Source organism: Caballeronia choica (genome assembly GCF_001544535.1).
GTDB classification, from domain to species: Bacteria; Pseudomonadota; Gammaproteobacteria; order Burkholderiales; family Burkholderiaceae; genus Caballeronia; species Caballeronia choica.
In genome coordinates, this window is record NZ_FCON02000067.1 from 1 (window position 1) to 40,920 (window position 40,920).

The 40,920-nt window shown below is 64.0% G+C and carries 41 protein-coding genes; 24 read left to right on the forward strand and 17 right to left on the reverse strand.

Translation table 11 applies throughout. The features are described 5' to 3' along the window. The 3 genes from AWB68_RS25275 to tnpB form a co-directional block, all read left to right on the forward strand. The coding region (locus AWB68_RS25275) for a transposase domain-containing protein (RefSeq protein WP_374729606.1) at positions 1-294 on the forward strand (294 nt) is incomplete at its 5' end. Positions 295-360: 66 nt separating this feature from the next. Further along, entirely contained in the window at positions 361-618 is a 258-nt protein-coding gene (locus tag AWB68_RS25280; protein WP_087647077.1) for a transposase, read from the forward strand. Between the two features lie 108 nt (positions 619-726). Continuing rightward, positions 727-963, forward strand: coding sequence for an IS66 family insertion sequence element accessory protein TnpB (tnpB, locus tag AWB68_RS51515; protein WP_374729607.1), 237 nt, complete (start codon positions 727-729; stop codon positions 961-963). 139 nt (positions 964-1,102) lie between these two features. Here the strand turns inward: tnpB and hslU are convergent, their stop codons facing one another. The 9 genes from hslU to AWB68_RS25330 form a co-directional block, all read right to left on the reverse strand. Continuing rightward, positions 1,103-2,449, reverse strand: coding sequence for an ATP-dependent protease ATPase subunit HslU (gene hslU / locus AWB68_RS25290; protein WP_087647079.1), 1,347 nt, complete (start codon positions 2,447-2,449; stop codon positions 1,103-1,105). Between the two features lie 30 nt (positions 2,450-2,479). Beyond that, positions 2,480-3,016, reverse strand: coding sequence for an ATP-dependent protease subunit HslV (gene hslV, locus AWB68_RS25295; protein ID WP_087647080.1), 537 nt, complete (start codon positions 3,014-3,016; stop codon positions 2,480-2,482). A gap of 325 nt (positions 3,017-3,341) precedes the next feature. After that, positions 3,342-3,761: an RNA polymerase-binding protein DksA gene (gene dksA / locus AWB68_RS25300; protein WP_087647081.1), complete on the reverse strand. Its 420-nt coding sequence runs from the start codon at positions 3,759-3,761 to the stop codon at positions 3,342-3,344. A 642-nt stretch (positions 3,762-4,403) separates the two neighbouring features. Next, positions 4,404-5,483, reverse strand: a complete 1,080-nt coding sequence (locus AWB68_RS25305; protein WP_087647082.1) for a CobW family GTP-binding protein — start codon at positions 5,481-5,483, stop codon at positions 4,404-4,406. A 143-nt stretch (positions 5,484-5,626) separates the two neighbouring features. Continuing rightward, positions 5,627-6,829 (reverse strand): class I SAM-dependent rRNA methyltransferase, encoded by a 1,203-nt coding sequence (locus tag AWB68_RS25310; protein WP_087647083.1) that lies wholly within the window; start codon positions 6,827-6,829, stop codon positions 5,627-5,629. A 43-nt stretch (positions 6,830-6,872) separates the two neighbouring features. After that, positions 6,873-7,796 (reverse strand): tyrosine recombinase XerC, encoded by a 924-nt coding sequence (gene xerC / locus AWB68_RS25315; protein ID WP_087647084.1) that lies wholly within the window; start codon positions 7,794-7,796, stop codon positions 6,873-6,875. Between the two features lie 4 nt (positions 7,797-7,800). Continuing rightward, positions 7,801-8,520, reverse strand: coding sequence for a DUF484 family protein (locus AWB68_RS25320; RefSeq protein WP_087647085.1), 720 nt, complete (start codon positions 8,518-8,520; stop codon positions 7,801-7,803). Between the two features lie 48 nt (positions 8,521-8,568). Beyond that, entirely contained in the window at positions 8,569-9,441 is an 873-nt protein-coding gene (dapF, locus tag AWB68_RS25325) for a diaminopimelate epimerase (protein WP_087647086.1), read from the reverse strand. 78 nt (positions 9,442-9,519) lie between these two features. Continuing rightward, the gene (locus AWB68_RS25330; RefSeq protein WP_087647087.1) at positions 9,520-10,404 is read right to left on the reverse strand and encodes a lipid A biosynthesis lauroyl acyltransferase; all 885 of its coding nucleotides are present in this window, start codon (positions 10,402-10,404) and stop codon (positions 9,520-9,522) included. A 264-nt stretch (positions 10,405-10,668) separates the two neighbouring features. Between AWB68_RS25330 and metK the strand changes: the two genes are divergently transcribed. Together metK and AWB68_RS25340 are read left to right on the forward strand one after the other, a co-directional pair. Continuing rightward, positions 10,669-11,856, forward strand: a complete 1,188-nt coding sequence (metK, locus tag AWB68_RS25335; protein ID WP_087647088.1) for a methionine adenosyltransferase — start codon at positions 10,669-10,671, stop codon at positions 11,854-11,856. A gap of 134 nt (positions 11,857-11,990) precedes the next feature. Then, positions 11,991-13,100 (forward strand): alkene reductase, encoded by a 1,110-nt coding sequence (locus AWB68_RS25340; protein WP_087647089.1) that lies wholly within the window; start codon positions 11,991-11,993, stop codon positions 13,098-13,100. Between the two features lie 127 nt (positions 13,101-13,227). Here the strand turns inward: AWB68_RS25340 and AWB68_RS25345 are convergent, their stop codons facing one another. Continuing rightward, positions 13,228-13,578 (reverse strand): hypothetical protein, encoded by a 351-nt coding sequence (locus AWB68_RS25345; RefSeq protein WP_200828790.1) that lies wholly within the window; start codon positions 13,576-13,578, stop codon positions 13,228-13,230. A gap of 345 nt (positions 13,579-13,923) precedes the next feature. Between AWB68_RS25345 and AWB68_RS25350 the strand changes: the two genes are divergently transcribed. Continuing rightward, positions 13,924-14,700 carry a phytanoyl-CoA dioxygenase family protein gene (locus AWB68_RS25350; protein ID WP_087647090.1) on the forward strand — a complete coding sequence of 259 codons (777 nt, stop codon included), beginning with the start codon at positions 13,924-13,926 and terminating at the stop codon, positions 14,698-14,700. Here AWB68_RS25350 and AWB68_RS25355 read toward each other — a convergent pair. Together AWB68_RS25355 and AWB68_RS25360 are read right to left on the reverse strand one after the other, a co-directional pair. After that, positions 14,697-14,900, reverse strand: coding sequence for a DUF3185 family protein (locus tag AWB68_RS25355; RefSeq protein ID WP_087647091.1), 204 nt, complete (start codon positions 14,898-14,900; stop codon positions 14,697-14,699). The genes AWB68_RS25350 and AWB68_RS25355 overlap by 4 nt on opposite strands. A gap of 37 nt (positions 14,901-14,937) precedes the next feature. Then, positions 14,938-15,765 (reverse strand): mechanosensitive ion channel family protein, encoded by an 828-nt coding sequence (locus AWB68_RS25360; RefSeq protein WP_087647092.1) that lies wholly within the window; start codon positions 15,763-15,765, stop codon positions 14,938-14,940. A 231-nt stretch (positions 15,766-15,996) separates the two neighbouring features. Here AWB68_RS25360 and mgrA point away from each other — a divergent pair, with 231 nt between their 5' ends. The 13 genes from mgrA to AWB68_RS25425 all read left to right on the forward strand — a co-directional run bounded on the left by mgrA (position 15,997) and on the right by AWB68_RS25425 (position 30,940). Beyond that, positions 15,997-17,040: an L-glyceraldehyde 3-phosphate reductase gene (gene mgrA / locus AWB68_RS25365; protein ID WP_087647093.1), complete on the forward strand. Its 1,044-nt coding sequence runs from the start codon at positions 15,997-15,999 to the stop codon at positions 17,038-17,040. A gap of 442 nt (positions 17,041-17,482) precedes the next feature. Next, positions 17,483-18,253: a ferredoxin--NADP reductase gene (locus AWB68_RS25370; RefSeq protein ID WP_087647094.1), complete on the forward strand. Its 771-nt coding sequence runs from the start codon at positions 17,483-17,485 to the stop codon at positions 18,251-18,253. Between the two features lie 385 nt (positions 18,254-18,638). Further along, complete coding sequence (locus tag AWB68_RS25375) at positions 18,639-19,520, forward strand: sensor histidine kinase (RefSeq protein WP_087647095.1); 882 nt, start codon at positions 18,639-18,641, stop codon at positions 19,518-19,520. Between the two features lie 10 nt (positions 19,521-19,530). Beyond that, entirely contained in the window at positions 19,531-20,187 is a 657-nt protein-coding gene (gene rqpR / locus AWB68_RS25380; protein ID WP_087647096.1) for a response regulator transcription factor RqpR, read from the forward strand. Between the two features lie 232 nt (positions 20,188-20,419). Further along, entirely contained in the window at positions 20,420-21,820 is a 1,401-nt protein-coding gene (bcaP, locus tag AWB68_RS25385) for a branched-chain amino acid transporter BcaP (protein ID WP_087647097.1), read from the forward strand. Between the two features lie 302 nt (positions 21,821-22,122). Continuing rightward, on the forward strand, positions 22,123-22,599 hold the full coding sequence (locus AWB68_RS25390) for a (2Fe-2S)-binding protein (protein WP_087647098.1): 477 nt from the start codon (positions 22,123-22,125) through the stop codon (positions 22,597-22,599). A gap of 67 nt (positions 22,600-22,666) precedes the next feature. After that, positions 22,667-25,063, forward strand: a complete 2,397-nt coding sequence (locus AWB68_RS25395) for a xanthine dehydrogenase family protein molybdopterin-binding subunit (protein ID WP_087647099.1) — start codon at positions 22,667-22,669, stop codon at positions 25,061-25,063. A 10-nt stretch (positions 25,064-25,073) separates the two neighbouring features. After that, positions 25,074-25,883 carry an FAD binding domain-containing protein gene (locus tag AWB68_RS25400; protein WP_087647100.1) on the forward strand — a complete coding sequence of 270 codons (810 nt, stop codon included), beginning with the start codon at positions 25,074-25,076 and terminating at the stop codon, positions 25,881-25,883. Positions 25,884-25,941: 58 nt separating this feature from the next. Then, positions 25,942-26,829: an AAA family ATPase gene (locus tag AWB68_RS25405; protein WP_087647101.1), complete on the forward strand. Its 888-nt coding sequence runs from the start codon at positions 25,942-25,944 to the stop codon at positions 26,827-26,829. A gap of 12 nt (positions 26,830-26,841) precedes the next feature. Beyond that, on the forward strand, positions 26,842-28,041 hold the full coding sequence (locus AWB68_RS25410) for a vWA domain-containing protein (RefSeq protein WP_087647102.1): 1,200 nt from the start codon (positions 26,842-26,844) through the stop codon (positions 28,039-28,041). Beyond that, on the forward strand, positions 28,032-28,592 hold the full coding sequence (locus AWB68_RS25415; RefSeq protein WP_087647103.1) for an SRPBCC family protein: 561 nt from the start codon (positions 28,032-28,034) through the stop codon (positions 28,590-28,592). The genes AWB68_RS25410 and AWB68_RS25415 overlap by 10 nt, the downstream gene beginning before the upstream one ends. Next, entirely contained in the window at positions 28,565-29,587 is a 1,023-nt protein-coding gene (locus tag AWB68_RS25420; protein ID WP_087647104.1) for an XdhC family protein, read from the forward strand. The genes AWB68_RS25415 and AWB68_RS25420 overlap by 28 nt, the downstream gene beginning before the upstream one ends. Positions 29,588-29,725: 138 nt before the next feature. After that, positions 29,726-30,940: a PepSY-associated TM helix domain-containing protein gene (locus AWB68_RS25425; protein WP_200828791.1), complete on the forward strand. Its 1,215-nt coding sequence runs from the start codon at positions 29,726-29,728 to the stop codon at positions 30,938-30,940. 80 nt (positions 30,941-31,020) lie between these two features. Here the strand turns inward: AWB68_RS25425 and AWB68_RS25430 are convergent, their stop codons facing one another. From AWB68_RS25430 to AWB68_RS25440, 3 genes are all read right to left on the reverse strand, one after another. Then, complete coding sequence (locus AWB68_RS25430; RefSeq protein ID WP_087647105.1) at positions 31,021-31,755, reverse strand: PepSY-associated TM helix domain-containing protein; 735 nt, start codon at positions 31,753-31,755, stop codon at positions 31,021-31,023. A 142-nt stretch (positions 31,756-31,897) separates the two neighbouring features. Next, positions 31,898-32,941, reverse strand: a complete 1,044-nt coding sequence (locus AWB68_RS25435) for an SrkA family protein kinase (RefSeq protein ID WP_087647106.1) — start codon at positions 32,939-32,941, stop codon at positions 31,898-31,900. A 78-nt stretch (positions 32,942-33,019) separates the two neighbouring features. Further along, positions 33,020-33,232, reverse strand: a complete 213-nt coding sequence (locus tag AWB68_RS25440; RefSeq protein ID WP_087647107.1) for a hypothetical protein — start codon at positions 33,230-33,232, stop codon at positions 33,020-33,022. A 359-nt stretch (positions 33,233-33,591) separates the two neighbouring features. Between AWB68_RS25440 and AWB68_RS25445 the strand changes: the two genes are divergently transcribed. From AWB68_RS25445 to AWB68_RS25460, 4 genes are all read left to right on the forward strand, one after another. Next, complete coding sequence (locus AWB68_RS25445) at positions 33,592-34,863, forward strand: MFS transporter (protein ID WP_087647108.1); 1,272 nt, start codon at positions 33,592-33,594, stop codon at positions 34,861-34,863. A gap of 235 nt (positions 34,864-35,098) precedes the next feature. Next, complete coding sequence (locus tag AWB68_RS25450; protein WP_087647109.1) at positions 35,099-35,284, forward strand: hypothetical protein; 186 nt, start codon at positions 35,099-35,101, stop codon at positions 35,282-35,284. Between the two features lie 433 nt (positions 35,285-35,717). Next, complete coding sequence (locus AWB68_RS25455) at positions 35,718-36,512, forward strand: DUF1295 domain-containing protein (RefSeq protein ID WP_087647110.1); 795 nt, start codon at positions 35,718-35,720, stop codon at positions 36,510-36,512. Between the two features lie 115 nt (positions 36,513-36,627). After that, positions 36,628-37,758 (forward strand): SAM-dependent methyltransferase, encoded by a 1,131-nt coding sequence (locus tag AWB68_RS25460; protein ID WP_087647111.1) that lies wholly within the window; start codon positions 36,628-36,630, stop codon positions 37,756-37,758. Here AWB68_RS25460 and AWB68_RS25465 read toward each other — a convergent pair. Continuing rightward, on the reverse strand, positions 37,730-38,437 hold the full coding sequence (locus AWB68_RS25465) for a dienelactone hydrolase family protein (RefSeq protein ID WP_087647112.1): 708 nt from the start codon (positions 38,435-38,437) through the stop codon (positions 37,730-37,732). The two genes, AWB68_RS25460 and AWB68_RS25465, sit on opposite strands and share 29 nt — an antisense overlap. Positions 38,438-39,022: 585 nt before the next feature. Here AWB68_RS25465 and AWB68_RS25470 point away from each other — a divergent pair. Continuing rightward, positions 39,023-40,168 carry a branched-chain amino acid ABC transporter substrate-binding protein gene (locus AWB68_RS25470; RefSeq protein ID WP_087647113.1) on the forward strand — a complete coding sequence of 382 codons (1,146 nt, stop codon included), beginning with the start codon at positions 39,023-39,025 and terminating at the stop codon, positions 40,166-40,168. 94 nt (positions 40,169-40,262) lie between these two features. On the opposite strand, the gene AWB68_RS25475 is transcribed toward AWB68_RS25470, so the two are convergent. Beyond that, positions 40,263-40,920: MFS transporter (locus tag AWB68_RS25475; RefSeq protein ID WP_143281972.1), on the reverse strand; the 658-nt coding region annotated here is incomplete at its 5' end.

Sequence of the window (40,920 nt, forward strand, 5' to 3'; positions counted from 1 at the left end):
GGCGACCATATAGCGCATGCCAACGATAATGGACTTCAACTTCTTGCCCGATATGGGCAGAATGAATGCGAACTCGCTCTCGGCCGAAAAAACTTCCTGCACTTCGGCTCTGATAGCGGAGGCGAACGCGGCGCCGCAATCTACACGCTGGTCGGCACCACCAAACTGAACGGTCTTGATCCCGAGGCCTACCTGCGCCACGTCATCGCTCGCATCGCCGAGCATCCCGTCAATCGCGTCGACGAACTTCTGCCATGGGTCGTTGCCGATCAGCTTCACTTCGACGTCGCCTGAACCCAACACGCTGTCAAGAACGGCCGTGGTCGGACGCTTACGGTGACTACGAGAGACATCAAAGTGATGCCCATCATTTCCGATCTGATGGGCACCACTTTGTCACAGTCTGAAGAGAAGAAGCCGGGTACCCGAACGGGCCGCCCGAATTACGCCCGGGAACTTCGTGAGCGACTGGCGGCAGCGGCTTGCGAGCCGGGCGTATCGGTCGCGAAGCTGGCGCGGGAGAACGGCATCAACGCGAACATGCTGTTTACCTGGCGGCGGCAATATGGGTCGAGCAGCAAGCTCAGTCTGCCGGGCTCATTCCGGTCATACTGGTAAGCGACACGCCGACGGAGGTCGTTGGATCATCGCCGGTTAAGCTTCAAAGCGCAGGACACGAAGCCTGGCTCACCTGGCGGCACGATCGAGATCCGGATCGGTCGAGCGGTGGTAAACGAGAATCCGCTGAGTGGCAACGTCTACATCTTCCGGGGCGGTCGCGGCGAGCTGGTGAAGATTCTTTGGGCAACGGAGGACGGAATCTGGCTTCTCGCGAAGCGGCTTGAACGAGGCCGTTTTATCTGGCCCCAAGCCGATAGTGGCGAGCTCCATCGCGTAGTTCGTCGGTCCTTCCGGTTCGGCGATCTCGAATTCCGTGCATCCAAAGTAGTCCCCACCACTTGAAGTGACGGGCATCAGTTTGGACACCGCTGGGAGCACTGTCCATGCGGCCTTCAAATGACGCTTGCGCTTATTCGTTAGGCAGACACGACTCTCCCAGGCACTGAACCGAAACTCAAGGTGAGTTGCCGAGTCGCTCACCTTACAGCACGTAGCGCGACAGGTCTTCGTCGTCGGCGACGTCGTTCAATGCGCGATCGACGTAGGCCGAATCGATTCTCACGGGCTGGCCGGCATGATTGCCAGCCGCGAACGACACCTCTTCCAGCAGCTTCTCGATCACCGTGTAAAGACGCCGCGCGCCGATATTCTCGGTCTTCTCGTTCACCGAGAACGCGATTTCCGCGAGACGCCGAATGCCGTCGTCGGCGAAATCGAGTTGCACGTCTTCCGTGGCGAGCAGCGCCTTGTATTGCTTCACGAGGCTGGCATCGGTCGTGTTCAGGATCGATTCGAAGTCTTCCACCGACAGCGAATCCAGTTCGACGCGAATCGGAAAGCGGCCCTGCAATTCCGGAATCAGGTCGCTCGGCTTGGCGAGGTGGAACGCGCCGCTCGCGATGAACAGGATGTGATCGGTCTTGATCATCCCGTATTTGGTGTTGATCGTGGTTCCTTCCACGAGCGGCAGCAGATCGCGCTGCACGCCCGCGCGCGACACTTCCGGCCCGCCCGCTTCACTGCGCGAGGCGATCTTGTCGATTTCGTCGAGGAATACGATGCCGTTCTGCTCGACGTTCTGCACGGCCTTCGTCTTCACCTCTTCGTCGTTCAGCAGCTTGCCGGCTTCCTCGTCGGTCAGGAGCTTCAGTGCTTCCTTCACCTTCACCTTGCGGCGCGTCTTCTTGCCGCCGCCGATATTGGCGAACATCGAACGGATCTGCTCGGTCATGTCTTCCATGCCCGGCGGCCCCATGATGTCCATGCCGACTTGCGGCATCTCGACATCGAGTTCGACTTCCTTGTCATCGAGCACGCCTTCGCGCAGGCGCTTGCGGAAAGTCTGGCGCGTGGCGTTGTTGCTGTCGTCGGTGGCTTCGGCGGCCGTCGACGCACCGAACCCGACCGGGCGCGCCGTCGGCAGCAGGATGTCGAGGATGCGGTCTTCCGCGCGATCTTCCGCCTTCGTGCGGACCTTCTTCATTTCCGACTCGCGCGTCTGCTTGACCGAGATTTCGATCAGGTCGCGCACGATGCTGTCCACGTCGCGGCCGACGTAGCCGACTTCGGTGAACTTGGTCGCTTCGATCTTGATGAACGGCGCGTCGGCGAGCTTGGCGAGACGCCGCGCGATTTCAGTCTTGCCGACGCCGGTCGGCCCGATCATCAGAATGTTTTTCGGGGTGATTTCCTGGCGCAGCGGTTCCGCTACCTGCTGGCGGCGCCAGCGGTTGCGCAGCGCGACGGCAACCGCTTTCTTCGCGCGGCCCTGGCCGATGATGTGCTTGTCGAGTTCCGAGACGATCTCGGCGGGAGTCATGGTGGTCATCGCTTAAGTCCTTTGGCCTGTGGTCGGGTCTTACTCGATCGTCTCGATGACGCGATTGTGGTTCGTGTAAATGCACATGTCGCCAGCGATCGCGAGCGACTTTTCGACGATATCGCGCGGGCCGAGGTCTGTGTTCTCGGCGAGCGCCTGCGCCGCGGCCTGCGCATACGCGCCGCCCGAGCCGATCGCGCAGATGCCGTTTTCCGGGTCGAGCACGTCGCCGTTGCCGGTGATGACGAGCGTGGCTTGCGCGTCGGCGGCGATCAGCATGGCTTCCAGGCGGCGCAGCATGCGGTCGGTGCGCCAGTCCTTCGCCAGTTCGACGGCAGCACGCGTCAGGTTGCCCTGGTGCTTTTCCAGCTTGGCTTCGAAACGGTCGAGGAGGGAGAACGCGTCGGCGGTGCCGCCGGCGAAGCCGACCAGCACCTTGCCGCCGTAGATGCGGCGCACTTTCTTCGCGCCGCCTTTCATGACGATGTTGCCGAGCGTCACCTGACCGTCGCCGCCGAGAGCGACCTTGCCGCCGCGCCGCACGGAGACGATGGTCGTGCCGTGAAATTGTTCCATGTGCGTTCCTTTTGAAAACGTAGGACGCGGGCGGCTTCGAGGCCACCGCGCTGTCGAGAATTCGATGGAGTGCACGGCGCGGGGTTCCACGCATCGTCGCGTTTGAGGCGGACGCGCCGCGCACGGGCCGTTCTTGGGCACGTTGAGGGAATTTTAGGGCGGGCCCGGGATTATCAAGGCGCGTTTTCGGGAAGCGCGAAGAAATTGCAATGACGGCGCCGACGTTGCGCAAAACAAAAAGGCACACGCAACAGCGTGTGCCTTCCGAGGCGGCGGGTTTCCCGCGGCGGGCAAGACCCGCAACGAGTGCTGGCCGAACAGCCGATCAGTCGCCGAACAGCTTCTGGCGCAATTCGCGGCGTTCCTGCGCTTCGAGCGACAGCGTGGCGGTCGGGCGCGCGATCAGGCGCGGAATGCCGATCGGCTCGCCCGTTTCCTCGCACCAGCCGTAATCGCCGGAGTCGATGCGGGCAAGCGACTGCTGCACCTTCTTCAGCAGCTTGCGCTCGCGGTCGCGCGTGCGCAGTTCGAGGGCATGTTCTTCCTCGATCGTCGCGCGGTCCGCCGGATCCGGCACGATCACCGTTTCCCGCAGGTTCTCGGTCGTCTGGCCGGCATTCTTCAGAATGTCGGCCTGCAACTGTTCGAGCCGGCTCTTGAAGAAAGCGAGCTGATCCTCGTTCATGTAATCCTTCTCGCTCATCTTCAGGATTTCGGCTTCGGTCAAGAGTCGTTTCGTCGTCATCTGGCTTGCTTCTTCAATGTGGAGCAATGTCTTTCGCATCGCCCGCACTTCTGCGTTGCCCGCAGGCAGCGTCCGGTGCGAATGCCTTGCACGGATGGCGCGCTGCCGTGACGCGTTTTCTGTTATTGCGCGTCGATGCGGGGCCGAACTCCTCTGGAAACCGATTTGGAGTATCACGTCGACGTCCGAACGTAACTTCGGTGCGTCTTCCGTGACCCTCCGACCGTCGAATGTCTGATCTCGAATTTGCCTTCCCCCAGGCAAAACCGACACGCCGCATTCGTCAGGTCCCTTCAGTCTTCCCCTTCAGTTTTCCTCTCGTCCGAGGAGCAGTTCGACCCGTCAAACGGACCGCCGCCCTTCTTCAGTGGGGCTGTATTGTATCTGAACTGCAATTTCAGACGATAACCGAGGAAAACCCTGTCAATTGCCGCCCGAATCTCAAAAATATAACGCCTGAACGGTGAAAAAGCGAACCACGTTCGTGTGTGGGCCAACAGATTGGCGCCGAAAGGCAGTCAAAAAAACGCCGCGCTCCGTGAGCAGCGGCGTTTTCGTGGGTAACTCGTTCGATCCGGACGTTGCGCCGCCGGAAACGAGCATGCTAAATGCATGCCCGGCCGGCGCGCGGCGGTCTCGGCATTACTTGACGAGACAGGCGTTCAGCCCGTCGGTGATCAGGTCCTGCGGCAGTTCGATACCGATGAAAACCATCTTGCTGTTTTTCTTTTCGATCGGCTGCCATTTGCCGGCGAGGTCGCTGCCCATCATCTGGTGCACGCCCTGGAAAACGACCTTGCGATCGACGCCCTTCATATAGAGCACGCCCTTGTATCGCAGCAGCCGCTCGCCGTAGATCTGCAGGATGCCGCCGAGGAAGTCTTCGAGACGATTCGGGTCGAACGGTTTCTCGCTGCGGTAGACGAACGACTTGATCTTGTCGTCGTGGTGCGCGTGATGGTGATGATGATGCTCGTGATCGTGGCTGTGGTCGTGGCCGCAGGTCGCGTGGTCGTGATCGTCGTCGTGCGCATGGTCGTGGGCGTGCGCATGGTCGTGATCGTGATCGTCCTCGGCCAGGAAATCGGGGTCGATTTCCAGCTTCGCGTTCAGGTTGAAGCCGCGCAGGTCGAAGATTTCCTTGATGTCGGCATCGCCGAAATTCACGACCTTGATCGCCGCCCGCGGGTTCATGTGCACAAGCCGGTGCTTCAGATCGTCGAGCGCGGCGGCATCGACGAGGTCCGACTTCGTGATAAACAGCCGGTCCGCGAAACCCACCTGGCGCTGCACGACTTCGTGCTCGTCGAGCTGATGATTCGCGTGCTTCGCGTCAACCAGCGTGATGATCGCGTCGAGCAGGAATTCGTCGGCGATGGTGTTGTCCATGAAGAACGTCTGCGCAACGGGACCGGGGTTTGCCAGGCCCGTCGTTTCGATCACGACGCGGTCGAAGTCGAGCGTGCCCGCCTTCTTGCGATCGGCGAGGTCTTCCAGCGCGCGGGCCAGGTCGCCGCGAATCGTGCAGCAGATGCAGCCGTTGCTCATCTGGATGATCTGCTCGTTCGTTTCCTGCACGAGGATTTCGTTGTCGATGTTCTCTTCGCCGAATTCGTTCTCGATCACGGCGATCTTCATGCCGTGCTTCTCGTTCAGGATGCGCTTGAGCAGCGTGGTTTTGCCGCTGCCCAGGAAGCCGGTCAGGATGGTAACGGGAATCATGTTGTCGCCTTGCTTTGGAGTCGAAGGGTATGCGCGCCGCTTTCGTCTTGCACCGGAAAGCGGCGAGTCAGCCGATTATTGAAACATATTTGTCAAGCGGACGCTTTTCCGTATCCGCCGCCGATGAGACCAACTATGGCCGCTCAGGCGATTTGCAACAGCAGGCCTTTCAGGTATTCGCCTTCCGGGAACGCGGTCAGGAGCGGATGATCGACGCCTGCGCCGAGCCGCTTTAGGATGCGCGCGTCGACCTTCGCGTCGGCCGCTGCGCCCGCGACGATCTTCTGGAACAGGTCGGCGTCGATCGCGCCGGAACAGGAATAGGTGAACAGCAGGCCGCCCGGGCGCAGCAGCTTGAACCCGGTGAGGTTGATGTCCTTGTAGGCGCGCGCTGCGCGATCCACGTGTTCACGCGACGGCGCGAACTTCGGCGGATCGAGCACGATCAGATCGAAGCGCTCGCCTTCGTCGTAAAGGCGCCGCAGCGTCTTGAACGCGTCGGCGTCGAGCCACTGTGCGCGTTCGGGGTCAAAACCGTTCGCGAGCACGTTCTGCCGCGCGAGCGCGAGCGCTTCGCCCGACGAATCGATCGACACCACGCGCTTCGCTCCGCCCTTCAGCGCGGCCAGCGAAAAGCCGCCGGTATAGCAGAAGCAGTTGAGCACGTCGCGGTCGTGTGCGTGCTCCGCGAGCAGCACGCGGTTGTCGCGCTGGTCGACGTAGAAGCCCGTCTTGTGGCCGTTCATCACGTCGACGTGATAGCGCACGCCGCATTCGTTCGCGATCAGCGTGTCCGGTGGCGGGTCGCCGGCGAGCACGCCCGTGATCTGTTCGAGCGCTTCCTTCTGACGAATCGACACATCCGAGCGCTCGTAGACATTCGGGCAGCCGGTCGCGCCGGTGAGCGCGTTCACGATCGCTTCCTTCCAGGCCTCGACGCCCGTCGCCATGAACTGGCAGACGAGTTGGCCGCGTTTCGTGTCGTCGTCGGCGATGTAGTAATCGACGATCAGGCCCGGCAGGCCATCCGCCTCGCCGAAGATGAGACGCGTCGCACCCGTGTCGCGGATCATCGCCGCGCGGTGCGCGATCGCCCGCTGTACGCGGCGCTTGAAGAACGCGTGATCGATCGGCTCGGCTTCGTCGAAGCTCCAGACGCGCGCCCGGATCTGCGAGTGCGGGCTGAACGACGCACGCGCGAGAAAGCGGCCGTCGTGCGAGCGCACGACGACGGTTGCGCCCGGCGCCGGCTTGCCGTCGACGTGTTCGATCGCGTTCGCGTAGATCCACGGATGGCGGCGCACGAGCGACTTGTCCTTCGCCGGTTTGAGCGTGATGGTGTTCATTGAGGTCGTGGTTGGGGCGCCGTTCGCTGGCGCCCGGGGAAGATCAGTCGCGCTTCTTGGCGCGCGGATGCGCCGAATCGTAGACGCGTGCGAGATGCTGGAAATCGAGCGACGTGTAGACCTGCGTGGCGGTGATGTTCGCGTGGCCGAGCAGCTCCTGTACCGCGCGAAGGTCGCCGCTCGACTGCAGGACGTGCGTGGCGAACGAGTGCCGCAACACGTGCGGATGCACGTTCGACGGAATGCCGGCGAGGAGCGCCATGCGTTTCACGCGCTCGCGCACCACGTTGGGCGACATCCGGTTGCCGCGCACCGACAGGAACAGAGCATGCGGATCGAGCTTCACGAACTGGCCGCGCACGTCGATCCAGGCGCGCAAGGCGTCGATGGCCTTGCGTCCGACCGGCACCGAGCGGCGCCGGCCGCCCTTGCCGAGCACGGTCACTTCGGTGTTCGGCAGATCGAGCCAGCCGATGGAACGGTGGCCTTCCGTGTCGACGTAGTACACGTCGAGATTGACCAGTTCCGCCAGCCGCAAGCCCGACGAATAAAACAGTTCGAGGATCGCGTGATCGCGCAGCGCCTCGGGCGTGCCCGCCTGTGGCGCGTCCATCAGCGCGTTGGCATCGTCGACGGAAAGTGCTTTTGGCAGCGTCTTCGCGCGTTTGGGCGCGCGCACCGTCGCGACCGGATTCGCGGCCATTTCGACGCGCTGCGCCAGCCACCGATAAAACGCGCGCCACGCCGAGAGCCGGTGCGCGATCGATCGCGCGGACAACCCGCCCGAATGCGCGCGCGACACCGCGCCGCGCATGTCGGTCGCGGTGAGCGTCTCCAGCGCGCGGCCGTTCGCCAGCTTCTTCAGTTCGTCGAGTTCGTGTGTGTAGCCGCGCAGCGTGTGTTCCGACAGCCGCCGCTCGTGTTCGAGCATCGACAGATAATCGGCGACCGGATCGGCGGCGTTCATCGCTTCAGTGCGGCAGCAGGCGGCTCAGCGCCGCGCTGGCGAGTGCCGCGATTTGCGTGAGGAAATCGGTTGCCATGCCTTCGTGGAAGCGCCGCGCGTCGGGCGAGCCCATTACGAGCAGGCCGAAGGTCGGAGCTTCGGGACCGGCGAGCGGGTCGCGCAGCGCGAGCAGCGCGATCGACTCGGTGGTGTTCGCGGCATCGACGACGCCATCGGTCGTCGCCGACGCCACCGACACGGAACTCGCCGACGTCAGCCACTGCGCGGCCTCGAAGCCGGTGTTGGTGCCGCAATAGGGTGTCGCGAGGCTGCTGGTGAAGAGGCGCACTTCCTCGCCGACCTGGCGCGCGAATTCCGCCTGCGAATACGGCTCGGCGACATCCCACACGCGCAGCGCGGCTTGTGGCACGTCGAAGATTTCGCACAGGCCCGCGCTGATCGTCTTCGGCAGCGCGTGCGGATCGCGCTCGGCGATCACGCGAATCGTCCAGCGATTGAACTTCGACGCGATGCTGTCGTTTTCGTGGCCGTAGCGCAGCAGTTCGGCGAGACGCCGCTCGAGTTGCTTGTTCTTGTCGCGCAGCATTTCCATCTGGCGTTCCTGCAACGACACCGCCGACTTGCCGTGCGGATTCGAAAGCCGGATGCTGCCGAGCAGTTCCGCGTGTTCGGCGAAAAAATCGGGGTTGGCGAGCAGGTAATCGGCGACTTCGCGTTCGTTCATGGTTTCGGCTGATTGAGGCTAAATGACGTGAGTGGCGCCTGGGTTCGGTCAGTTCGCGTCGGAAAGTTCGATTTCGCCTTCGAAGACGGTTGCGGCGGGGCCGGCCATCAAGAGCGGCGAGGATTCGTCGGCGGCGCCGGCCCAGGTGATCGTCAGCAGGCCGCCGTGCGTCTGCACGCGCACGGGCGAATCCAGCAGGCCGCGCCGGATGCCTGCCGCGACCGCCGCGCACGCGCCCGTGCCGCACGCGAGCGTCTCGCCCGCGCCGCGTTCGTAGACGCGCAGCTTCACCGAGTTCCGATCGACGATCTGCATGAAGCCGGCGTTCACCTTGTTCGGAAAGCGCGCGTGCTGTTCGATCAGCGGCCCCACCGACAAAACCGGATAGGCCTCGACATCATCGACGACCTGCACCGCATGCGGATTGCCCATCGATACCGCCGAAATCCAGTGCTTCTCTCCATCGACGGCGAGCGGCCAGAGCGTATCGGCGCCTTCCGTGCGGCCTTCGAGCCCTTGGGTGTCGAACGGCACACGCGGCGGATCGAACACCGGACTGCTCATGTCCACCACGACGTCGCCGTTTTCCAGCATCGTCAGCGTGATGACGCCCTGCTGCACCTGCACGCGCACGCTCGCCGCGCCGGTGAGCCCGCGATCGCGCACGAACTTGACGAAACAGCGCGCGCCGTTGCCGCAATGCTCGACCTCACCGCCGTCGCAATTGAAGATGCGGTACTTGAAATCGACGCCATCGATGGTCGGCTTTTCAACCAGCAGCAACTGATCCGCGCCGACGCCGAAATGCCGGTTCGCGAGCGCGCGCACCTGCGTGGCGCTCAGGTTGAGCGGCTTCGTGTAGCCGTCGAGCACGACGAAGTCGTTGCCCGCGCCGTGCATCTTGGTGAATTTGAGTTTCATGGCCGCTATTGTATGTGACCGGAGCGCGCCGGACCGCTGGCCGGTCGGCCAACGTGGGCGATCAGGAGGCGCTGTGAGTCAATAAACCCCCGGCTCACCCGGCGGACGCGTCTTGAAGCGCTTGTGAACCCAATAATATTGCTCGGGAATGAGCGGAATCTGTTCTTCGAGGAGTTCGTTCATGCGGCGCGCGTCGGCCACGTCGTCGCCGGTCGGATAGTTTTCCCACGGCTTCAATATCTTCAGCCGATAGCCCTTGTAGTTCGGCAGCACCTCGCCGATGAACGGCACCACTTGCGCGTGCCCCGCTTTCGCCAGCCGCCCGACGGCCGTCAGCGTGCACGCCGGAATGCCGAAAAACGGCACGAACGCAGAGTTGCGCATGCCGTAATCCATGTCGGCGCCGAGCATCACCGGCTTGCGGTCGCGCAGCCAGCGCAGCACGATGCGCGCACTGTCGGCACGGCTCGCCATGTCGGCGCCGAAGCGGGCGCGCTGCGTCTTCGCTATTTCCTCGATCTGCGGGTTCGAGAACGGCTGATAGAGCGACCCGCATTGCCGGTGCAGCGAGTAATTCAAAAAGATCGACCCCGCCTCGATACCGACGAAATGCAGCCCAAGAAAGAGCGTCGGCGGCAGATTGGGATCCGAAAGATCGACGGCGCTATCGACTTCGATCAGCTTTTCCAGCTTCTTTGCCGAGCCGAACCATTGCACGCTGCGCTCCACATAGCTGCGGATCGCGTGCCGGAAGTGCTGTTGCGCGACTTCCTCGCGGCGCTCGGGTGCCCAGTCGGGAAAGCACAGGCGGAGGTTGGTGTGGACGACGCGCTTTCTGCTGCTCGGGACCTGGTAGAGCAGCCAGCCGAGGCCATCGCCGAAGCGCGCTGTGATGCCGTATGGGAGGACCGCGAGGAATTTCAGGAAGCCGACTGCAAGCGCAATGCCGATGCGGCCTAGCATGACACGCCCCGGCACTTGGACGGCCGATCGGAGCGAGACAAAAATGGGAGCGGGATGATTGGCGGCAAGCGTCAGGCTCTGTGACAAAGGTGAGAAAGCGCTATAATAAGACCTTCGCCGAGTTAATGGACAACTTGCGGGGCGAAGCCGGCCGGCGCCGAAAGGCGCTGGTCGTAAATGTAATCCGCTAAAGCGTCGCCGCTTCAGACTCCAATCTAAGTGGCTACGTGAGCAACCCAACGTACCTCTAATGGAGTCTGAAGCGTGTCAAACGATTATCTGTTTACCTCCGAATCTGTTTCCGAAGGCCACCCGGACAAGGTCGCCGATCAAATCTCCGACGCCATCCTCGACGCTATCCTGGCTCAGGACAAGTATTCGCGCGTCGCGGCTGAAACCCTTTGCAATACCGGACTGGTCGTCCTTGCGGGCGAAATCACAACCACGGCCAACGTCGACTACATCCAGGTCGCGCGTGAAACCATCAAGCGCATCGGCTACGACAACACCGACTACGGCATCGACTACCGCGGCTGCGCGGTGCTCGTCGCGTACGACAAGCAATCGCCGGACATCGCGCAGGGCGTGGACACCGCTCACGACGACAACCTCGACCAGGGCGCCGGCGATCAGGGCCTGATGTTCGGCTACGCCTGCGACGAAACGCCCGAACTGATGCCGCTGCCGATCCACCTGTCGCACCGTCTGGTCGAGCGTCAGGCGAACCTGCGCCGCGACGGCCGTCTGCCGTGGCTGCGTCCGGACGCGAAGTCGCAAGTCACCGTGCGTTACGTCGACGGCAAGGCGCATTCCATCGATACCGTCGTGCTCTCGACGCAACACGCGCCGGACATCGAACTGCCGCAACTGCGCGAAGCGGTGATCGAGGAGATCATCAAGCCGACGCTGCCCGCCGAGCTCATCAAGGGCGACATCAAGTTCCTCGTGAACCCGACCGGTCGTTTCGTGATCGGCGGTCCGCAAGGCGATTGCGGCCTGACGGGCCGCAAGATCATCGTCGACACGTACGGCGGCGCGGCGCCGCACGGCGGTGGCGCGTTCTCGGGCAAGGACCCGTCGAAGGTAGACCGTTCGGCAGCCTATGCCGGGCGTTATGTTGCGAAGAACGTCGTCGCGGCAGGGCTGGCTTCGCGCTGCTTGATCCAGGTTTCGTACGCGATCGGCGTGGCACGTCCGACTTCGGTGATGGTCAACACGTTCGGCACCGGCCGCGTGTCGGATGCGGAAATCACGAAGCTCGTGCTCGAACACTTCGATTTGCGTCCGAAGGGCATCATCCAGATGCTCGATCTGCTGCGTCCTATCTACGAGAAGACCGCGGCATATGGTCACTTCGGCCGCGAAGAGCCGGAATTCTCGTGGGAATTCGCCGATAAGGCGCTCGTGCTGGCCGAAGCAGCCGGCACGGAGCCGGTGGTCCAGGTCGCATAAGGCACTTTCCGCATCGCTCGAACGAAAAACCCGGCTCGCCGGGTTTTTTTTCGTTCGCGCACAGGCGTCGCCGACGCGGTGCAGTTCTTGCGCTTGCGTAAGTCGGCCATGCATCAAACCGGAAGGGAGCGCTCATGCCGCTGGAAAAACTGCTGTCGCCGATCAGCATCGGCAATCTCGAATTGCCGAATCGCGTCGTGATGGCACCGCTCACGCGCAACCGCGCGTCGCAGCCGGGCGACGTGCCTTCTGAAATGAACGCCCGCTATTACGCGCAGCGCGCGGGTGCGGGGCTGATCGTGTCGGAGGCCACGCACATTTCGCGTCAGGGGCAGGGCTATTGGGCCGCGCCCGGCATCTATTCCGATGCGCAGGAGGCCGGCTGGAAGAACGTCGCCGGCGCGGTGCATGCGAAGCAAGGCAGGATCGCGCTGCAGTTGTGGCACGTCGGGCGGGTGTCGCACCGGCTCGCGCAGGCGGACAGCGCGCAACCGGTCGCGCCATCGGCGATTCGCGCGGAAAACACGCAGGTGTTCGTGAAGAACGAGGACGGCACGCTCGGTTTCGTCGACGTCGACGAACCGCGTGCGCTGGAGACGAGCGAGCTGTCCGGCATCGTCCTGCAATACGTCGATGCCACGCAGCGGGCGAAGCGCGCCGGCTTCGACATGGTCGAAGTGCACGCGGCGAATGGTTATCTGTTGCAGCAATTCATGTCGACCCATACCAACCGCCGCACCGACGAATATGGCGGCAGCGTCGAGAATCGCGTGCGGTTGACGGTGGAGGTGCTGGAGGCGGTGGCGGGCGTGATCGGCGCGGATCGGGTGGGCATCCGCATCTCGCCGAACTTCGTCGGCTTTGATTTGAAGGACGCCGAGGCCGAGGCGTCGGCGATTTATCTGGTGAAGGAACTGAAGCGCATCGGCATCGCATACCTGCACATCGCGGAGCCGGACTGGGCGGGCGGCGAGCCGTTATCGGAGAATTTCCGTCAAACCCTGCGTGACGCCTACGACGGCGTAATCATCGCGTGCGGGGAATATACGGCGGAGGAAGCGGAGGCGCGCATCGAATGCGGCGAAGCGGACGCCGTGGCATTCGGTCGCGCGTTTTTGGCGAACCCGGATCTCGTCGAGCGGTTCCGGCGCGGTGCGCCGCTCAACGAACCCGACGAGGCAACGTTCTACGGCGGCGGCGAAGAAGGCTACACCGATTATCCGGCGCTCGATGACAACGAGTGAAGCCCGGGAACGCGGAACAGACACCTGAATTTCGCCAACGGCAGCGCGGCGATAAGGTTTGATCCGCGCGAACCAGCCCTGGAATTTCGCCGGCGACAAGGCTTTGCCGTGAAGCCAAAAACCAGTCCTACCGCGCGGCGAACGCGAACCAGCCAGTGCTGGTCGTCGAAAGCCGTCGCGGGCGACGGCTCGTCAGCGCTGCCGCCTTCGGCTTCGGAACCGGTGCGCGCAATTGCGCCGGACGGCGCAGCAGCGCCTTCAGCGACACGCGTCTTGAAGCCGCGCGCACGCGCAGCGTGAGGAAGAATCCGCGAAACCACGAACGAATGCCGTCGACCGGATGCACATGCTTCAACTGCTCCGCGATGGCCTGCGTGCGTGCTGAATGGTGGCGCAGCGCGCGAATGACGCCGCGCCGCGCCGGACGTGCCGCACGAGCGGCGACGCGGGTAAGACTCGAGGCAAATCGGTTGTTCATGGGCTCAGTATTCGTCGGTTGCACGACAGGAAGGTCACGCAGACTCGACGATAGTCGTCTCAAAAAAGTCGTTCAATTGTTGTGTTCGATCTTCGATTCGGGTGCGGCACCGAAGTTGCACCGAATTGAAGCGCGAAGCTTACAAGACAAGTGTGACCCGGGTAAGACCGCGTTTTCCCTGCAGTTTTATGAAGCGGACGCTTCAAACTCACCGCTGGGAAGTCCGAAATGTCCGGGCGAAAGCCTTGAATGCGTCTGCGGATTTACAATCGTGTTTTCGCCCTAATTTGCTGTGAGCGTGCCCCACGCGAGCATGCAGACGCGCTCTACACCCGTGAGTTGGAAATGCCCGATCAATCGTTGTTGAAATCGAAGAAGGAACAGGTTCGCGAGTTGCGCGAGACCGGCTATGTCGTCGTGCGCGGGCTCGTGCCACCGGCGCGTTGCGAGGCGCTGCGTGAAGTCGCGCGCCGGCAACTGGCCGAAGCCGCGCTGCCCGCCGAATTCGAAGCCGATCTGAAATATCCGGGCGCGCCGGATTCGAAGGACGCCCCGGGCGGGCATACGGTGCGGCGTCTGCTCGATGCTTACGTGCGCGATCCGCTGTTCGCCGAATGGGCGACGTCGCCGGAAGTGCGCGGCTGGATGGAGCTGTATTTCGGCGAGACGCCGTATCTGTCACGCGCGCATCACAACTGCCTGATGACCAAGCATCCGACGTACGGCAGCCTGACCGGCTGGCATCGCGATGCGCGCTACTGGGCGTTCGAGCGCGACGATCTCGTTTCGGCGTGGATCGCGCTCGGCAGCGAGACGGTAGAGAACGGCGCGCTCTGGTTCGTGCCGCAGTCGCACACGCTGCCGTTCACGTCCGAGCGCTTCGACGCAGCCAAGTTCTTCCGCTCCGACCTGCCGGAAAACGAGGCGCTGATCCGCACCGCCGTTTCGCCGGAATTGCAGGCGGGCGACGTCGTCTTCTTCCATTGCAACACGCTGCACTCGGCCGGCAAGAATCTCACGACCCAAGTGAAGTTCTCGCTCGTCTACACCTATCGTGGCGCGAGCAACGCGCCGTTGCCGGGCACGCGTTCGGCGGCGAAACCGGAAGTCGCGCTGGTCTAGCGCCGGGAAGGAATCGTCAGTCCGATCAGGCCGGCGAGCGTCGCGACGACGCCGCCGGCGATCAGCCAGATCGTCTTGTTGGTCGGCGAGCCGGTGAAAAAGCGCGAGACGTCATTGGAAAGCGAATGAAAGGACGTGCCGCCGAAGTAAAGCAGCACGACCCCGCCGACGAGCAGAGCCGCGGAAATCGCCTTGATCATGGATTCCTCTTGATTGGGATGGACGGCGCGCAGATTACTAGGCAGTCTGCGGCGCGTCCAGCACCGGCCGGGGCTCGACCTCCGGCTCCGGCTTCGTCAGCGGCTGGATCTGACGCAGCAGGTCGGCCTGGACGTTCGCGTGGTCGCCGGCGCGTGTCCACACGCCCACATTCAGTTTCACGCCGGTATCGGTGTAGTCGGTGACGGCGATCCACGGCTTGGCCGGCTCGTCGACGATGCGCGGATCGTTTTCCACCAGCTTTCGCAGTGAGCCGAGCGCATGTTCGACGCTCTGCGCATGCGGCACCTGGAACGTCAGCACCACGCGGCGGCGCTCGTTCGCGCTGTAGTTCGTCACCGGATTCGCCCAGATCGTGCTGTTCGGCACGAACATGATGATGCCGTCGTTCTTCGTGAGGCGCGTCGTGAAAAGGCCGATTTCATTCACCGTGCCCGCCGTCGCCCCGGCGCCTTCGATGTAATCGCCGACGCGAAACGGCCGCAGCAGCAACAACATCAATCCCGCTGCGATATTCTGCAGCGTGCCTTGCAGCGCGAGCCCGATGGCGAGGCCCGCCGCGCCGAGCACGGTCAGGATGCTCGCCGCCGCGATGCCGAATTTGCCGAGCGCGGCGACGATCGCGATGACGCGGATCGCCCAGAGCGCTAGGCTCGCGAGCACGGGCGTCAGCGTGGCGTCGGCGTTGGTGCGGCCGAGCGTGCGCCTGAGCGTGTTCGCCACGCGGTTCGACAGCCACCAGCCGATCGCGACGATCAGCAGCGCCATCGCGATATCGAAGCCGTATTTGAGGACCGCGGTCAGCAGCAGGTCGTAGGCCGGACGTAATTTCTGGATTGGGTCCATCGGAGATGCTCCTTGCTTGAAGAATTGCATTGGGCTTTCCTCGGACCAGATCGTTCCCGCTCGCGGCCGATGATTGGCCATCCGGCCAGTCTCGAATAACGGGACGATGGCGAGCGGACCTGCGCGGTATCGCGCGATTGGCTAACATGACAGGCTCGGCACAGCGAAACCGCTGCTCGCCTGTCCGGCGTCAACCACCGTCCACATCCACATCGATCGAGGAATTCCGTCATGGCTTATGAAGCAGCTTCCGAACGCTATTCGCAGATGGAATACCGCACCTGCGGCAAAAGCGGCCTGAAGTTGCCTGCGTTGTCGCTGGGGCTCTGGCACAACTTCGGCGACACCACGCCGATTTCCACGCAGCGCGACATCCTGCGCACCGCTTTCGACCTGGGCATCACGCACTTCGACCTCGCGAACAACTATGGCCCGCCCTACGGCAGCGCGGAAACCAACTTCGGGCGGCTGTTCAAGGACGATTTCCGGCCGTATCGCGATGAACTGCTGATTTCGTCGAAGGCGGGCTGGGACATGTGGCCGGGGCCGTATGGAACGGGCGGCGGCTCGCGCAAGTACGTGCTTGCGAGCCTCGACCAGAGCCTGAAGCGCATGGGCCTCGACTACGTCGATATCTTCTACTCGCACCGCTTCGACGCCGACACGCCGCTCGAGGAAACCGCCGGCGCGCTCGCGACCGCCGTCCATTCGGGCAAGGCGCTGTATGTCGGCATTTCGTCGTATTCGCCGGGCAAGACGCGCGAAATGGCGAAGCTGCTCGCCGAACACAAAGTGCCGCTCCTGATCCACCAGCCGTCGTACAACATGCTCAACCGCTGGATCGAGCAAGAACTGCTCGATACGCTCGATGAAATCGGCGCGGGCAGCATCGCGTTCACGCCGCTCGCGCAGGGGCTTCTGACGGGCAAATACCTGAACGGCATTCCGCAGGATGCGCGCGTCAACAAGCCCGGCGGCGGTTCGCTGAAGGAAGAGCATCTGAGCGCGGCCAACATCGAGCACGTGAAGAAGCTCAACGAACTCGCCGGGCGGCGCGGCCAGAGCCTCGCGCAAATGGCGCTCGCGTGGGCCTTGCGCGGCGGGCGGGTGACGTCGGTGCTGATCGGCGCGAGCCGCCCCGAGCAAGTGGCCGAAAACGTCGGCGCGCTGAAGAATCTCGAATTTTCGAGCGAGGAACTCGCCGAAATCGACAAGCACGCGCAGGACGGCGGCGTCAATCTGTGGGAAAAGCCGTCGACGGACCAGCGCGTCTGACGGTTTCCGGCGCGCGGCTGGCGGCCTGACGCCAGAAGGGACATTGCCCGGCGCGCGCGCTTTCGATTGCTATCATGCGGGCTCGGCGTGTTTTTCAGCGGGCCGGTCTGTCTTGCGGCGACGCTCGCCGCGACCGGACCCCAAGCGCCGCCGCGACGCATTCCCCTTGCGTGCGCCCGCCGCTCACGAAGCGACGGCGCCGACTTGCCGCGCCGGCCATTCGACAATTTGCCGCGCCGCAACGTCAAAATGAGTGTCGCGTTAAAATAGCGGATTGCGCCGGGCTGCGCAGACGACCGCACTCGCTTCGCGAGAGGCGCTGTATTTGCATCGAAGTTGCGCGGGCCAGCCCACTCGTCAGACCTTTTCGCGCAGCGCATCGTTCCTGTCTGCCCCGGCCGCGTGCCGCTGACGCCACCGTTTTCGCACTATCCAAGAAGCCATGAGCAACCTTAATCCTCAAACCGTCCTGAGCGTCCATCACTGGACCGATACGCTTTTCAGCTTCACCTGCACGCGCGATTCCGCGTTCCGCTTCGAAAACGGCCAGTTCACGATGGTCGGCCTCGAAGTCGACGGCAAGCCGCTCCTGCGCGCCTACAGCCTCGCGAGCGCCAACTACGAAGAGCATCTCGAATTCCTGAGCATCAAGGTTCAGGACGGCCCGCTCACGTCGCGCCTGCAGCATCTGAAGGTTGGCGATCCGGTGCTGATCGGCAAGAAGCCGACCGGCACGCTCGTCGCCGACAACCTGCTGCCCGGCAAGACGCTGTGGCTGCTCTCCACCGGCACGGGGCTCGCGCCGTTCATGTCGATCATCAAGGACCCGGACGTCTACAACCGTTTCGACAAGATCGTGCTGACGCACACCTGCCGTTTCGTCGATGAACTCGCGTACAAGGACTTCATCACCGGGCATTTGCCGGAACACGAGCATCTGGGCGAGCTGATCCAGGAAAAGCTCGTGTACTACCCGACCGTCACGCGCGAGGAATTCGCGAACCGCGGCCGCATCACCGACCTGATCGAGACGAAGAAGCTCTTCGCCGATCTCGATGTCGCGCCGTTCTCGAAGGAAAACGACCGCGTCATGCTCTGCGGCAGCCCGCACATGCTGCGCGATACGCGCCAGTTGCTCGACGAAATGGGCTTCGAGGAAGGCAGCAACAACCATCCGGGGCATTACGTCGTGGAGAAGGCCTTCGTGGGCTGATCGGATGGACCAAGTCGCGGCGATCGCGACGACGATCGCAGAATCGAAAAACCGGAGCCTCGTGCTCCGGTTTTTTTTCGCGTGCCGCTTTTGCTTCCGATTTCCGCAGTTACAAATCTCCCCTAGCGTGACTTCTTGCGTAAGGGTTTTTCTTACGCGCGAAAGTGTCGCAAACTTGTGAAATAACATGAGGTTCTGGCTTGGAAGCCTTGTAGGGACATGGTTTTATAATATTTTTGAGATATGATCCGCGAAAGTGGAGGGGGATCGCATCGGCAACCCGCCTGCCGTCCTTCCTGTTACAGAGTGTAAATTCGGTTACGTCGCGACGTCGGATTGCCGGATCGCGGCGCGACTCGACCGCGCTCCTTACGAGAAGAATGAGATGAAGACGTCGACCGCTGCCGTACCGGATCAGAGTCTGCCGCCGCGCGCGGGGCTTGGAGTCCTGCAGCCGCCGGCGAGCGCGCCTTCCAACGAATCCGCGGGGGAACGCTCAGCGCTGTCCGCGTTGATGGACGCCAAGCTCGCCGCCGATCGCGAGATTCAGCGTCTTTCCGCCCGCGTGCATCAGTTGTCGGCGCAACTCGCCGCCGCCGATGAGCACGCGCGCCGCTCGCTCGCCCAGGATCTGCATGACGACGCCGGTTCCGCGCTGACCGCCGCGCGCTTCGCGCTCGCGCGGATCGAGACCTGGCTTCCCGGCGACGCGCCCGCGCCATGCGCCGAAGCGCTCGACATCGCCAGACAGTCGCTCGATGCGGCGTGCGAGGCGAACCACCGGGCGGTCGCCGGCCTGCATGCGCCGAGCTTCGATGGCGGCGTGGGCCGCGCGCTCGCCGACTGGACGGCGCGCTTCGCGGCGAGTACGTCACTGCGCGTGGCCTTCGCATGTTCCGCCGACGAGCGTCTCGCGCAGCTTCCTGACGCCACCGCGCTCGCCGTGTTCCGCGTGGCACAGGAAGCGTTGAACAACGTCGCACGCCACGCGCGGGCGACCGAAGTAGCCTTGAGCATCGATGCCGACGCGCGTTTCCTGACGCTCGTCGTGACCGACGACGGCATCGGCATGACGGGCGCCGCGCGTGCGAAACGCGGGCGCTTCGGCTTGTCCGGCATGCGCGCGCGCTGCGACGCGCTCGGCGGCAGCTTGCGCGTCACCACGGCAAAGGCGGGCGGAACGGCCGTGCGCGCGCGTTTCCCGTTGACGACTTCGCCCGGCGCCGTGTCGGCTCTGCGGCCGGCGTTGCGTGCGCTCAACTCGTGAGGGCCTTGTCTTGACACTCAGGATCCTGCTCGCCGACGACCACGCGATCGTCCGCCGCGGTGTCTCGCAACTGCTGTTGGAGCGCGGCATTGCATCCGAGGTGCTGGAAGCCGAGACCGGCGCGCAGGCGCTCAGCCTTGCCGGCCAGTGCCCGCTGGACGTCGTGCTGCTCGACATTTCGCTGCCGGACGTCAACGGCGTCGATGTGCTGAAGCGCCTGAAACGGCAGACGCCGCGCCTGCCGGTCCTGATGTTCTCGATGTATCGCGAGGACCAGTTCGCCGTGCGCGCGCTGAAGGCGGGCGCGGCGGGCTATCTCTCGAAGTCCGCCGATCCCGCCGTGATGATCGGCGCGATCCAGCAGGTCGCGGCCGGCCGCAAGTACGTGAGTCCGGCGATGGCCGAGGCGCTGGCGGCGTACGTGTCGCTGGATTCGGAGCAATTGCCGCACGAAAAGCTCTCGGACCGGGAGTATCAGACGCTCTGCATGCTCGCGTCTGGCAAGCGCCTGACGGATATCGCCAACGCGCTGTCGCTGTCGGTGAAGACGGTGAGCGTGTACCGGTCCCGGCTGCTCGAAAAGATGAAACTCGCCAATAACGCCGAACTGACGTTTTACGTGATGAGCAACCGGCTCATCGACATGAATCCGGCCGTGGCCGGTTGAATCCTGCACCATTCGCGTGCATTAGTGCATCTGTCCTCGCGCGCGGCGCGTTGGGAGTCGTTTTAACGCATTGGCTGCGATTGGCGAAATGTCGTAACCGCAAAAGCCGCCAAATGCGCAAACGAGACTTATCTCAATAATTGGGTATCAGCAAGTTCAGTGATCTGGCTCCGATAAAATCGCGGGTTTCCCGAAACCGGCGCGCGCCGCGCGCTTGAAAGGAGACCCGCCCATGTCGCTGTTCCGCAAGAAAAACATCGAGCACATGCTCGCCGGTGCGCATCGCACCGGGCTCAAGAAAACGCTCGGCGCCGTCGATCTCACGTTTCTCGGCATCGGCGCGATCATCGGCACGGGCATTTTCGTGCTGACCGGAACCGGCGCCGTGCAGGCTGGCCCGGCGCTGATGGTGGCGTTCATCGTCGCGGCGATCGCGTGCTGCTTCGCGGCGCTCGCCTATGCCGAGTTTTCCTCGACCATTCCCGTCACCGGTTCGATCTACACCTATTCCTACGCGACGCTCGGTGAACTGGCCGCATGGATCATCGGCTGGGACCTGATGCTCGAATACGGGCTCGCGACGTCGGCGGTATCGGTTGGCTGGTCGGGATATCTCCAGTCGCTGCTGTCGGGCTTCGGCATTTCGCTGCCGATCGCATTGACCGCCGCGCCGGGCGCGCTGCCCGGCCACGCGACGTTCTTCAACCTGCCCGCGTTCCTCGTGATGATGGCGATCACGGCGTTGCTCTCGATCGGCGTGAAGGAATCGACGCGCGTGAACAATGTAATGGTCGCGATCAAGGTGATCGTCGTGCTGCTCGTGATCGGGGTCGGCGTGTTCCACGTCACGCCGGCGAACTGGCATCCGTTCATGCCGAACGGCTGGTCCGGCGTGTTCGGTGCGGCCGCCGTGATGTTCGTCGCGTTCATCGGCTTCGATTCGGTGTCGTCGGCGGCGGAGGAGGTGAAGAACCCGAAGCGCGATCTGCCGATCGGCATCATCTCGTCGCTCGCGGTGTGCGCCGTGCTGTATGTCGCGGTGGCGGCGGTCGTCACCGGCATCGTGCCTTCCGCGCAATTCGCTAACATCTCGCATCCGGTTTCGTACGCGCTGCAGGTGGCGGGGCAGAACTGGGTCGCGGGTTTCATCGATCTTGGTGCCGTGCTCGGCATGCTGACCGTGATCCTCGTGATGAGCTACGGCCAGACGCGCGTGATCTACGCGATGTCGCGCGACGGCCTCTTGCCCGCGCGGTTCTCGAAGCTGCATCCGCGCTTCGCGACGCCGTTCTTCACGACGTGGCTCGTCGGCATCTTCTTCGGGCTGATCGGCGCGCTGGTGCCGCTGAACGTGCTGGCCGAACTGATCAACATCGGCACGCTGGCGGCGTTCTGCATGGTGTCGATCGCGGTGCTGATCCTGCGCCGCACGCATCCCGGACTGCCCCGCGCATTCCGCTGCCCGGGCGTGCCGGTCGTGCCGGTGCTGGCGGTGGCTTCGTGTCTCTTTCTGATGATCAATCTTCAGGCGATGACATGGATCGCGTTCGTCGTATGGCTCGTGATCGGGCTGGTCATCTACTTCGGTTATGCGCGCGGGAACTCCAATCTGGGTCGCGGCATTCGCAACTGACGCCGGGGGTTTCTTGATACGCAAAGCGCCGCCTTCAAGGGCGGCGTTTTGCTTTCGACGGCACGCGTGTCCAACGAAATCAATACAGCGAAGCATCCGCGCATTGCTGCGAAGCAGCGTAACGGCCCGCATTTCCAGGCCGATAGCGACTGTTGCGGATTTGTGTTTTACTCGTCGCGATAACAACGAATACGCGAATTACCAGCCGGACGCTCACAGCGGCAGCAAGGCAGGTGCAGGACGCAGATCGTGAGTGTGCGCTATGGGTTGGCCGGCTGGTCCATCCCCAAGGAGACACTGTAATGACGCTCAGCATCAGTCTGACGGTCAACGGCAAACCCGTGACCGCCGACGTCGAACCTCACATCCTGCTCGTCCAGTTCCTGCGCGATGAACTGAGGCTTACCGGCACGCACGTCGGCTGCGACACCGCGCAGTGCGGCGCGTGCACGGTCCATCTCGATGGCCGCGCGATCAAGTCGTGCAACATCCTGGCCGCGCAGGCGGACGGCGCCGCAGTCACGACGATCGAAGGCATGACGAAGGACGGCGCGCTCCATCCGATGCAGGCGGCGTTCAAGGACTGCCACGGGCTGCAATGCGGCTTCTGCACGCCGGGGATGGTGATGAGCGCGAGCGCGCTCGCCGAGCAAAGCCCCGAGCTCACCGAAGAAGAAGTCCGTGAACAACTCGACGGCAATCTGTGCCGCTGTACTGGCTATCACAACATCGTGAAAGCGGTCCTGCAGGGCGCGCAGGCAATGAAGGCGGGCGGCTGACATACGCCGCCGCCGTGTCATTCCCTGAATTCATTTCTATGAATCGCGCCTAAAAGAGGAGACCGCGATGAATGCCCCTGAACAGCAGCACATGATCGGCGCCGCCGTGAAACGCAAGGAAGACTATCGCTTCCTGACGGGCGCGGGCCAGTACACCGACGACGTCGTTCTTCCGCAGCAAAGCCATGGCGTGTTCCTGCGCTCGCCGCACGCGCACGCGAAAATTCGCAGCATCGATATCGCCGCGGCGAAGCAGTCGCCCGGCGTCATCGCCATCTTCACGGGCGCCGATCTCGCGGCCGAGAACATCGGCGGATTGCCTTGCGGCTGGTTGATCCACAGCACCGACGGCAAGCCGATGAACGAGCCGCCGCATCCCGTCATCGCGCATGAGAAGGTGCGGCATGTCGGCGATCAGGTGGCGCTCGTGGTCGCCGAGTCGATCAAGGAAGCGAAGGACGCGCTCGAACTGATCGACGTCGACTACGATGTGCTGCCGGCCGTGGTCGATACGGCGAGCGCATCGGACCCCGGCAAGCCGCTCGTGCACGATGGCGTCGCCGACAACATCTGCTACAACTGGGGCCACGGCGACAAGGCCAAGACCGAGGCCGCGTTCGCGCAAGCCGCGCACGTCACGACGCTCGACATCGTGAACCAGCGCCTCATCCCGAACGCGATCGAGCCGCGCGCGGTGAACGCGAGCTATTCGAAGCACGACGAGAGCTACACGGTCTACGTGGCGAACCAGAATCCGCACGTCGAGCGCTTGTTGATGGCGGCGTTCGTGCTGTCCTTGCCGGAGTCGAAGCTGCGGATCATCGCGCCGGATGTCGGCGGCGGCTTCGGCTCGAAGATTTTCCTGTATGCGGAAGACGTGGCGCTCACCTGGGCATCGAAGAAGGTCGGGCGTCCCATCAAGTGGGCGGCGGAGCGCTCGGAAGCGTTCCTGACCGACGCCCACGGCCGCGATCATGTGACGAAAGCCGAACTCGCGCTGGACCGCGACGGCAAGTTCCTCGCGATGCGCGTCCACACGACCGCGAACATGGGCGCGTACTTGTCGACGTTCGCGTCGTCGGTGCCGACCATCCTCTACGCGACGCTTCTCGCCGGCCAGTACGCGACGCCCGCGATCTACGCCGAAGTGAAGGCGGTGTTCACGAACACGGTGCCCGTCGATGCCTATCGCGGCGCGGGTCGTCCTGAAGCGACCTTCGTCGTCGAGCGGCTGGTCGAAACGGCGGCGCGCGAGATGAACATCGATCCGGTGGAGATCCGCCGGCGCAATTTCATCCGCGAGTTTCCGTACGCGACGCCGGTCGGCCTGACCTACGACACCGGCGACTACGAAGCGTGTCTCTCCCGCGCGCTGGAAATCGCCGACGTGAAAGGCTTCCCCGCCCGTCGCGATGAAGCGAAGAAGCAGGGCAAGCTGCGCGGGCTCGGCTATTCCTGCTACATCGAAGCGTGCGGACTCGCGCCGTCGAACATCGCGGGTGCGCTCGGCGCGCGTGCGGGCCTCTTCGAAGCGGGCGAGGTGCGCGTGCATCCGACCGGCTCCGTCACCGTGTTCACCGGCTCGCACAGCCACGGCCAGGGGCACGAGACGACCTTCGCGCAAGTGGTCGCGGACCGGCTCGGCGTATCGATCGACAATGTCGAGATCATTCACGGCGACACCGGCCGCATTCCGTTCGGCATGGGCACGTATGGATCGCGCTCGATCGCGGTCGGCGGCTCGGCGCTGATGAAGGCGCTCGACAAGATCGAGGCCAAGGCCAAGAAGATCGCCGCGCACTTGCTGGAGGCGTCGGCGGAGGACATCGAGTTCAAGGACGGCATCTTCCGCGTCGCCGGCACGGACCGCACGAAGACCTTCGTCGACGTGTCGCTCGCCGCGTATGTGCCGCACAACTTCCCGCTGGAGACGCTCGAACCCGGCCTCAACGAAAACGCGTTCTACGATCCGACCAACTTCACGTATCCGTCGGGCGCGTATATCTGCGAAGTCGAAGTCGATCAGGACACGGGCGAGACGCGCATCCAGAAATTCACCGCCGTCGACGATTTCGGCAACGTGATCAATCCGATGATCGTCGAAGGCCAGGTGCATGGCGGACTTGGGCAAGGCATCGGACAGGCGATGCTCGAGCGCTGCGTCTACGACAACGACAGCGGCCAGTTGCTGTCCGGCTCGTTCATGGATTACGCGATGCCGCACGCAATCGACCTGCCGAATTTCACCGTCGAGACGGCGAAGGGCACGCCGTGCACGCACAATCCGCTCGGCGTGAAGGGTTGCGGCGAGGCCGGCGCGATCGGTTCGCCGCCGGCCGTCATCAACGCGATCATCGATGCGCTCGCGCCGCTCGGCGTGAAGGACTTGCAGATGCCCGCGACGCCGCATCGCGTGTGGTCGGCGATGCATGCCGCTGCTGCTTCTTCCAACGCCAAAGCCTGAGGAGTTCGACATGTACACATTCGACTACCAACGGCCGGGTCAGGCCGACGCAGCGGTCGCGGCGCTCACCGCGAATGGCGACGCGAAGTTTCTCGCGGGCGGACAAAGCCTGTTGCCGACGATGCGCCTGCGGCTCGCGCAGCCAGCGGCGCTCATCGACGTGACGCGCATCGCATCGATGAAGGAAATCAGGGTGAGCGGCGACACGGTGACGATCGGCGGCGCGGTGTGTCATGCGCTGGTCGCCGCCAACGCCGACGTGAAGAAGGCGCTGCCGGGTCTCGCCGATCTCGCCGGGCGCATCGGCGACCGGCAGGTTCGCGAGCGCGGCACGATCGGCGGGTCGCTCGCCAACGACGATCCCGCCGCGTGCTATCCGTCCGCAGTGCTCGCGCTGAACGCGACGGTGATCACCGACCGCCGCCGCATCGCCGCCGACGACTTCTTCGTCGGCATGTACGAGACCGCGCTCGAACCCGACGAACTGATCACCGCCGTCGAATTTCCGCTCGCCGAGCGCGCCGGCTACGAGAAGTTTCGCAATCCGGCGTCGCACTTCGCGCTGGTCGGCGTGTTCGTCGCGAAACGCGGAAGCGGCGCGGACGGCGTGCGCGTCGCGGTGACGGGCGCGGCTTCGTCTGTGTTTCGCGCGAAGGAACTGGAGGCGGCGTTGTCGAAGGACTTTTCGGTCGCGTCGGCGCGCAGCGTCACGGTCTCGCCCGACAACCTCAACGAGGACATGCACGCGAGCGCAATCTATCGCGCGCACCTGATCCCCGTGCTGGCCGGGCGCGCGATCGAGCGGGCCAACGCGTTCTAGCTGGCCCGCTCGCGGCGGGCGCTGCACGCCCGCTGCGTTCGTCATTGTCAGGAGCTTCATGGAGCCCGCGTCGATCGATGAAACGCTCGCCCGCCTGGGCGAGCAGCAGTATTTCGCCAGCCGCGAACTCGCGACTGCGCTCTTTCTCGCCCTCAAGATGCAGCGGCCGCTGTTTCTCGAAGGCGAACCGGGCGTCGGCAAGACCGAGCTGGCGAAGGCGGCGGCGGGCCTCATCGGCACGTCGATGCTGCGGCTGCAATGCTACGAAGGACTCGACACCGCGAGCGCGCTGTACGAGTGGGACTACCCGCGCCAGATCATGGCGTTGCGGCTGGCGGAGGCGTCGGGCGAACAGCCGTCGAACGATTCGCTGTACCGGAGCGAGTTTCTGCTGAAGCGCCCGCTGTTGCAGGCGCTGATGCCCGATCCGTTGAACCCGGGCGCGCGGCGCGTGCTGTTGATCGATGAAATCGATCGCGCCGACGAGCCGTTCGAAGCGTTCCTGCTTGAATTGCTGTCGGATTTCCAGGTGTCGATACCGGAGTACGGCACGGTGCGCGCGGAGCGGCCGCCGCTCGTCGTGATGACGTCGAACCGCACGCGGGAGGTTCACGACGCGTTGAAGCGCCGCTGCCTGTATCAATGGATCGGCTATCCCGAACGTGAAGTGGAACTCGCGATCGTCGCCGCGCGCGCGCCCGAAGCCGGCGCCGAGTTGCAGACGCGCGCCGTCGCGTTCGTGCACCGGTTGCGCACACTCGATTTGTTCAAGGCGCCGGGCGTCGCGGAGACGATCGACTGGTGCCGCGCGCTTGCCGCGCTCTCCGTGAGCGAACTCGACCCGCAGTCGGTGCAGGATACGCTCGGCGTGCTGCTGAAGTACCAGGACGACCTCGCGCGCGTCGACGGCGCTGCGATCACGCAGTGCCTCGCCGCACCGGCGTGAGCGGACAAGGTCATGGAACCGTTCGCCCGCAACGTCGTGCATTTCATCCGCCTGCTGCGCGGCGCGGGGATGGGGATGTCGCCGGCGCAGGCCGTCGATGCGCTCGACGCGCTGCGCTGGATCGACATCAGCCGCCGCGACGACGTGCATGCGACGCTCGCGTCGCTCGTCGTTCGCGCGCCCGATGAACGGGACATCTTCGATGCCGCGTTCGATCTCTTCTGGCGCGATCCTGACTGGGAAGGCAAGCTGCGCGCGATGCTCTTGCCGAAGGTGACGAGCGGCGTGCCGCCGCCGAAGCGCAACAACCGCCTCGCCGATGCATTGGCGGCGCGCGCCGCGGCTTCGACCAAGCCACCGCAAACGCACGACCGCGACCCCGAGCAATTGCACGCGCGCATGACGTTCAGCGCACAGGAGCGTCTGAGTCATCGCGACTTCGACACGCTCAGCGCCGACGAATGGCGCACGCTGCGCCATCAGATCCGCTCGCACCGGATGCCGCTCGCCACCGAGCCGACGCGGCGCCTGAAGGCGGCGTCGCACGGCACGCACGCCGACCTGCGGGCGAGCGCACGCAACGCCGTGCGTTCCGGAGGCGACTGGACCGTGTGGAAATATCGCGCGATCGTCGAGCGCCGTCCGCCGCTCGTGCTGCTGCTCGACATCTCCGGCTCGATGAGCACGTATTCGCGCGCCGTGCTCTACTTCTGCCATGCGCTGCTGCAATCGCGTGAACGCCTGCAGGTCTTCCTGTTCGGCACGCGGCTCACGAATGCGACGCGCGCGTTGCGCGAGCGTGATCCCGATGTCGCGATTGCGGGGCTGAGCGGCCAGGTCGTCGACTGGTCGGGCGGAACGCGGATCGGCGCCGCGCTCGCCGAATTCAACCGGCGCTGGGCGCGGCGCGTGCTGGCCGGCCGCGCGACCGTGCTGCTCGTGACCGACGGCCTCGATCACGAAGCGATCGACGTGCTCGATGCCGAGATGGCACGGCTTGCGCGCTTTGCGCATCGGCTCGTGTGGCTCAATCCGCTGTTGCGATACCCGGAATTCACGCCGCGCGCGCGAGGCGTGCGCGCGATCCTGCCGCACGTCGATGCGATGCTCGCGGCGCATAACCTCGACAGCCTCGCCGCTGTCGGGCGGGAACTGGCGTCGATGGGCGGACGCACGGCGCCCCGCAAAACAGGAGACACGCGATGGAACTGACCGATACTCAAACCTTGCCCGTGCCGCAGCAGCGCGCCTGGGAAGCACTGAACGACACTGCGATATTGCGCGTCTGCATTCCCGGCTGCGAGAGCATCGATGCCGATGGCGAGAACGCCTACGCGGTGGCGATGACGGCATCGGTCGGGCCGGTGAAGGCGCGTTTCAAGGGGCGCATGAACCTTACCGAGATCGACGCGCCCCATACGTACACGATCGTGTTCGAGGGCCAGGGCGGCGCGGCGGGTTTCAGCAAGGGCAGCGCGAAGGTGAATCTCGAACCCGGCGACGATGCCGAGTCGACGGTGCTCTCGTATAGTGCGAACGCGCAGGTCGGAGGGAAGTTGGCGCAGATCGGCTCGCGGCTCGTCGATGGCGCGGCGCGCAAGATCGCCGCGGAATTTTTCAAGCGCTTCAGCGCGCAGTTGCAGGGCGCGCCTGAGGCGGACGGTAACGAGGCATCGGCGGAAGGGGAACCTCTCGCCGATGCCGACGCGGATTCGGAAAGCAAGGAAAAGAAATCATGGACAGCGTGGATCTCGAAGTCCTGAGGAACAGCGCTCGATGGCTCGACGACGGGCATCGCGTGTTGCTCGTCACGGTGGTGAAGACGTGGGGATCGTCGCCGAGACCGGAAGGCGCGATGCTCGCCGTACGCGACGACGGCCATGTGGTCGGCTCGGTGTCGGGCGGGTGCATCGAAGACGATCTGATCGAGCGCGTGCGGCAACGCGGTATCGAGCAGGCGCGGCCCGAAGCCGTGAAGTACGGGATCACGGCGGAGGAGGCGCATCGGTTCGGGCTGCCTTGCGGCGGGACGATCCAGCTCGTGCTGGAGCCGTTGTCGCTGCAAAGCGGGATCGCCGGGCTTTGCGATGCGGTGGAGGCGGGGCGGCTCGTCGCGCGGTCGCTGGACATGGCGAGCGGCGAGGTGCGCATGGAGCCCGCCGAGGCGACCGATGGCGTTCTTTTCGACGATGTGACGCTGCTGACGATCCACGGGCCGCGGTATCGGATGCTCGTGATCGGGGCGGGGCAGTTGTCGCGGTATCTGTGCAATATCGCCGTCGGGCTGGATTATCAGGTGACGGTTTGCGATCCGCGCGAGGAATACACCGAGGAGTGGGACGTGCCCGGGACGACGGTCGTGCGGACCATGCCCGATGACACGGTCATGGAGATGAAGCTCGATGAACGGTGCGCGGTGATCGCGTTGACGCATGATCCGAAGCTGGATGACCTGGCGTTGATGGAGGCTTTGAAGACGCCTGCGTTTTATGTGGGGGCGTTGGGGTCGAGGCGGAATAACGCGGCAAGGCGGGAGCGGTTGAAGGAGTTCGATTTGTCGGAGGCTGAGTTGGCCCGGTTGCATGGGCCAGTGGGGATTTATATCGGGAGTCGGACGCCGCCGGAGATTGCTGTTTCCATTCTCGCCGAGGTGACGGCGGCGAAGAATGGGGTCTCGTTGCCGGAGTTGCTGAGGGTTGAAGGGGCTAAGGCGGCGAAAGAGGTTGAGGGTGGGGGTGGGGTGGTTTGTGGGGTTTGAGGGGGTTTGAGAGAAACCATGGGGTGCCCAGCGATCACGCCGACACGCCATATATAATAATCATTCTCATTTGGACGGCGATTGCGGAGGAGCCGCTGCGGCCGTCTGTACCCTAAAGAAGAACCCAAGGACCACCGAATGCGAGGCAATTTCCTGACCGACGGAGAATCCAGCCGGCCGGCGGCCTCATCGCCCGAGATCGAAGCCTCGCAACGCACGCTCGACGCCCATCCCAAACGCGGGATGAGCCAGCGTTCACTACGCGTCTGGTCGATCGCGCATCGGTGGACGAGCCTGATCTGCACCGCATTCATGCTGCTGCTTTGCCTGACCGGCCTCCCGCTCGTCTTCGGACACGAACTCGACATCCTTCTCGGCGATGCCATCGAAGCCCCGCAACTGTCCGCATCGCAGGCAAACGCGCGCGCGACGTACGACGACATCCTCGGTTCCGCGCTCAAACAAAATCCCGGCCACGTCCCGCAATACATGATCTGGGAGCCGGACGAGCCGCTCTTGCCGGTCATCGTCACCGCGCCGCGTGCCGACACGCCGCCCGACGACACGCAAAGCACCATCATCGACGCGCGCACCGCGCAGGCGCTCGGCGTTCCGCCCGGCAAGGGATCGCTGAAGTTCGTGCTGCTGAAGCTACACGTCGACATGTTCGCGGGCCTCGCGGGCAAGCTGTTTCTTGGCGCGATGGGCGTCATGTTCCTGGCGGCGGTCGTGTCGGGCGTCGTCGTGTATCTGCCGTTCTGGCGGAAGGTCGGGCTCGGGCGCGTGCGGCTGAAGAAGAAGCGTCGCATCGTGTGGCTCGACTGGCACAACGCGATCGGCATGCTGACGCTCGTCTGGGCGATCGTCGTCGGCGCGACCGGGTCGATCAACACGCTCGCCGACCTGCTGCTCGACGCGTGGCGCAGCGACCAGCTCGCGCAGATGCTCGCGCCGTACCAGGGCAAGCCGCCGGTGAAGGCGAGCGCATCGGTGGACGACGCGGTGAAGATCGCCCGCGACGTCGCGCCGGACATGATTCCGTCGTTCGTCGCGTTTCCCGGCACGCGCTTCAGCAGTCCGCATCACTACACGGTGTTCATGCGCGGCGACGGCTTTCTCACGACGCGCATGCTGCGCCCGGTGCTCGTCGATGCATCGACGGGTGCGCTTACGGATTCGCGTGAGTTGCCGTGGTACCTCAAGCTGCTGCTCGGCTCGCAGCCGCTGCATTTCGGCGATTTCGGCGGGATGCCGCTGAAGCTGTTCTGGGCGGCGTTCGATTTGCTGACGATCGTGGTGCTGGGAAGCGGGCTTTATCTGTGGCTCACGCGTCACAACAAACGCAAGCGCTAAAGCAGAAGGCCGTTTCGACGCAAGTCGAAACGGCCTTCTGCTTTGTGCAACTCACGACGATCAAACCCGCGGCAGGACGATCACATCATCCCGCAAACCACCGCCGCCACAATCGACGCCCCCACGAGCACCACGCCCACGGTCCTCCGCCTGTTCAACTCGGTCCAGAGCAGCACCCCCGTCAGCGACAGCAAAATAATGCTCCCGGCGAGCGTATCGATCAGCAGCACCCACCCGACGCTCAACCCCACGCCCTTGTGCAGATTGGTCATCGTCGCGAGGAAGCTGTTTTCCGACCGCTTCACCGACACATACCCGTTCCCCACCCAGTATTCCGCCGATACCCCGCCGCTCGGCGAAGCCAGCGCGACGGTCCAGAGTTCGGGCTGCATCGTCTTCTGATCGCCCCAGGCGACCGCGCGCGCCGGATCGCGCTTCGTGCGTCCGAGATTGCCGTCGATTTTCAGTTCATGCTTGAGCCACGCGCCAAGTTCCTTGGGCGACTTGAGACCCTGAGCAGGCACCGCAAGCTGCATCTGCGAAACCTGCGGTTCGCCGGTCGAGATCTTGAGCGGCCCGCCACGATGGTTGAGCAGGAACCCGGTCGTGCCGAACAAAAGCCCGAGCACGGCGCCCCACAAGCCGACCCAGCCATGCACCTTGCGCAGCCACTTGATGAACGTCGCCCGCCGCGAGCGGCCTTTGCGGACGGTCTGTTCGGCGTCGTCGATCAGACGATGCCTTGCGTGCTGCCTGTACTGCATCGACGATTCAATCGATGGCGCTTCTGGCTTGAGGGTTTCGGGCGCGTTCACGCGTCTCTCCGTTGTTCGGCAGTAAAAAAAGACCAAGCCGATCACCCGCGTTGACGCACGATCCACTTTGGCCACAAATGAGAATCGTTATCATTACATGGCCGCCAGGTTTACTCAACCCGTTGAAATAAAGCGTAAGAAATCAGACAGGCCAGAGCGGCCCTTCCTGCATGGCGCCGACTTGCTCGCGCAATTCGAGGATGCGGTCTTCCCAGTAACGCTGGCTGTTGAACCACGGAAACGCGGCGGGAAAAGCCGGATCGTCCCAGCGGCGCGCGAGCCATGCCGCGTAGTGGATCAGGCGCAGCGTGCGCAACGCCTCGACCAGATGCAGTTCGCGCGGATCGAAATCGCAAAAGTCTTCGTAACCGGCGAGCAGGTCGGTCAATGCGCGCGACGCCTCCGCGCGCTCGCCCGGCAGCAGCAGCCAGAGATCCTGGATTGCCGGGCCCATGCGGCTGTCGTCGAAATCGACGAAATGCGGGCCGGCATCGGTCCACAGCACGTTGCTCGGATGGCAGTCGCCGTGCAGGCGGATCTGCCCGATTTCGCCCGCGCGCTCGAAACACCGCTCGACGCCTTCCAGCGCCATCCGCACGACGCTCACATACGCGTCGCGCACATCGGCAGGCACGAAGCCGTGCGTGAGCAGGAACTCGCGTGGCTCGTAGCCGAAGCTCTGGATATCGAGCGTCGGCCGCTCGCGATACGGCTCGATCCCGCCGACCGCGTGAATTCGCCCGATGAAGCGCCCGAGCCATTCGAGCGTGTCGCGGCGGTCGATGTCCGGCGCGCGGCCGCCGCGGCGCTCGAAGATCGAGAACCGAAAGCCTTCGAAGTGATGCAGCGACGTGCCGTCGAGCACGCGCGCCGACACGACGGGAATCTCGCGCCGCGCGAGTTCCGCGACGAATGCGTGCTCTTCGAGAATCGCCGCATCCGTCCATCGATGCGGCCGATAAAACTTCGCGACGACGGGTGGCCCGTCCTCCATGCCGACCTGGTAGACGCGGTTTTCGTAGCTGTTGAGCGGCAGCATTCGGCCGTCGGTGCGCTCGCCGATCGGCAGGAGGACGCTGTCGAGCGCATCGAGGACGCGCTCCGGCGTGAGACCGGCGAAAGGGGGCGCCGGATGCGCGTCGCCGGACGACGGCGCGCCGGGTGCTTCGGAATGGTCGTGGTTCATTCCGGCATTGTGCCGCGCATTGGGCGCGGCAGGCACGCATCGATGTGCGTGCGAGCGGGCGAAGGCGGCGGCGGACGCTTAATGAACGACCGAGTTCGCCGGCCGCACGACATCGCCGGTATCGATCAGGTCCTCGAGGAAGAACGGTTCGGTGTTGAGCAACTGCGACACGCCCGGCTCGCCCGCATACCACGCGACCATCGCCATGTCGCCAAGAATTCGCATCACGATGCCGCGCGCGCCATGAGGCACGGCGATATGAACGGAGCGGACAATCGAGCCGATTTGCATGATGATTTCCCCGTCAGAGTGCCGGCTGAAGACGCGCTCGCGCCGGTCGAATTATCTTTACCAAGCACAGGCTTTCCAAGGCTTGTGCACCAGACTGCTGGCCGCGTCTGCGTCGCGTGAAGCGTCGTTGCGAAAGAGCGCGAGCGGCTTTGTTCCAAACGTTGCGCTACTACTTTAGCGCATCGAGGCTCGCCGGGGCCAAGTGTCGCGTTCTCAGAATCCATCGAAACGCGTTTCGGTTACGTGCGCGCGACAACGCGCGGCACCATGAAAGGGCATCGAAAGCGGCGCGATCGCTTTGCGGCGGAGTGCTGGCAATCGGCGTAAGGTGATGGACTTCGACTTCCGGAGGCATTGTCGTGACTGCTTCGCCGGCGCCGCACCGGCCCTCGTCTTCCATCGCACGCCATCTTCCTTCACCCGATTCCACGCCTTATCTCGAACGCGGCTCGCGCGCGTACTGGCACGCATCGCTCGCGCTTCTCTTCGCCGGCTACGCGACCTTCTCACTGCTCTATTGCGTGCAGCCACTTTTGCCCGAATTCTCCGCGGCCTTCGGCGTCAGTCCCGCGCAAAGTGCGCTGGCGGTGTCCGTGTCGACGGCCTCGCTCGCGATCGCGGTCTTCGTCGCCGGCTTCGTCTCCGAGGGCTGGAGCCGGCATCGGCTGATGACGTTGTCGCTGACGGCGTCGTCGGTGCTGACGATCATCGCCGCGTTTCTGCCGGGCTGGCACGGGCTGCTGTTCGTGCGCGCGCTCGAAGGGCTCGCGCTCGGCGGCGTGCCGGCCGTCGCGATGGCGTATCTCGCCGAAGAAGTGGAACCCGAAGGACTCGGCCTCGCGATGGGACTCTACGTCGGCGGCACGGCGATCGGCGGGATGGCCGGGCGCGTGATCAGCGGCGTGCTCGCGGATTTCTTTTCGTGGCGCGTGGCGATCGGCGGCATCGGCGCGCTCGGGTTGCTTTCGACGCTCGCGTTCCGTGCGCTCCTGCCGCCCTCGCGACGCTTCGTGCCCCGGCGCGGCATGGGCTTTCACCATCATCGGCGGGCGCTCGCGACGCATCTCGCCAATCGCGACCTGCCGTTCCTGTTCGTGATCGGCTTCGTGCTGATGGGGAGCTTCGTCACGCTGTACAACTATGTCGGCTACCGTCTGCTCGGCGCGCCGTTCAGGTTGAGCCAGACGCAGATCGGCGCGATCTTCACGGTGTATCTGACGGGCGTCGTGGCATCGCCGTGGTCCGGGAAAATGGCCGACGTCTTCGGGCGCGGCCGCGTGCTGATCGCGAGTCTGCTGCTGATGATCGGCGGCGTACTGCTGACGCTGTCGATGTCGCTGCCGGTCATCATCGGCGGGATCGCTTGCGTGACGTTCGGGTTCTTCGCGGGTCACGCGGTGGCGAGCAGTTGGGTGGGACGGCTCGCCGCGCAGGCGAAGGGGCAGGCGGCGGCGCTCTATCTGCTCGCGTATTACATTGGATCGAGCGTGATCGGTTCTTATGGCGGCCACTTCTGGACGGCCTTCGGATGGGGCGGCGTCGCGGGACTCATCGGCGCGTTGCTGCTGTTCGGGCTGGCGGGCGCGATTTACTTGCATCGGCGCGAGGGTGAGCGCGGCCTGTCGGCGTAACGGCGTTCAAGACGCTTTCGAAAGGGAAACGAAAACGTTGGAATATCAGGGTTTTTGCGCGTCTGCTTAATTGAGCGGGCCTGAAATCCCCGCCGGGCAAGGCGCGCCATGCTCGCGCGGCCGCACTTCGACGCCGATATCCGGCGACACGCCGGAAAGCGCGGCCTATACTCGAATCGCCAGTGCAGCGCCGGGCGAACCGCCTGACGCAAAGCAAGACGATGGGAGACGAGCAATGACGACGTACTTCACAATCGGTGACTTCATCCTGATCATCCCGATGGCGCTCGCCGGCGCGCTGTTTCTGGGCGCGATTCCGTGCGCCTCGCATCTCAAGAACAATGTGCTCAGGGCATTCGGCGCGCTGCTTGGCGCGCTGGTGGCGTTCCTGCTGGTTGAAGGATTGCCGGCGCTGATATAACGCACTGTATCGGCTGGGCCCGACGCCCGCTCTGCCGCGGTGTTGGTGTCGCGCGGCTGCTTGCACCCGATGACGCGCGGCGCTTGTGCATGTGCGCCGATGCGTTCGGGGCAAGTACGCGCGCGTTGGTTCGCTTTGCTTTCCACCTTAGCTCTGTTCGCGCCCGACCGCGTAGGCTTGGCGTGAGTATGTCGGCCAGCCCCGAAGTCGCTTCAGCCGAGTCCCGCGTTTCTAATCCCGCGTTCTGCGTCCTAGCTCCGAACAGCGCCGCACGCCACCACAGTTCGCATCCCGAGTTCCTTGCTTCGGGTCTCCCGCACGCCACACTCCTGCATCCCGCGCCAAGTTCCGCGCTCCGTGTCCCGGGCATGCGCCGTGCGCATCCATCCGGCTCGCGCTTGCGTATGCACATCGATGACTTAACGAGGAATCCATGCCGCCACTCGCTGCTGCCGCCATCGCGTTCGTCGCGCTCGCCGTGGTATTCACGGCTATCTGGGCGTGGCAGCTTCGATCGCGCAACGCCGGCATGATCGATCCGGTGTGGGCGTTTTCGCTCGGAGGCGTCGCGGTGCTGTATGCGTCATTGGCCAACGGCGATCCGCACACGCGGCTGATCGTGGGAATCGGTGCATTGGTGTGGGGCACGCGGCTCGGTGCGCACCTATGGAAGCGCAACGCGGGGCATGCGGAGGACGCGCGCTATCGAAAATTGCGCGACAAGTGGGGCGCAGCCGCCAATCGAAACATGTTGCTGTTCTTCCTGCTGCAGGCCGTGATTTCGATGCTGCTCTCGCTCGCGTTCCTCGTCCCCGCGTACCGGCCGGGACCGCCCGCCGCCGGCTGGGTCGCGCTTGCGACGCTGATCTGGGCGGCATCGATCGCGGGTGAAGCGCTCGCCGATCGCCAGTTGCGCGACTTCAAGGCCGATCCGGCCAACGCGGGGAAAGTGTGTCGCGCCGGTTTGTGGCGCTACTCGCGGCATCCGAACTACTTCTTCGAATGCGTGCACTGGGTCGCGTATGTCCCGCTCGCCGTCGGGCCGGGCGGCGCGGGCGCGTTTGCGTGGGCGATGCTGTTGCCGCCGGTGCTGATGGCGTGGCTTCTGATGCGCGTCTCGGGCGTGCCGATGGTCGAGGCCGAATCGGCGAGAAAGCGCACCGGATATGCCGACTACATGCGCACGACGAGTGCGCTGATTCCGTGGCCGCCACGCAATTCAACGTGAATTAAAGATCACGAGCGACGCGGCTTTTGGACAACCGGCGCTATTGGCTGGTTGATCGATGGTGCGAGCGCGGACGCACACCCGACACGACCCAATCCATCACGAATCAACGACCATGAATGACGCGACTCTGGCCCGGCCGAAGCCTTCGGACGGCTGGCTGATCGACTGGTGCGAACGTGGGCGCATCCCTGACGCGCTCGTCCGCCTTGCCATGCGCCAACTCATGCGACGCCGTCTCGCCGACGAATCCGCTGGCGACGGCGAAGCGCGCTCGCTCCGCTTCAACCGGCTCGTCGACGAACTGCGCGCCAGTCCGATCGCGATCGAAACGCAGGCCGCCAACGCGCAGCACTATGAGTTGCCGCCAGCGTTTTTCCGCGCGCATCTCGGGCCGCACCTGAAATACTCGTGCTGTCTCTACCGCGACGGCAGCGAGACCCTCGCCGAAGCGGAACGCGCGATGTTCGAGGAATACGCGGCGCGCGCGCAACTCGCCGACGGCCAGCGCATCCTCGATCTCGGCTGCGGCTGGGGATCGCTTTCGCTGTGGCTGGCGGCGCGCTATCCGAATGCACGTGTCGTCGGGTTGTCGAATTCGCGTGGGCAGCGGGCGTTCATCGAGGCGCGAGCGGCGGAACGCGGGCTGTCGAACCTGAGCGTGGTGACGGGCAACGTCGTCGAGTTCGATTTCGATTTCAATCTGGACGGAATGCCGCCCGACGATGGTTTCGACCGCGTGCTGTCGGTCGAGATGTTCGAGCACATGAAGAACTACCGGCTGCTGATGAAGAAAATCGCCGGCTGGATGCGCAGCGACGCGAAGCTCTTCGTGCATGTCTTCGCGCATCGTACGCTCGCGTACCACTTCGACGTGAAGGACGGCAGCGACTGGATGTCGAAGTACTTCTTCACCGGCGGGACGATGCCATCGGAATCCCTGCTGCTGCATTTCCAGGACGATCTGGCAATCGAGCGCCAGTGGTGGCTGAACGGCACGCACTACGAGCGCACCGCGAACGACTGGCTCGCGGGCCTCGACGCGGCGCGTGACCGGCTGATGCCGCTTCTCGCCGACACCTACGGCGCCGCCGACGCACCGCGCTGGTTTCAGCGCTGGCGCATGTTCTACATGGCGGTCGCGGAGTTGTTCGGTTACGCGCAGGGCCGCGAGTGGGGCGTCGCGCACTACTTGTTTGCGCGACGCCAGGGCCCGATTACAGCAGATGCTCGCCAAGGAAGGTGAGCGTGCGGCCGTGCGCGAGCGCGGAAGCGTGCGCGTTGTACGACGCGCGATCGCCGCAATTGAAGCCGTGATCGGCGTTCGGATAGAGATGGACTTCAGCGTCGTTGCGGCCTGTGAACCGCTCGCGCACTTCGCCGACAGCGGACACCGGAATATGCGCGTCCAACTCGCCGTAGTGGAACTGCATCGGCACTTTGATTGCGTCGGCCTTGTCGAGTTGCGTCTGGATGCCGCCGCCGTAATACGCGACGCCCAGGTCGATCGTGCCTTGCGCTGCCGCCAGGTAGGCGAGGCGTCCGCCGAAGCAGTAGCCGATCGCCGCGACCTTGCCGGTCACTTCCGGCAGCGCGCGCAACGCCTTCGCGGCCGCGCCGATGTCGGCGACGGCTTTCTCGGCATCGGTCTTCTGCAGCAATTCCATCGCTTTCTGGCGGTCCGCGCCTTCGTAGCCGAGCTCGACGCGCGGCTGCGTGCGCCAGAAGACGTCCGGCGCCAGCGCGATATAGCCATCGGCCGCGTATTGATCGGCGACGCTGCGGATGTGCGAATTCACACCGAATATCTCCTGCAGGATGATGACGGCCGGGCCCTTGCCCGTCTTGGGCAGCGCGAGATAACCCTGGAAGCTGCCGCCGTCGGCGGGGATGTCGATCCATCGGGAAGTCACGGTCGTGGTCACGTCGATGCTCCTTGTAGTGCGTGAAAGAAGGGAGGAAAACGCCAGGAGAGGGAGTTTGCCACCATTCGATCGCCAATGCTGGCGCGGCTTCCAGCGGCTTCGGATAGCGTTCGGACGTAGCGGAAACGTAAGGAAAAGCGACCGGGCACGCCGCTTGACGGCGTTTCTGATTTAGAGCATTGCTTCTACAAATAAGCTTTTAAAAACAAACGAATAAAAAACCCATCGACGATTAACGGCGCGCAATGGCAAAACTTGAACCGGTTCACGCGCGGCGCTCGGCAACTGCTCCGAAACCCGCATGTACAGGGGCTTTGCGCGAATCTCCAGCACATTCCGAAGCGCTTCTCAACAAGACTTTGATCAGTAGTCACACCACTACCTTAAAAATCTCCCTTAAATTATTTTGACAACCCTACACTTGCGCGCAGTGCGGATGGCGGCTGTCAAAAACGGCCGTCCTGAAGGACTTGCCAAGTGCATGACGATGCATCCGGCGTGGTCGTCCACGGGACTGAGCGATCGTGATGAAAGACGGGGCACAGGGCGATTACGTTGTTTTTGGGACCGAAACTGGAGACTTACATGAACACCAAGCTTCAAAAATTGTTGCCGATCAGCGCTGCAGCCATGATGTTCGCGGCGTTGGCAACAACCGCAGCAGCCGACGAAACCGTCAAGATTGGTCACGTTGCACCGTTGACCGGCGGCATTGCTCACCTGGGCAAGGATAACGAAAACGGCGCGCGCCTCGCAGTCGAGGAAATCAACGCGAAGGGCCTGACGATCGGCGGCCAGAAGATCACGCTGCAACTGGACCCGCAAGACGACGCGGCCGACCCGCGTACCGCTACGCAAGTCGCACAGAAGCTCGTCGACGACAAGGTCGTCGCCGTCATCGGTCACTTGAACTCGGGCACGTCGATCCCGGCATCGAAGATCTACAGCGACGCGGGCATCGTCCAGATCTCGCCGTCGGCAACCAACCCGACCTACACGCAGCAAGGCTTCAAGACGACGTACCGCGTCGTCGCGACCGATGCGCAGCAAGGTCCGGCACTTGCCAACTACGCCGCGAAGCAACTGAAGATCAAGAGCGTCGCGATCGTCGACGACTCGACGGCTTACGGCCAGGGTCTCGCCAACGAATTCGAGAAGACCGCCAAGTCGCTCGGCCTGAAGGTGATCTCGCATGACGCGACGAACGACAAGGCCGTCGACTTCCGCGCGATTCTGACGAAGATCAAGGGCGAAAACCCGGATGCCGTGATGTTCGGCGGCATGGACGCAACCGGCGGCCCGTTCGCCAAGCAGGCAAAGCAACTCGGCCTGCGCGCCAAGGTGCTGGCCGGCGATGGCGTGTGTACCGAAAAGCTGGCCGACCTGGCCGGCGACGCGACCGACAACGTCGTGTGCTCGGAAGCCGGCATGGCGCTCGAGAAGATGGAAGGCGGCGCGGCGTTCTCGGCGAAGTATCAGAAGCGTTTCGGCCAGCCGATCCAGATCTACGCTCCGTTCACGTATGACGCGGTGTATATCGTCGTCGACGCGATGAAGCGCGCGAACTCAACCGATCCGGCGAAGATCCTGGCTGCAATGCCGAACACCGACTACAAGGGTGTGATCGGCCAGACGACCTTCGATTCGAAGGGCGACCTGAAGCACGGCGTGATCTCGCTGTATGACTACAAGCAGGGCAAGAAGACGTTGCTCGACGTGGTGAAGATGTAAATTCCGCAGACGGGGCGATTTCTTCGGGAATCGCCCTTAGTGGATCTGAAAGGCACGCTGCGGCGTGCCTTTTTGTTTGCGCTTCGTGCGGTCCTTATATCCTCAGCCGCCTCAAAATCCTCGGCGCGACGAGCGCGATCAGCGCGCAACACGCCGCGACCACGGAGAGACCGATCGGCAGCGTGCTCACCTGCGCCACGCCGCCGATCAACACCGGCCCGAGCAGCAGCCCGAAATAGGCGAGACCCGCCACCTGCGCGAGCCCTTCGGCTGCGGTCACGCCCTTGACGTGCGTCGCCGCGGCGAACAGCACCGGCATCATGTTCGCGAGGCCGAGTCCCATCAGCGTGAGGCCGGTCATCGTGACGAACGCGTTCGGCAGCACCAGCGCCATGACCATCCCGACGAAGGCCAGCGCCGCGCTGCCGAACACGAGTTGCGGCGCGCCGAAGCGGGCCCGCACGAAGTCGCCGGCGAAACGGCCCGCAGCCATGCCGCCGGTGAACGCCGCGTAGGCCGCGCTCGACAGCGCGGGCGTGGCGAGCACGACGTCGCGCATGTAGACGGTCGCCCAGTCGTACATGGCGCCCTCGGCGATCAGCGCGATCAACGCGACGCCGCCCAGCGCCCACAGCGCGGTCGAGCGCCACCGGTTCGACGAAGATGCCTTCGCATGCGCCTCGTGATGCGGCACGTGCGGTAGCACGGCGGGCATCGAGACCAGCAGCACGGCTGCGCTCGCCGCCGACGCC

Bases quoted from the DNA above. Each gene is read 5' to 3' on its own strand.
- AWB68_RS25280 (WP_087647077.1), top strand. From the start codon at position 361: ATGCCCATCATTTCCGATCTGATGGGCACCACTTTGTCACAGTCTGAA.
- dksA (WP_087647081.1), bottom strand. From the start codon at position 3,761: ATGACGACGAAACGACTCTTGACCGAAGCCGAAATCCTGAAGATGAGC.
- mgrA (WP_087647093.1), top strand. From the start codon at position 15,997: ATGGCTTATGAAGCAGCTTCCGAACGCTATTCGCAGATGGAATACCGC.
- AWB68_RS25350 (WP_087647090.1), top strand. From the start codon at position 13,924: ATGCCCGATCAATCGTTGTTGAAATCGAAGAAGGAACAGGTTCGCGAG.
- AWB68_RS25425 (WP_200828791.1), top strand. From the start codon at position 29,726: ATGCGAGGCAATTTCCTGACCGACGGAGAATCCAGCCGGCCGGCGGCC.
- AWB68_RS25320 (WP_087647085.1), bottom strand. From the start codon at position 8,520: ATGAACGAACGCGAAGTCGCCGATTACCTGCTCGCCAACCCCGATTTT.
- AWB68_RS25435 (WP_087647106.1), bottom strand. From the start codon at position 32,941: ATGAACCACGACCATTCCGAAGCACCCGGCGCGCCGTCGTCCGGCGAC.
- AWB68_RS25360 (WP_087647092.1), bottom strand. From the start codon at position 15,765: ATGGACCCAATCCAGAAATTACGTCCGGCCTACGACCTGCTGCTGACC.
- AWB68_RS25310 (WP_087647083.1), bottom strand. From the start codon at position 6,829: ATGAACACCATCACGCTCAAACCGGCGAAGGACAAGTCGCTCGTGCGC.
- AWB68_RS25330 (WP_087647087.1), bottom strand. From the start codon at position 10,404: ATGCTAGGCCGCATCGGCATTGCGCTTGCAGTCGGCTTCCTGAAATTC.
- hslU (WP_087647079.1), bottom strand. From the start codon at position 2,449: ATGACCACCATGACTCCCGCCGAGATCGTCTCGGAACTCGACAAGCAC.
- AWB68_RS25305 (WP_087647082.1), bottom strand. From the start codon at position 5,483: ATGATTCCCGTTACCATCCTGACCGGCTTCCTGGGCAGCGGCAAAACC.
- AWB68_RS25410 (WP_087647102.1), top strand. From the start codon at position 26,842: ATGGAACCGTTCGCCCGCAACGTCGTGCATTTCATCCGCCTGCTGCGC.
- xerC (WP_087647084.1), bottom strand. From the start codon at position 7,796: ATGAACGCCGCCGATCCGGTCGCCGATTATCTGTCGATGCTCGAACAC.
- hslV (WP_087647080.1), bottom strand. From the start codon at position 3,016: ATGGAACAATTTCACGGCACGACCATCGTCTCCGTGCGGCGCGGCGGC.
- bcaP (WP_087647097.1), top strand. From the start codon at position 20,420: ATGTCGCTGTTCCGCAAGAAAAACATCGAGCACATGCTCGCCGGTGCG.
- AWB68_RS25455 (WP_087647110.1), top strand. From the start codon at position 35,718: ATGCCGCCACTCGCTGCTGCCGCCATCGCGTTCGTCGCGCTCGCCGTG.
- AWB68_RS25440 (WP_087647107.1), bottom strand. From the start codon at position 33,232: ATGCAAATCGGCTCGATTGTCCGCTCCGTTCATATCGCCGTGCCTCAT.
- AWB68_RS25415 (WP_087647103.1), top strand. From the start codon at position 28,032: ATGGAACTGACCGATACTCAAACCTTGCCCGTGCCGCAGCAGCGCGCC.
- AWB68_RS25355 (WP_087647091.1), bottom strand. From the start codon at position 14,900: ATGATCAAGGCGATTTCCGCGGCTCTGCTCGTCGGCGGGGTCGTGCTG.
- AWB68_RS25390 (WP_087647098.1), top strand. From the start codon at position 22,123: ATGACGCTCAGCATCAGTCTGACGGTCAACGGCAAACCCGTGACCGCC.
- AWB68_RS25345 (WP_200828790.1), bottom strand. From the start codon at position 13,578: ATGAACAACCGATTTGCCTCGAGTCTTACCCGCGTCGCCGCTCGTGCG.
- AWB68_RS25470 (WP_087647113.1), top strand. From the start codon at position 39,023: ATGAACACCAAGCTTCAAAAATTGTTGCCGATCAGCGCTGCAGCCATG.
- AWB68_RS25340 (WP_087647089.1), top strand. From the start codon at position 11,991: ATGCCGCTGGAAAAACTGCTGTCGCCGATCAGCATCGGCAATCTCGAA.
- AWB68_RS25370 (WP_087647094.1), top strand. From the start codon at position 17,483: ATGAGCAACCTTAATCCTCAAACCGTCCTGAGCGTCCATCACTGGACC.
- dapF (WP_087647086.1), bottom strand. From the start codon at position 9,441: ATGAAACTCAAATTCACCAAGATGCACGGCGCGGGCAACGACTTCGTC.
- AWB68_RS25450 (WP_087647109.1), top strand. From the start codon at position 35,099: ATGACGACGTACTTCACAATCGGTGACTTCATCCTGATCATCCCGATG.
- AWB68_RS25375 (WP_087647095.1), top strand. From the start codon at position 18,639: ATGAAGACGTCGACCGCTGCCGTACCGGATCAGAGTCTGCCGCCGCGC.
- AWB68_RS25460 (WP_087647111.1), top strand. From the start codon at position 36,628: ATGAATGACGCGACTCTGGCCCGGCCGAAGCCTTCGGACGGCTGGCTG.
- AWB68_RS25405 (WP_087647101.1), top strand. From the start codon at position 25,942: ATGGAGCCCGCGTCGATCGATGAAACGCTCGCCCGCCTGGGCGAGCAG.
- AWB68_RS25395 (WP_087647099.1), top strand. From the start codon at position 22,667: ATGAATGCCCCTGAACAGCAGCACATGATCGGCGCCGCCGTGAAACGC.
- AWB68_RS25400 (WP_087647100.1), top strand. From the start codon at position 25,074: ATGTACACATTCGACTACCAACGGCCGGGTCAGGCCGACGCAGCGGTC.
- AWB68_RS25420 (WP_087647104.1), top strand. From the start codon at position 28,565: ATGGACAGCGTGGATCTCGAAGTCCTGAGGAACAGCGCTCGATGGCTC.